Here is a 57,671-nt window from a genome sequence, read left to right as displayed (position 1 = left end):
CACCGGGTCGCGCCGGGCCTGCGGGTGGACGGCGCCCAGGTGCGGTTCCGCCGCACCGCGCACACGGACAACCCGAAGATCATCGTTCCCGAGCAGGATGTGGCCGTGCCGCTGACCGGGCCGCTGCGCCTGGTCCTCGACCACGTGACGGGACGTCCCGCCGGTGCCGGTGTGCCTGTCGCGCGCCTCACGGCGGCGCTCGCCGCGCGCATGGCGGGCCCGTCGGCGGCGGCGTCCACCGCGGCCGCGCGGTACGTCGACAGCCTGGTGCGGGCGGGTCTGCTGCGTCCATGCTCGCCGGTCGACCCACAGCATCCGGACGTTCTCGCGGCGCTCATGGCCTGGCTGACCGCCGTCTGCGACTCCTCCGCCGACCCGGCGGCGCCCTCCGCCGCCGCTGGGGTGCCGGTCGTCGCGGAGCTGGCCGAGCTCCTCACCGACATCGACCGCCGCACCCGCGGCTACGCCTCGACCCCGGCGTCGCGGCGGCCGGCGGCGCTTGCCGCGCTGCGTGCGCAGTGGGGAGCCGTACTGGCGGCGGCGGCGGCCTCGTCCGGCTCGTCCGGCTCGTCCGGGCCGTCCGGGCCGTCCGGGCCAGCTGGGCCGTCCGGGCCAGCTGGGCCAGCTCGCGTGGACGGCCGGTTGGCGGCGGTGGGCGGATCGGAGCCGGCCCAGACCGCGCCGCTGACCGAGGACGTCACCATCGACGGCGTGCTGACCCTGGGGGAGCGCCACGGTCTGCACGCCCGCGCCGATCTCGCCCGGCTCGCGCCCCTGTTCGAGATCTTCGACCGCTACTCGCTGCTGCGCCGGGCCGCGCGCGACCTGTTCGTAGACCGCTATGGCGTGGGCGGGACGTGCGAGAACGTGGTCGCGTTCGGCGCGGAGTACGCGCACCTGTGGGAACGGGCGACGAATGCCGAACTGGAGGGTCTGCGCGCCGACCTGGGACAGCTCGCCCGCGCCGGCGCTGACGCGGGCGCAGACGCGGGCGCGGGCGCCGGGTCGGAGATGGAACTGTCGGAGGTGGAGCTGTCGGACCAACTGCTGGACGAGGCGGCCCGCCGGCTGCCGGTCTGGCTGCGGCGCCGGCCGGCGTCGTACGCGGTGTTCGCCCAGCCGCTCACCACCGGGCGGGGCACCGGCCTGTGTGTGAACTCCGTCCACGGCGGCTGGGGCCGTTTCACCAGCCGATTCCTTGGCGCGTTCGGTGCCCGGGCCCGCGACGCGGTCGCCGAGCAGGTCCGCTGGGCCCTCGGCCCGGACGCGTCCGCCGCCCAGCTGCGTCCGGTGTGCGGGTTCAACGCGAACCTGCATCCGATGCTCGGCGACCGGCCTGCGGACCGTCATCTCGCTGACCCTGTTGACCCTGGCGACCCCGGAGACCGGCCCGGCGCGAGCCGTCCCCTGGTCGTCGCGGAGGTGTCCGACGATCCGGCGTGGGGCGACGTCCACACAGATCAGCTCTGCCTCGTCCACGATCCGCGGCGTGACCAGATCCGGGTGCGTCACCGTGCCACCGGGACGGACCTCGACCTGCTCTACCTGGGTTTCCTGCAGCCACTGGCGCTGGCGGACCGGCTGCTGCCGCTGGTGACCGACCTCGGCTGCGGGCAGGTGGAGCTCGCGGACGTCCTCAGCCCGGCCGTGCGGGTCGAGACGGCGCTGGGCGCGTTCACCTACCAGCGCCGGCTGCGCTACCGCGACGTCGTGCTCAGCCGCGCCAGGTGGAACGTTCCCGCGGCGATGTCGCGGGCCTGGGCCGACGAGCTCGCTGCCGAGCCCGGCCACGGGATCTGGACCGTACTGCGGTGGCGAAGCGTGCTGAACCTGCCGGAGCAGGTCGTGCTGATCGCCGCGGGGGACACCGATGTCGCAGGTGGTGACCTGCCGAAACCCCAGTTCGTGGACCTTGGGTCCGTCCTGCACGCCCGCACGCTGGGACGGCTGCTGGCCCGGCACCCGGGCGGAGTCGTCATCGAGGAGGCACTGCCGGCACCTGCCGCCGGTGAACGGGCCGTCGAGATCGTCGCCGAGACCTACCGGCGCGCGCTGTGAGCCGGCCGGTGATGCTGCGCCGGCCGGTGATGCTGCGCCGGCCGGTGGTGCTGTGAGCTGGCCGGTGGCACTGTGCCGGCCGGTGATGCTGTGAGCTGGCACAGCCTGCACTGCCATCTGGGTGCCGGACCGCGGCGGGAGGCCGCCGATCCACTCGCCCTGACCGGACGGACCGACCGCTTCCTCGTCGACGCGCTCGGGCCGCGGATGGCCGAGCTGTCGCGACGGGGAGCGGTCGACGAGTGGTTCTTCGTCCGTCACACCGACGGCGGACCGCACGTGCGGGTGCGGTTCCGCGGAGCCGGCGAGCCCGCGGTACGCGCCGATCTCGCGCGGTGCGAGCCGCTGCGGGACGGTGGCCGGGTCGAGATCCGCGCCGTGCCCTACGAGCCGGAGGTGAGCCGGTACGGAGGCCGGGGCGCCATCACGGTGGCGGAGCGTGTCTTCTGCCGTTCGAGCCAGCTGGCTCTGGACGTCCTCGCCGAGCTGGCGGGCCGCGACCGCGGTAGCGCGGGTGGCAGCGATGGCGCGGGCGGCAGCGAAGGCGCAGGCGGCGCAGGCGACGGCAACGGCGGTGGCGGTGGCGGTGGTGGTGAATCGGCCAGGCGGCGGGTCTCGGCCGGGCTCGACCTGCTGCTCGCCACCGCGATCGGGTGCGGCCTGGATTCCTGGGGGACGGTGGCCTGGCTGCGTCGCCGTGCGGTGTCGGTGCGACGTGAGCCGGACGGGGCCGTGCTGGCACCGCTGGCCGCGCTGCGGGTCGAGGCCCAGGGCCCGGCCATCGCCAGGCGGTGGCGCTCCGCCGAGGTCGCGGCCGCGGTCGGGCACGGCCCCGCCGGTCGCTGGGCGGCCGATGTCCGCACCGCCGAGGCCGAGCTGGCCGGGCTGGTCACCGACCCGGATCGCCGGGCCGGGATCTGGGCCGCCCAGCTGCACATGCTGCACAACCGGCTGGGCCTGTGGCCACAGCAGGAATACGCGCTCAACGCCCTGGTTACCCTCGCGCTGCGCGCCCCGGACGGCCTCGACGCTCCCGGCGGCCCGGCGGACTACTTCGCCGCCGGCCCGGACGCCGCCGACCGGCGCTATCTGAACGCCAGCCGCTACCTTCCGTCGAGGGCCGCGGTTCAACTGCCGGCGCACCCGTCCGTCCCGCCGGTGCCAGGCTCGCCGGTTCCGGCTTCGGCGGTGCCAGGCCCGCCGGTGTCGGCGGTGTCGGCGGTGTCACCGGTGTCGCAGGTGCCGGCGGTGTCGCAGGTGCCGGCGGCGTCGGCGGTGTCAGCGGCGGCGTCGGCGGCTTCGGCCGTGCCGGTTGTGCGGGCGCCGGCTGGTGAGGTCCGCGCCGAGTTGCTGGTCGAGCTCCTGGCCGCCGCGAATCTTTGGGCCGCATCCCCGCCGGTGGGCCCGAGATCGCTGGGCCCGAGATCGGTGTGCCCGAGATCGGTGGGCCCGGGGCCGGTGGGCTCGGCGCCGGCGGGCTCGGGGGCGGTGACAGCGGCGGCGCGCGTACGGCTGCTGGTGAACGCCGACGTGGCGGGTCTGGAACCAGGCCTGTACGAGGCCGCGGCCCCCGGAGACGGAACGGCCCGCACGGAAGCCGCGCTGATCGGGCCTCCGGTGCCAAAGGTGGACCTCGGGGCCTGCCTGCCCCGGGAGACGACCGCTGCTGGCGCCGCGGCCGTCCTCGGTGTGCACGTGCGGCTGGGACCGCTGCGGGCACGCCTGGGGCTGCGTGCGCTGCGCCACGGCCTGCTGGAGGCCGGCCGGCTGGCCCAGGCACTGGCCACACGGGCCGAGGAGCTGGGGCTTGACGTGGCGGTGGTGGGGGAGTTCTTCGACGACCTCGCGCAGGAGGTCTTCCTGCTCGATGGCCTCGACGAGGTGCTCGCCTGCCTGCTTGTCGTGCGCGTGCCGCGGCGCAGCACCAGCAGCTCACCCCAAGAGGGGTAAAAGGGGCGGTCGAGCGCTTGATGGCCCGCAAGAGTGAAGGATCTCGGTCGTTGGAACGACAAAAATCCTTCACTCTTGCGACTTGCCAAGTAGGGCCGTGCCGCCCGGCTACCCGGCTACCCGGCCGCCGGGCCGGTGGGCTCTCGGAGGTCCGCCGCCTCCCGCCCGTGCCCGGCATTCGATTCCGTCCGCCGGTGCGTTGTTTCCACCGCCGGTGCCATGAATCGATGTCACGGTTCACGTCGCCGTGACATCCGTCGAAGCCTTTCAGAAGAATGCATGGCGTGGCCCGGGCGTTCACGGAGAATGACATCGAACGATGTAACGGAGAACGTCATCCCGGCCATTCGGGAGTCATTCCGGAGGAATGTCTTCCGTCGCCCCGCCGGTGCCGGCTAACTTCGAATCACACCGAGCGCGACCGGCGCCGGGGCCACCGAAGAAACGAACAGTCGAAGAAAGGGGCCGTCATGGCCGGCATCGAGGACACCAAGCAGTTCGCTGACACCTACCTGCTCATGTTCAACAAGCTGTGGGCCAACGAGTCCGAGATCTCCCGGCTGCGCTCGAACCCGCGCCAGTACGCCGTCGACGCGGGCCTGCCCGTCGAGGCCGGCCGTGAGGTCCGCATCGACGAGACCCCGATGGACGGGCTCTACACCACCGAGCGTCTCGTCCAGGACTGGGTCGGCACCGAGGGCGTTCACGTCCTGCACGCCCCGGCGGCGCCCACGTTCGACCCGGCCGAGCTGACCGACGTCGAGCTCGACACCGTCGCCGCCGGCGCGGCCGCGGTCGTCGTCATCGCCTGCTACGTCAAGACCGCTTAGTTCCAACCGGAAACCGGGTCCGCGACCTGCTCCCCGGCGAGGGGAGCAGGTCGCAATGGTCGGGAGGCAGCATGACGAGCACGGTGCCGACAGCGGGCGTCCGGACGTACCGCAGTGTGACGGCCGAACAGACCTGGGAACGAATCGCGCACCTGCTGCCGGCCGTCGGGATCACCCGGGTGGCGGACGTGACCGGGCTGGATGAGCTGGGCATTCCCGTGTACCTGGCGGTTCGGCCGACGTCGAGGACGCTGGCGGTCTCCCAGGGCAAGGGCCTGACGCCCATCGATTCCAAGGTCAGCGCGGTCATGGAGTCCATTGAGACGTGGCACGCGGAGAACGTGCATCTGGCACCCGAGCGGGTGGGCCCGGCGCGCGAGGTGTGCGAGGCCTATGACCTGCCCTCCTACGACCTGCGCAGCCTGTCGGTCGCCCCGCGCCCGCTGCTGACCGACTCCCTCGTGCTGGACTGGGTCACCGGCCCCGGGCTGCTCACCGGGACGCCGCATCCCGTGCCGCTGCCGGCCCTCAGCCTGGACGCCCGCCTGGGCATCGCCTGGGACTACATCCAGTTCCTGCCCAGCAGCAACGGTCTGGCCAGCGGCAACACCGCCACCGAGGCGAAGCTGCACGGCCTGCTCGAGATCGTGGAGCGTGACTGCACCGCCCAGCTCGCGTCGACGCCGTTGTCGCAACGGCGCTACACCGACCCGCGAACGGCGTCCGCCGGCCCCGTCCACACGGTGCTCGACGGCTTCGAGGCCGCGCGGTGCTGGCTGGAGGTCTGCGACGCCACCAACGAGCTGGGTGTGCCCTGCTACGTGGTCTACACCTGGGCCGCCGACCTGCCGGTGCTGTTCGCCGGCGCCGGCTGCCATCCCGACCCCACGGTCGCGTTGCTGCGCGCGCTCACCGAGGCCGCGCAGTCACGCCTGACGTTCATCTCCGGCACCCGCGACGACTTCGCGAACGCGATGTACCACGGCAGCCGGAACTTCGACGCCCGGCCGCCGGTGACCCATCCCGCGACCGAGAGCGTGCCGGACGCCCCGGACCTGCTCTCCTCGCTGGAGGGCATCCTCGGCCAGATCGCCCGCCGGGTGGCCGCCCGGACCGGCACGGAGCCGTTCTCCGTCGATCTCACCAGGCCCGAGTTCGCGGTGCCGGTGTGGCGGACGTTCGCGCCCGGCCTGCACTTCTCTGGAAGGCATGAGGTGAGCCGTGGCTGAGCCGCGCATCATCGCCTACGTCGGTCCCTCACTCGCCCGCGAGCAGGTGCACCGCCTGCTGCCCGAAGCGCGGATCGAGCCGCCGGTGCGCCACGGGGACCTCGCCCGCCTCGCCGCCCGGCCCGGCGACGTCGTCCTGCTGATCGACGGCCTGTTCCTGCACAGCGCGGCCGTGCGGCACAAGGAGATTCTCGGCCTGCTCGCGGACGGGGTGACCGTCGCCGGTTCCAGCAGCATGGGCGCGTTGCGCGCCGCGGAGCTGTGGCCGTACGGGATGCGCGGCGTCGGGGAGGTGTTCGAGCTCTACCGGGACGGCGTCATCGACGGCGACGACGAGGTCGCGATCGTGCACGGCGACGAGGAGGACGGGCTGCGTGCCATGTCCGAGCCGATGGTCAACATCCGGCTCGATCTCGGGCGTGCCACGGCCGCCGGGGTGCTCGACCGCGGCCAGCGTGACACGCTCGTCGCGGCGGTCAAGGCGCAGCCGTTCCGGGGGCGCAGCCTGCGCGGGCTCAACCGGCTCGCGCGGACCCTGCTGCCGGCCCGGACGGCACAGGCACTCGACGACTGGCTCGCCGCCCACCACGTCGACGCCAAGGCGGCCGACGCCCGTGCACTGCTCACCCTCGTCGCGAACCGGTCACCGTTCATCCACCCGCACGGCGGCGAGGATCTCGCGATATCCGGCCACGACACGATGTACGCCGCGAGCTGGACGCAGGCCTTCGGCGGGCGGGATGTGGCCGGGAGCTGGGTGACGCATGACGCGGTCGCGGGCGCCGTCGCGCTTGCCGACCCCGACTTCCCGCGCCGGTATCGCGCGGCGGTGCTGGCCGCGCTCCTCGGCACGCCGGCCGACACCGGGATCGGCGGGTTCAGCGGGTTCAGCGGGTTCAGTGGGTTCAGCGGGATCAGCGGGGCCACCGGGATCATCGGTGTCAGCGGGACCACCGTGGCCGCGCCGCCACCTGGGCAGGTGGAGCGGCTGTGCGTCAGCCTCGCCATCGACCGCGGCCTGCTGGACGCCGCCGGTGCCGTCGCCGACGTCTGCCTGGACTGGCTGACGCCGGCCGAGCGGGAGCTGCCCGGATCCGAGGCCGTCCTGCGGGCGCTCGCCCGCAGCCACGGCATCACCCCGGCGGCCCGGCTGGCCGTTCTCCCGACGGTGCTCCCCGCCAGCCTCGGCGAGTGGTACCAGCGGGTCGCCACCGTACGGACTTTCGCCGACCTCGCGCTGCGGCGCGGCACGCAGGGCACTGCGGGTGCGGGGGGTGCGGGGGGTGCGGCGGGTTCCGGTGGCCAGCGGCTGCGGCCCGAGCTGGTCGACCTGTTCTGCGCCGGCCTGTGGGGCTGCCCGGTCGAGGACCTCGACGCGGCGGGGTGGGACCGCGGCTTCCCCGACCGGGAGCACCTGCGCCGGTACGCCGGTGACCTCGCGGCGCACGCCCGCTGGTTTCCCACCGCCGCAACGGCTGGTGCCGCCACCGCCGCCCGCCCGTCGGAGCCGGCCGGCGCGACAGGTCCGACGCCGTGAGAACCGTGCTGGTGCACATGCCCTGGGCGGCGGTCCATGTTCCGTCCCTCGCGCTGGGGATTCTGCGGACGGCGGCGCAGCGGCGCGGGCACGAGGTGACGGTGCGGTACGCGAACCTCGACTTCGCCGACTGGGTCGTCGGCGAGATCGAGTTCGGCCGCTCCGAGCTGCAGTTCTACACCGAGTCGTCCTATTTTCTGGGTGCCGGTGACTGGGTGTTCGCCGGTGCCCTGCACGGCATGCCCGCCGACGGCGAGAGCTTCGCCCGCCTGCTGGCCGACGCCGGCGCGAGCCCCGCCCGGATCGAGCTGACCCGCGCCCTGCACCGCATCGCCCCCCGGTTCGTGGACCGGGTCGTGGCGGACCTCGTCGACCTGGACCCGGACGTGGTCGGCTTCACCACGACCTTCCAGCAGAACACCGCCAGTCTCGCGGTCGCCCGGCTACTGAAGGAACGCCTGCCCGGGGTGCGGATCGTCTTCGGTGGCGCGAACTGCGAAGGCCCGCAGGGGGTGGCGCTGCACCGCGCCTTCGGGTTCGTCGACTTCGTCGTGCGCGGCGAGGGCGAGCGGACGTTCCCGGCCCTGCTCGACGCGATCGACCAGGGCACCGTCGGATCCGTCGGATCCGACGGAACCGAGGGGCTGTCGGACCTGCCCGGGCTGTGCTGGCGGGCGGCGGACGGCACTCCTGTCGCCAACCCGGCCACCGAGATCCCGCTGCCGCCCGAGGAGATCCTGCCGCCGACCTATGACGGATTCTTCGAGCGCATGGGCGCCAGCGTGGCGGCCTCCTGGCACGCGCCGACGCTGCTCGTCGAAGGCGCCCGCGGATGCTGGTGGGGCGAGAAGCACCACTGCACGTTCTGCGGGCTCAACGGATCCCTCATGCAGTTCCGCAGCAAGAGCCCGGACGCGTTCCTGGCCGAGCTGCTCGACCTCGCCCGCCGCCACCGGGTGCTGGACTTCGTCGTCGTCGACAACATCATCGACATGCGCTACTTCGACACGGTGCTGCGTGCGCTCGCCGAGTCCGACCACGACCTGCGCCTGCACTTCGAGGTCAAGTCGAACCTGCGCCGCCACCATTTCCAGGCCCTCGGCGACGCCGGGGCGGCGCAGGTCCAGCCCGGTATCGAGAACCTCAGCTCGCACGTGCTGCGGCTGATGGACAAGGGCGTCAGCGGCTGCCAGAACGTCCGGTCCCTGCGCGACGCGCAGAGCAGTGGGGTCAGCGTCTCGTGGAACTACCTGTTCGGCTTCCCCGGGGAGCTCGACGGTGACTACACCTCCGTGCTCGGCCAGCTCCCGGCCCTGCACCATCTGGATCCGCCGGCGGGCAGCATGCGCATCTGCATCGAGCGGTTCAGCCCCTACTTCGACCGCCCGGAGCTCGGCTTCCCCGACCTGCGGCCGGCGGCGCAGTACCGGGAGATCTACCGCCTGCCAGACGACGACCTGGCGGACCTGGCCTATCTGTTCACTGCGCCGCCGCGGGGGATCGGCGGCGACCTGGCCGCCACGCTGGGGGCCGCGGTCGAACGATGGCGGGCCGAGCACCCGCACAGCCGGCTGACATACCACGACTTCGGCGACCGCATCATGCTGATCAACAGCCGGCCGGCCTACGACTGGACGGTGCTGGACCTCACCACCCCCGCCGAGCTGGGCCTGTTCCGTGCGCTGGACCAGCCGCGCGGGGCCGCCGCGCTCGCCCGCCGGCTGCGGATCGGGCCGGCGGCAGTCGCCGCGCTGCTCGAACGCTGGACGGACGCGGGCCTCGTCTTCCACGACGAGGGCAAGTACGTCCAACTCGCCGTCGAGGCGGAGAACCAGGTGCTGATGCGGGTCCGGCCCGGCGTCGTCGACGAGACGTCGGCGGCGGCCCGGCCCGCCGAACCCCCGGGGGCCGAACGCCGGGACACCGCACGCTGGGAGGAGGACCGTCGTGGCGCTGCGGCCGGCTGACCTCGCTCGCGCCGAGCCGCCGGCCGAGCCGCCGACCCAGGCGTGGCACGGGATCGGCGTCTCCGTGGAGCTGTGGCGCGACTACGCACGCGCGGCGCTGCCCCGGCCGCAGATGGCCCTCGGGACGCATCAGATCACCGGTGACCTGTGCGAACAGGCGGCCGACCTGTACGCACGGGGAGCCCGGTATGCGCGCGTCGCCGAGCCGGTGCCGCTGTGCGGCGACATCGCGGCGCCGGCGGTGCGGGCCCTCACGCTGATCCGTGAGCTGACCGCTCGCGGCTTCGCGGTGCACTGGATCGCGCGGTGTGACGCCGGCTGTGCGGACCACCGCCAGGTCGAGCACCTGTTCCCGCCGTCGTGGATCTTCGGCGCCTCGAAGGCGGCGGTCGCGCGCTGGCGGCACGGGTACTTCCCGGGCCGGTGCGTCTTCCGCAGCGGGCCCGGTTTCGTCGAGGTACGTGACCGGCGCTTCGGGCCGTTGGAGCGTCACGTCCTCGACGACCCGGACACTCTCGCGGCCATCGACGCCCTGGCCGGCGGAGCCGCGGTGGATCAGGTGCCGGCCCGGCGACGGCGCGAGCTCGTGGCGGCGCGCCTCGTCCTCGAACAGGGCGGATACGCATGGTGGCTGCCGACGCGAATCCACCGCTGGCCATTTCCGGCGCTGGTGGTCTGAGAACGGACTCGGTGGTCTCCAGAACGACGCTGTACGCCCGCTGTATGCGGCTTGTATGCGCTCCGCCGTACCATCGTCGCGTTCGCCAGACCACCAGCCCGCCGATGACGTCGAATGCGGGCCGGTGTTGCGTCCGGGTGATTGGCGCGTCAAGTCAAGGGGGAAGGTTGACAAAGACCGCGGCACCGGACGGAACCGTCGGCCCGTCGTCCGAAGGCTCGGTGAACGGTGTCACCGTGGAGGAACTGAGCCGGCTGGTCGGAATGTCACCGAGAAACATCCGGGCCCATCAGGCGCGAAAACTTCTCCCCCCGCCGGTGCGCCGGGGTCGTATCGCGTTCTACGACGACAGCCACGTCCGCCGGCTGCGCACGATCGTGGCGCTGCAGCGCCAGGGCTTCAACCTCGTCGCCATCGAGGCCATGCTCGGCGCCCGCGGCAGCGACCCTGGGGTCGCCGCGCTGACCGCGGCCCTGGGCCGGCTCGCGCTCCGAAGCCCATCGCTCGTCTATGCGCTGAGCAGGCACAACGTCGTCGCGCGGACGGAGGACGGCGACGTGCGGATCGCCCGCCCGCAGGTTCTGCGGGCGGCCCTGCGCCTGGGCGGGACCGGCGTCGGAGAGGCTGGCGCGCTGCAGGTTCTCGCGGAACTGCTCGGCCAGCTCGCGCCGGTCGCGGAGCAGCTCGCCGGCGAGTTCGCCGACCGGGTCCAGGCCGACCGGACCGAGCCGGACAGTGCCGATGCGCGGCCCCGCGACGGCGTCGACCACGTCGACCACGTCGATCACATCGGCCAGGACTCCGGTGAGCTGGTCCAGGCGATCATCGAGCTGGCCTCCGCCTCGTTCCGGGTGGCGATGGAGAACTGCAGCGAGTCGCTGGTCTCGGCGCTGGTGAACCGGCGCTTCGGGCTGGACCTGCACACCGACGTCGACCCGTCGGCGGCGTTCGACATCGGCTGACCCCGCCCCGCCGTCCCTGTATGAACGCGGCTGGGCCCCCGCACCCCCGGGCCCCCGCACCCCCGGGCCCCCGCACCCCCGGGCCCTGAGCGCCCAACCGCCCGGCAGCCCGGCAGCCCGGCAGCCCGGCAGCCCGGCAGCCCGGTTTGGCGAGTCGCAAGAGTGAACGATTCTGGTTGTTCCGACGACCGGAATCCTTCTTTCTTGCGGGTCGCCAAGGCGATCTTGTGCCCCTTTTATGCCTCTTGAGGTGAATTGCCGGTGCTGGGGGTTCGGGATCTTCGGCAGGCGGCCGTGGGAGTGCGGTTCGCATTCCGTCGGCACGGTTCCGCCAAACCCGGGCTGCTGACGCGGATCCGCCGCCTCCCAGGATTCTGCTACGGGCTTCCGGAACGACCGGAATCCTCGGATCTTCGAGCCGCGGCGCGCGGGGCATGTATTCGGTGAACAGTGCGTTATTTCATGGTGGACAACCGTATTCGCGCGCGCTCCGTGTGCACTGGAACCTATGACGGTCGCGTTTCGTGCATTGCACGGATCGCTGTCACGTTCGTGAGCTTAAGGCAGGTTTCCCGGCCATTGCTGGCGCGGCCGGTGGTTTCGCGGTGAAAGTTGTGAACAACGCAGTAGGGGGAGGTCGAGAATGCAGCATCCGCGTCTGCGTGCCGACTACGAGCCGGTCGTGGCGGCCGAGGGCGGCCAGCGCCGGCTGTTCCTGCTCGGCGAGTCACGCCGGCTCGTCGTGGACGATCCGGTGGCGGTGGACCTCGTCGGGCTGCTCGACGGCACCCGCACGGTCGGTTCGCTCGCCGTGGAGATGGACGGTCGCCATCCGCTCACCTCCGTGCTGCGCGCGCTGCGGCGTTTCGAGGCCCTCGACGTCCTCGCCGACGGCCCGGCCGCGGTGTCGCCGGAGCAACGGGCCGGCTGGGACGCACTGGGGGTCGATCCCGGGCCGGCGAGCGCCTGGCCCGGCTCGCGACCCGTGGTGGTCGTGCACACCTCCCCGGTCGTCGGGATCTCGATCGACCGGGTCCTCGCGGGCCTGGGCCTGCCCGTGCGCACCGTCAACCTCGCGGAGCCCGCCGCGGGAGCGGCCACCTACAACGCGGGAGCGGCCACCTACAACGTGGCAGCGGCCGCCGAAAGCGTGGCAGCGGCCAGCACGGCAGCCGTCGAAACAGCTGCCGATGCGGCCGCCGCGGGCGGGGACGCGGTCGTCGTGGTGACGGACTCCGCCCTGAACCCGCGGCTGCGCGCGGTGAACGACGCGATGCTGGCCAGCGGCGGGCAGTGGGTGCTGGTCCGCCCGCGCGGGGCCGTGGCGATGCTCGGCCCGCACCTCGTCCCCGGCGAGACCGGCTGCTGGGAATGCCTGCGTTCCCGCTGGCAGGAGAACGAGCAGGTCGAGAACTACCTGGCCAGGATCTGCCCGGACCGGCCCCGCCCGTCGGCGGCCCGGGGGGAGCTCCCCGGCACCACGGTCGCCCTGGCCGGGCTGCTGCTGACCGAGCTGGCGGTCATCGCCCAGTCCGGCGGCTCGCCCCGGCTCACCGGCCGGATGCTGGCCCTCGACACCCGCGACCATGCCATCTCGTACCACACCCTGGTCCGCCAGCCTCAGTGCCCCGCCTGCGGGGACCCGGGCCTGCTGCGCAAGGCCGACCCGAAGGTGACCGTCACCGCCCGCCCGGCCGGCGCGGACTCGCGCGCGGTCGCCGCCACCGACCTGGTCGCCCGGCTGGGCCACCAGGTGAGCCCCTACCTGGGGGTCGTCACCCGACTGACACCGATCGACGACCGCAGCGACGGCGTGACGTTCGGCTACGCCGCCGGCCACAACTTCGCCCTCGGCCGTGACCTCGACATGCTGCGCAGGAACCTGCGCGGGCAGAGCGGCGGGAAGGGCCGCACCGACGTCCAGGCCAGGGCCAGCGCGCTCGGTGAGGCGATCGAGCGTTACTGCGGCCTGTGGCGGGACGACCGGGCGACGCACCGGGCGAGCTTCGCCGCGCTCGGCCCCGAGCGGGCGGTGCCGCTGCGCGACCTGCTGCTGTTCTCCGACGCGCAGTACGCCGACCGGGACCGCCGCAACGCCGAGTCCGGCCCGTTCCACTGGATCCCGCGCCGGGTCGCGGACGACGTCGAGATGGAGTGGACACCGGCCTGGTCGCTGACCGCCCAGCGCACCCGCGACCTGCCCGCCGCCTACTGCTGGTACGGGCATCCCGACCGGGACGTCCTGGCCGGCGCCGCGGCGGACTCCAACGGCTGCGCCGCCGGCTCCACCCTGGAGGAGGCGATCGTCCAGGGGTTCTGCGAGGTCGTCGAACGCGACGCCGTCGCCTTGTGGTGGTATCACCGCTCCCGGGTGCCGGGCGTCGACCTCGACAGCTTCGACGACCCCTGGGTCGACGACGTCCGCCGCTTCCACGCCGACCGCCTCGACCGCCGCCTGTGGGTTCTCGACCTCACCACGGACCTGGGGATCCCGACCTACGCCGGGGTGTCGAGCCGCGTCGGCGCCGCCACCGAGGACGTCGTCGTCGGTTTCGGCGCCGCGCTCGACCCGCACGTGGCGCTGGTGCGGGCACTGACGGAGGTCAGCCAGTTCCTGCCGTCCGTCGCCCACCGCAACCCGGACGGCACCACCCGGTACGGGCTGAACGACCCGGCGAGCCTGCGCTGGTTCACCACCGTGCGCACCGGCGACCCCGAACAGGCCTGGCTGCTCCCCGACCCGGGGCGCCCGCCCCGGCCGGCTGCCGCCCACCCGCGCCGCGCCGCCGCCGGTGACCTCGCCGCCGACGTCGCGACCTGCGTCGACGCCGCCGCGCGGGCCGGCCTGGAGGTGATCGTCGTCGACCAGAGCCGGCCCGACATCGACCTCGCGGTCGCGAAGGTCGTGGTGCCCGGCGCCCGGCACTTCTGGCGCCGGCTGGGCCCGGGCCGGCTGTGGGACGTACCGGCCCGGCTTGGCCGCCACCCGGTCGCCCGCGACGAGACGGACGCCAACCCGCACAGCGTCTTCTTCTGACCCGCACGCCGACCGCGAGAAAGCTGGTGATCTGCCATGGGCCTGGGCGGCCACGACGCGTACCGCCTCCGACACGACGCGACGGTGACCCTGCGCGAGGACGGTGCCCTTGTCCTGCGGGTCTCGCGGTTCCGACTCGTCCTGGACGACCTCGGTGTCGGCCGGCGCTCGACCCTGCTGCGGATGGCCGAGACCTGGACGACGGACACCGAGATCGGTGAGCTCGTCGCCGCGGTCGAGGGCGAGACCCGGATCCTGCAGGTCCAGGTGCTCGTCCGCGGCCTGCTCGCGCACTCCTGGCTGGGCCGGCGCCGGCAGTTCGACGGCCGGACCCTGCTCGAGCTGATTCCCCGCGGGCTGGGGTCGAACAGCCTGCCCCCGGCGGTGGGCCACGACCCGCGGACCCGCTACCGGCTGTCCAGGTTCGCGCAGCTGCGCAGCGCGGGCGGACGTCTCGTCGCCGAGACCCCGCTGAGCACGCTCGCGGTGGCCGTGCCCGATCCCGCGGTGGTCGGCGCGCTGACCCGGGCGGCCGCGGCGGAGGGCATCGACCTCGGTGGCTTCGCGGGCGGGCTGGGCGCGGACGAGGAGCTGGCCGGCCGGGTCCTCGACGACCTGCTCACCGCCCGGGTGCTGATCAGCGCGACGGCCGCCGAGCAGGAGCACGAGGCGGCGCCGCTGGCCCCCTGGTCACCGGCGGAGCTGGCACTGCACGAACGGTCCCGCCCGGGCCGGCACATCCTGCCGGTCGGCGGCACCTACCCGCTGCGCGGGCGGGTCGAGCCGGAGCCGCTGGCGCGCACCTTCGAGGGCGCCGAGTCCGTGCCGCTGCCGGAGCCCGACCTCGCGCTGGTCGCGAAGACGGACCCGAGCCTCACCGAGGCCATCGCGGCCCGCCGCACGATCCGCCGGCACGACGCCGAGGCGCCGATCACCGTCGCGCAGCTCGCCGAGTTCCTGCACCGGGTGCAGCGTACGACCGTGTCCGGCGAGGAGGGCGGCGCCGAGGTCGGCCAGCGGCCGTACCCGATGGGTGGCGCCCTGTGCGAGCTGGAGGTGTACGCCCTGGTCCACCGCTGCGAGGGGCTGGAGCGGGGTGTCTACCACTACGAGGCGGCCGGGCACCGGCTGGAGCGGCTCGGGCCGCTGGAGGGCGCCGCGACCCGTGCCCTGGAGTACGTCACGGCCTCGGCGCGGTTCACCGAGCCGCCCCAGGTCTACCTGGTGATCACGGCCCGGGTCGGCCGGGTCATGTGGAAGTACGAGGGTTTCGGCTACGCGCTGATCCTCAAGCACGCCGGGGTGCTCACCGAGCTGATGTACCTGGTCGCCACGGCCATGGGGCTGGCGCCCTGCGCCGTCGGTGCCGGCGACGCGACGGCCTTCGCCCGGGCGGCCGGTGTCGACCCGCTCGCCGAGCCCGCCATCGCGGACTTCGTTCTCGGCTCGTGCCCGCAGGAACTCGGACTGTGCCCGCAGGAAAAGGTGGAAGAGAAGTGATGTTCCGACGCCGCGCGCTGCGGCAACTGGACGCCCCTGAGCAGCTGGACGAGGCGATTCGGCTCGCGACCGTGCCGGGCTGGCTGGTCACCGCCGTGCTGGTGGTCGCGGTCGGCGGCGCGGCGGTGTGGGCCACCGTGACGTCGGTGCCGCGCACCGTCGAGGCCCGCGGGGTGATCACCCATTCGGCCGGCGTGTCGAGCCTGGAGGCGACCGCGGCCGGGCTGGTCACCGACGTGTGGGCGGGTGCCGCCACGAACGTGAAGAAGGGCGACCGGCTGTACCGGCTGACCGGCGCCGACGGCTCCGCGCAGGACGTGACGGCTCCCTGGGACGCCTACGTCACGAACTGGCAGGTCCGCCAGGGCCAGCTGCTGCAGCCCGGCATGGCGGTGGCCGAGCTCGTCCGGCTCGACACCCCCGGCGACGGCCTGCTGGCGCGGGTCTACCTGCGCTCCGGCTACGCGCCGATGGTCAGCGTCGGCATGCCGGTCGACGTCGAGGTGGACGCGGCCCCGGCCGCCGTCTTCGGCACGCTGCGCGGCACCATCACCGCGGTCGGTGCCCAGCAGGAGAGCACCGAGACCATCCGGGCGTTCACCGGGAGCTCGGCCGACGTCCCGAGCCTGCTCGACGGCGGCAACGTCATCGCGGTCACCGTCGCGCTCGAGGCCGACGCGGGCAGCGGGCTGCGCTTCTCGAAGGCCCAGCCTCCGTTCGCGCTGACGGCGCTGAGCATGACGACCGCCGAGTTCACCATCGCCAAGGAGCGCCCCGTCGACTGGCTGGTGCGTCGATGAGGCCGCCGTGGCGTGCGGTGCGGCTGCCGTGGCGCGGCGCGAGGGGCGTGCGGCTGCCGTGGCGCGGCGCCGCCGACGCCGAGCGCCGCGACCGGCCGCGCCGCCGCCGGGTCCACACCCCGACGGTGATCCAGATGGAGGCGGTGGAGTGCGGGGCCGCCTCGCTGGGGATCATCCTCGGCTACTTCGGACGGTTCATCCCGCTGGAGCGCCTGCGTGAGACGTGCGGGGTCAGCCGGGACGGCTCGACCGCGTCGAGTGTGCTCAAGGCGGGCCGCCAGCACGGCCTGATCGCGAAGGGCTTCCGGATGGACCTGCCGCAGCTGGCCACCGCCCGGCTGCCCGCCATCCTGTTCTGGAAGTTCGAGCACTTCGTCGTGCTCGAGGGCATGAGCCGGCGCAAGGTGTACATCAACGACCCGGCGACCGGGCCGCGCGCGCTGGGCTGGGACGAGTTCGACGCCTCCTTCACCGGTGTGATCCTCACCTTCGAGCCGGGGCCGGACTTCGCCCGGACGAGCCGGCCCGAGAGCACGCTGCACAAGCTGCTGGCCCGCTGGCGCGGCCTGGGGTCGGTGACCCCGCAGATCCTGCTGCTCGGCCTGCTGGTGGCGCTCGTCGGCCTCACCACCTCGATGTTCACCCGGATGTTCGTCGACCGGGTGCTGCTGGCCGGCGACTCCGGCGCGGTCGTCGGCCTGGTCGCGGCGATGGGCGCCGCGGTCGGCCTCACCCTCGTCGCGAGCACGCTGCAGCAGCGCCTGCTGCTGCGCGCCGACAGCGTGCTCGCGCTCAGCAGCGCCGCCCGGTTCTTCCGGCGGCTGCTGCGGCTGCCGGTGGCCTTCTTCAGCCAGCGCCAGGCCGCCGACCTCGGCCAGCGGGTGCGGGTCAACAACGTCGTCGCCGACATGCTGACCCGCCACGTCGCGGTGAGCGTCGTCGACACCGTCCTCGTGCTCACCTACGGGGCGCTGCTGTGCTGGTACGACCTGCTGCTCGGGGCGATAGCGCTGGGCTTCTCCGGGCTCAACGTCGTCGTCCTGCGCTGGACGGCACGCCGCCGCACGAGCGCCGTGGCCGGTCTGCAGGCCGAGCGCGGCAAGCTGATCACCGCCGCCTACACCTCGATCCTGATGATCGAGTCGGTGAAGGCGGCGGGGGAGGAGGAGCACGCGTTCCGCCGCTTCGCCGCCCGCCAGGCGGCGGTGCTCTCCGGCCAGCAGAAGCTCGGCGTGCCGACGGCGGTCATCTCCGTCGTGCCCGCGCTGCTCGCCGCGCTGAACACCGCGCTGCTGCTCGGGCTCGGCAGCTCCCGGGTCTCCGCCGGCACGATCACCATCGGCCTGCTCGTCGCGATGCAGGGCCTGATCGCGGCGATGAACCGGCCGATCAGCGAGCTCGCCGGGCTCGCGACCCGGCTGGAGAACATGAGCGCCGACCTCAACCGGGTGCACGACGTGGAGCGCTACCCGGACCCGGCGGGGCGCGCGCACACCGGCCCGTGGGGGCGGATGTCGGGCCATCTGCGGCTGGAGAACCTGACCTTCGGCTACAACCCGCTCGCCGAGCCGCTGCTGCGCGACTTCAGCCTCGACATCGCCCCCGGCCAGCGGGTGGCGCTGGTGGGCGCGTCCGGCAGTGGGAAGTCGACGGTCGGCCGGATCGTGGCGGGGCTGTTCACCCCGTGGTCGGGCCGCGTCACGATCGACGGCCGCACGGTGAACGACACCGACGCCCAGCTGTGGGCCTCCTCCGTCGCCCTCGTCGACCAGGACCAGGTCTTCTTCGACGACAGCATCCGCAACAACCTCACCCTGTGGGACGGCACCATCACCGACGAGGAGCTCGCGGAGGCGCTGCGGGACGCGTGCGTGTACGACACGGTCACCGCCCGGCCCGGCGGCCTCGCCGCACCGGTCCGGGAAGGCGGCAAGAACTTCTCCGGCGGGCAGCGCCAGCGCCTGGAGATCGCCCGGGCGCTCGTCCGGCGCCCGTCCCTGCTCGTGCTCGACGAGGCGACCAGCGCGCTGGACCCGGCCACCGAGCTGGTCGTCGACCACAACCTGCGCCGCCGCGGCTCCACCTGCCTCATCGTCGCCCACCGGCTGTCGACCATCCGCGACAGCGACCTGATCGTGGTCCTCGACCGCGGCCGGGAGATCGAGCGCGGCACCCACAGCGACCTCATGGCCCGGGGCGGGCACTACGCCGGCCTCGTCCGTCAGCAGTGAGAGGGACGGACATGACGGACATGCAGACCACGCCCACCGAGCCCACGCCTGCGCGGACCCCGGCGCGGACGGTGCCGTCCGCGGTGGGCTCGGCCGCGTCGGAGGCGTCCAGGTTCCTGGACGGGAAGCGGGCCGCCTTCCTCGTCGACGGCGGAGCCGCGGACCTGTTCGCGGTCCGCCAGACCGACGACGGTTCCGCGGCGCTGCGCAACCCGGTCGCCCGGCTGCCCGCCGGCAGCGTTGCGCACACCTGCGCGGCCACCGGGACCTGGCGGCTGCTGCTCGTCCCGCTCCCGGGCACCCGGCTGCGCGAGATCTCCCACGAGCGGCTGCGGCGGCTGCGGCAGATGGTGCGCGACGCCGACCAGCCCTCCGGCGCCGACTCGCCGGGGGCGACGGTGCAGTCGGCCGCGCTCGGCTTCACCGTCGGTGTGGACCGGGGCCTGCTGGCGATCGCGACGGCGCTCGGCCGGGGGTCGCCGCCGCGCGGCACCACGATCATCCAGCCGGGTTCACAGCCCACCCTCGCCGCCGGCGACGCCCTCGCCGCGAACGGCTCCGTCACCTGGCTGACCCCGCTGGACGGCCAGCTGCTCCCGGACGACGACACCCCCGCGGCCGACACCCCCGCGGCCGACACCCCCGCGGCCGACACGGCCGGGACCGACACGGCCGGGACCGACACCGCGCCGGTCGCCCTCGTCGGCCGGGACTGGGTGGTCGCGCGGACCGCCTGCACCCTGCGCAGCGAGACCACCCTCGACCTGCTGCGCTCCGGCCAGCTGTGGGAGGTGCTCGAGAACCACGGTGCCCGGGTGCTCGCCGCCGCCGAACGCCGGATCCGGGAGGCGGAGGCGGAGCACCTGCGCCGGCTCGACGACCGCCACCGGGTGAACGCCGCCGTCGTCCGCAACGCGGCCCGCCAGTCGCTGCGCGTGCTGGGGATCGGCGCGCACCGGGTGCGGCTCGGGGACGCCCCGGTCACCGAGGTGGACCGCCTCGCCCGCGGCGCCGCGGTGCTGCGCGTCGTCACCGGCGACCCGGAGCTCGTCCGGGAACCGGTCGACCGCGGGCAGGAGCCACGCGACGAACGGGAGGCCCTGCTCGCCGTCGCCCGCAGCTCGGCGCTCTACACCCGGGAGCTCGCGCTGCCGGCGGGCTGGTGGCGGCGTGACTTCGGCCCGCTGGTGATCTGGCGTCCGATCGGGGAGCAACCCGAGCTCGACCCCGTCGACGAACGGCCGGTGCTGGCGCTGCCGGCGGTGTTCCGCCGCGGCCGCTACCACACCGTCGACCCGGACACCCTCGCGCGCACCCCGGTAGGACGTGCCGAGGCGGCCGGCTTCGCCGAGCACGCGCTGACCGTCCAGCTGCCGATGCCACCGGGCGGGGGCCTGCGCGGCCTGCTCGGCGCCGGGGTGCGCGGCGCCCGCCGGGACGCCGCCGGGGTGCTGCTCACCGGGCTGCTCGTCGCGGCGCTGGGCCTGGCCACCCCGCTGGTCACCGGCGACGTCCTCGGCCGGCTCGCCGCCGGCGGCGGCTCCGACCGGCTGCTGGAGGTCTCCGCGCTGTTCGTGGTGACCGCGCTGGTCGCGGCCATGGTCGGCGTCATCAACAACCTGATGTTCCTGCGCCTGGAGGGCCGGCTGGAACGCGACACCCAGATCGCCGCCTGGGACCGGTTGATGCGGCTGCCGCTGCGCTTCTTCGGCAGCACCAGCAGCGGCGAGCTGACCAGCATGGTCATGGGGATCACCTTCGTCCGGGAGGCGCTCGGCGGGCTGCTCGCCCAGGCGCTGTCCGCCGGACTGGTGATCGTCATGGTCGTCGTGCTGCTGTTCGCCGTCGACGCCGCCGTCGCCGGGCTCGCGCTCGCCGTCGTGGCCGCGGTGGCGCTGATGACCCTGGTGCTCGGCGCGGTCGTGGTGCGCCGGCAGCGGCGTGCGCTGCCTGCCGAGCACCGGATCGCCGCGCTGACCAACCAGATCATCGACGGCATCACCAAGGTCAAGCTGGCCGCGGCCGAGGACCGCGCCTACGCGCAGTGGGCCGGGGTCAACACGACCGCCGAATGGGGCATGCGCCGGGTGCGCGGCGTGCAGGCGATGCTGCTGGCGATGACGGCGGCGATCCCCACCGCCGGCCAGCTGCTCCTGCTGGCGGTGCTGGCCGGGCCGCTGGCCGGACGGATCGGCACGGCGCAGTTCTTCGTGGTGAACGCGGCGTTCCTGATGCTCATGGGCATGCTGATGGTGCTCGTCAACGCCGGCGTCGAGGCGCTGGCGCTGCTGCCGCGGATCGAGGATCTCGCGCTGGTCGCCGACACCGAGGTCGAACGGCGTGCCGACCGGGTTGACCCGGGTGAGCTGCGCGGCGGGATCGAGCTCGCCGACGTCAGCTTCGCCTACTCCGACGACGGGCCGATGGTGCTCGACCGGCTCTCACTGCAGATCCAGCCGGGCCAGTTCGTCGCGATCGTCGGGCCCAGCGGCTGCGGCAAGTCCACCCTGCTGCGCCTGCTGCTCGGCTTCGACCAGCCGCTGGCGGGCTCGGTGCTCTACGACCGCCAGGACCTCAGCGAGCTCGACGTCACCGCGGTGCGCCGCCAGTGCGGTGTCGTCCTGCAGAACGGGCAGCTGTTCGCCGGCTCCATCCGGGAGAACATCGCCGGGGCGGCCGACTACCCGCTCGACCGGCTGTGGGACGCGGCGCGGATGGCCGGCATCGACACCGACATCGCGGATCTGCCGATGGGGATGGCCACCGTGCTCCCGTTCGGCGGCGGCACCCTGTCGGTCGGGCAGCGCCAGCGGCTGCTGATCGCCCGGGCGCTGGTCGGCCGGCCCCGCATCCTCTTTTTCGACGAGGCGACAAGCGCACTGGACAACCGCACCCAGGAGATCGTCACCACCAGCACCCGGGCGCTGGCCGCCACCCGGGTGGTCATCGCGCACCGGCTGTCCACCATCGCGGACGCCGATCTGATCATCGTGCTCGACCGGGGCAGGGTCGTGCAGCAGGGCCGGTACGCGGACCTGATCGCCGACTCCGGCGGCATGTTCGCCGAACTCGCCCGCCGGCAGCTCCTCGACGACGCCGACACCGATGCCGACACCGACGTCGCCGCCGGGGGCCAGCCACAACCGTGACACCCGAGGGCCGGTCCGGTCCGTCCACTCCGGACGGACCGGACGACCCACCGATCCGAAGGAGGATTCAGGTGACACCACGGGAGCGGGCGGTCTTCGTCGCCGCCTACACCAACCTCGTCGTCGACGTGTGGTCCAACCCGCACAGCGAGCGCCAGCTCGCCGACGACCCGCGCGGGCTGCTCGCCCGTCACGGCGTGCCGGTGCCGGCCGGGACACGTGTCGTCGCCGTCCGGGACGTCGCCGGCAGCGAGCCGGACCTCGACGTCCAGGTGCGGTACTGGCAGGAGGCGACGTCCACCGGGGAACTGCGCCTCGTCGTGCCGGCGCTCACCGAGCTGGCCACGGCCGAGCTTGACGAGGCCGAGCTGGACAGCGTGGTGGCCGGCGTGCAGTCGACCTGCGCCTGCTGCTGCCCCTGCTGCTGCAGCTGAACGCCACTGCGGCTGCCTCTGACCCTTGGCCGGCCGAGCTCTCGGCCGCTGCTGCCGAGCAAGAGCTGAGGATTGTGGTTGTCGGAACGACCGCGATCCTCAGCTCTTCGAACCGCCGCCTCGAACCGCCGGGTTCAGCCGGCAGCCGGTGACCGCCGGGCGCCGGAATCATCGGGAACGCACAGCGGCAGGCCGAAGCTCGCGCAGATCGTGATCGGGTTCGTGTATTCCTCCACCTGGGTGATCAGGTCTTCTCGCCAGTCGAGGCGGAAGACATACGTGTTCCGGTACGGTTTTCCGGCGGCGGTGACGAAGTCGCCGTCGGCCTGCATGAACGATGTCGCCCCGTCGCCGGTGACGCTCACCCGGGTGTCGGTGAAACGGACCGTGCTCACCATGGTGGAGATCTGCCGGAGGTTGGCCAGTGCCGCCGCCCGGTCGCCGAAGTACGACTGGTCGGCCCGATCACCCGAGAAACTCATCGCGACCCGCCAGGTGGCGTCGGGCGCCAGCATCGCCTCCATGGTCGCCGTGTCGCGCCGTTCCATCGCGCGAAAGAAGTCCAGCGTCCGCTGCCGTACGGCCTCGGGCTGATCCTTCGGGGCCCCGGTCGCCCGAGCTGACGTCGTGTACGGGCTGGATTCCTCCTCGGCTGGGCCGGAAGTGCCGGCGCAGCTGGACAGAGTGGCAATCACAAGGGTTCCCAGCAGGGTGGCGAGAAGCGTGGGTGATCGGAACATCCATTTCGCCGGCACGGCAGGCAGCGCCTTTCGGGGAAGTAGTGAAGAGAACCTCGGGTGCGGTATTTCCCGGCATCCCGGTTGACGCTGTCAACCATAGGCGATCGTGGTTGACAGCGTCAACCTGCTGGTCGTCCTATGCTTGCCGCATGGCTGCGGGTGAGCATGGCTGCGGGTGAAACGGGGGAGGCGCTGGTCGCCGCCGCTGTCGCGCTGCTCGACGAGGGCGGCCCAGGTGCGGTGACCCTGCGCGAGGTCGGGCGCCGGGCCGGGGTCTCGCACAACGCGCCCTACAAGCACTTCGCCGACAAGGAGGCGCTGCTGGCCGCCGTGGCGGCCCGGGAGCTCGCCGGCCAGGGCCGGGCCGTCCGCGATCGGCTGGCCGGGCCGCAGCCGCCGGGCGGCGTGGTCCGGTCGATCATGCATGCCTACGTCGCCTGGGCGCTGGCGTATCCGGCCCGGTTCAAGCTCGTCTACGGCGCGTGGACCAGAGGCTCGGCGGAGCTGGGCGAGGCGGCCGCCGCGACCCGATCGGCGTTCGTGTCGGCGGTCGCCGAGGCCCAACAGGCCGGCCAGCTCCCGGCAGGGGATCCCGAACGGCTGACCGCGCTACTGCTCGCGCTCGCCCACGGCGCTGTCGACCTCGCGCTCGCCGGTCACCTCGCCGCTGCCGGCAAGGGCCGCGCGAATCCGTCCGACCTGGTGGACGATCTGCTTACCTACCTCGGGCCGCCCACCTCGGCCTGATCGCCAGGCCAGCCGGCCCGAGGGCAGTCGAAAGGGGAGTCGGTGCGGCGTCTGGAGTTTCTGGATCATCCGGGCCCCATCCCGTTCGCGCACCGCGGGGGCAGGGGGAACTGGCCGGAGAACTCCTGGCCCGCCTTCGAGAACGCGGTCGGGCTCGGCTACCGGTACCTCGAGACCGACGTCCGAGCGACGAGCGACGGGGTCGTGCTGCTCCTGCACGACGAGACCCTCGACAGGGTGACGGACTCGACCGGGCTGATCAGTTCGCTGACCTGTCGGGAGGCGGCCGGGATCAGGCTCCGCTCGCCCGGGAACGCCCACCAGCCCGGCGCGGAGGCGGACCAGGAGATCCCGCGGCTGGACCAGCTGCTCGACCGGTGGCCCGACATCCGCGTGAACATCGACATCAAGGAGCCGGGCGCCGTGGCTCCCACCGTTGACGTCATCCGGCGGGCGAACGCCGTGAGCAGGGTCTGCGTCACCTCCTTCCGGGACGCCACGATCCGCCAGGCGCGCGGCCTGCTCGGCGAGAGCCTCTGCGTCGGCGGCGGGACCAGGGTCGTCGGGTCCCTACGCCTGCAGAGCCTGTTGCCTGCGGCCGCCCAACGTGGGCGACTGCGCGCGAGGGCCGATGTCGTGCAGGTCCCGACGGCCTTCCGTGGTGTGCCCGTATGTGACGCGCGCTTCGTGCGCTGCGCGACACGGCTCGGCGTACCGGTGCATGCCTGGACGATCAACGACACCGACGAGATGGAGAGGCTGCTGGCTCTGGGCGTCCAGGGACTGATCACCGACCATCCGGAAGCGCTGAAAGCCCATCTCGTCAGCCGCGGCCAGTGGTGGGGGGCCTAGCGCTGGAATCCGGGAACGGCCGCCCGCCCAAGCCGGCCTATCCGGACCCGCCCCACAGCCTGAAAGCGCTGGTCCTGGCCGCGGGACGGAGCAAGGCACGGTGGGCCACCCGGCGGCCTGCCACCCACCACGGTCCGGACAAGCCAGCGCCGCGGTCCGGCATTCACGATTCCTCGCCCCGCGGTCCGCCTCGCCGCCCGGGGTGTCTCCCGGGACATCGACTGACCGGAACAGCGGCCGTTCGGCGAATGGTGCCCCGGCCAGCCCGAATCCACCGACTACCGGCTGTTCACCCTGCCCCCGAAGTGCCGCTGCGTTGCCTCGTCCGGATCGCGAAACCATGCCAGCGGATCGAGCACGACTGTCTGACCGGCGCCTGCCGCACCTGCCACCAACCGCACGAACCGTGATCCACAGCGCGCATCACGGCAACCGGAGCCACCTAACCAAAGTCCCACTAGATCATCGATCTCACGTGCGCCAACGCGCGGACTCTGCTTTGGCCCCGACGCCGACCTGCCGGAAGAAACCGGCCACATGGGACAAGCCCTTAGTCGGACGGCCTACCGGTCTCACCTTGTTGGGCGAGCGGATCACGCCCCGTCGCGTGGACGCTCTTGCTACCCTCGACCGATATCGCTAAGATATCGGATACCGCCCTAGATGCGCCGGAACGGGGGAGAGCGCATGGGGATCGACCGTGCTGATTTCGTTAAAGACAGTTCAGGCCTGGCTGGCCGCAGCATCGACGAACCGATTTTCGGTCGGCCTGACCGGGACGCACCGGGCAGGCCACCGAATGCCAAAACGGGCCCATGCGGAACCTGACCGAGCGGGAGGCGGCGGTTCTCGCGGCGGCGGACAACCTCGCCGACGGCCACGCCTACAGAACACCTTCGCCAACCGAGGCCGCCATACTCCGGTCAGCCGGCGAGATGCTTCTTTCGGTCGATCGGCGCGATCTGGCGACGCTCGAAGGGGAATATCTCCAGGCCTTCTTCGCTCTCGGCCACCAGAGCCTCGATCCAAGCGCCTTCAGTGTGTTCCAGTGCCTGTCGGCGTCCATGGCGCTGGAAATCATCGGTAATTATTGCCGGCTGGCTCGGATATCCGTCTCGCTGGTCGAGCCCTGCTTCGACAACCTCAGTGATATCCTCAAGAGGCACGGCGTTCCTCTGCGTCCGATCCCGGACGCGCTGTTCGCTGATCCGGCCGCGCTGATCCGCAGGCTGGAGGAGGACCAGTGCGACGCCGTCCTCCTCGTCAGTCCCAACAATCCGTCTGGTCGCCACCTCAGCGAGGCCGCGTTCCGCGCGGTAGTCGACCACTGCGCACACCACCGCAAGATATTCGCCCTCGATGCGTGCTTTCGCTTCTACCTGCCAGAGGAGCATGTCTACGACCAGTATGCTCTGCTCGCCGCCTCCGGTGCCGACTGGGTGGTGGTGGAGGACACGGGCAAGACTTGGCCCACTCAGGAGGTCAAGGCGCCCTTCTTTGCCGCATCGCGCTCCCTCGCAAGCAGCCTTGGGGCGATCTACAGCGACTTCCTGCTGCTCGGATCGCCTTTCGCGATGAGGCTGCTCACCGAACTTGTTCGCGCGTCGTCGGACGACGGACTGGACTCTGTTCGTCGGATCGTCAGGAGTAATCGTGAAGTCCTCGACGCCTGCCTCGCAGGCACGGCCCTGCGGTCCGTCGGCGAATCCTTCATGAGCGTCTCCTGGCTGGCGGTCGAACCGCCGGCGACTGCGGAGGAGTTCTGCGCGCTCCTGGCACGCAGGGGGGTGCATGTTCTACCTGGGGGACCCTTCTTCTGGTCGGACCCGACGCAGGGCGCGCGCTTCCTGCGTGTATCGCTGGTCCGGGATCCGGAAAGTTTCCGTAGATCCGCCGAGGTGATCGCACAGACCTGCCGGGCCCGAGCCGAGGTCTGAGGTGGCGGACATCCGCGCTGCCGATCTGGTTCACGACTGGAATGGCGAAGCCCCGGTAGCGCTCACCGCGATCACCTTTGAAGAGGACTTCCGGGACACCCTGCAGAGCGTTCGTGTCGCCCGCCCTTCGACGCGGGAGCGTTGCCGTCTTGTCGATCTCAGCGCGCAGACCGGAGTGCGGCTGCTGTTCATCGGATTTCCCGCGGTGTCAGCCCAGGAACGAGACCAGTGCGTCGGCGTGGTCAGGCATCTGGCAGCCACGGGCAGTCCCGCTGAGCCGATACTCATGGCACGCGTGCTGCAGGCCGACCTCGATGCGGTGAAGGCCGTCGAGCAGGACGCCGGCAGCGCGGTTACTGTCGATCTTTACATCAGTACCAGCAAACTCCGGGCAGTCGTCGAGGGCCGTCCGATCGACGACCAGCGAGCCCGTCTCCGCCACGTCGCCCGGCAGGCGACCAGGAACGGCATGACCTTCCGCATCGCGTTCGAGGACTCGTCGCGCACATCACCCGCAGTCCTGCGCGACGCCGTGGCCGAGGCGGCGCATCTGGGCGCGTGTGCGGTGGTTCTCAATGACACGGTCGGGGCCGCCCTGCCGCATGGAGCGGCCACGCAGGTCGCCTTCGTACGTGCCATCTTCCAGGACGCGGGCGTGGACCTTCCGATAGCGTGGCACGGCCACAACGACACAGGGCTGGCACTCGCCAATGCCCTGGCCGCGGTTTCCGCCGGGGCGAGTCAGGTGAGCGGAACCTTTCTCGGTATCGGCGAACGTACCGGAAACATTCCGCTCGAGCAGCTCATGTGGCTGGCGCATGAGGCCGGTCATCCGTACGTGCGCCCCGAACTCCTCCCAGGAATGTGCGCTGCCGTCGGTGCCGCGCTGCGGATCGAGGTGCCACCGCAACAGCCGCTGGTCGGCTCCGATGCTTTCAGCACCTCGACGGGCACACACGCGGCCGCGGTAACCAAGGCGAGTGGACTCGGCGCAGACTTCGAGGATCTCGTGTATTCTGCCGTAAAAGCGCGATCACTCGGCCGCACCCAGGAAATACTCCTCGGACCCAACAGCGGTCGCGCCGCGGTCGAACACGTACTCCGTGCGCAGGGTCACGAATCATCGCCGGAGACCATTGCGCATGTTCTGCTGCACTGCAAAAGAACAATGACCGTCCTGCGGTCACGTGAACACTTGTTGTCTGTCATTCACCGTAAATCGTCAGACCCGGACACCGCGCGACGGGGCCAGGGGGCGACGACCAGCGAGCCCGCGGCCGACATGCGCAGAATATCTGACACGGATCGGAGCCCCGATGCGTCTCGTGAACTACCGGATACCAGGCCAGGGCCAGCGGCATCCGTCATCCGTCGGCGTTCTGCTCGACGGCCGGGTGGGTGACGTCAACACCATCCTGAACAGGTCATCGGTGGGGGGCTGTGACGGCCGGCGAGAACGTTACCAGTCGCTGGACGAAGTGTTGCGAGCTGGGATTCTCGGGGAGATCTCGGGCGCCTTGGAAAATCACGAGGACGACAGCAGGCCGCGGCGCGAGAACTGGATCGAGCTGTCCTCGTTGCGGCTGCTGCCAACGGTACTTCACCCCACCAAGGTGATCGGGGTCGGCATGAATTACCACAGCTTCACCGCCCAGCTCGGAATGGCCGCCCCTTCGCATCCCGTTCTCTTCCACAAAACCTCGTCGGCGTTGTGCGGCCACGGGCAGGAAGTAGTCATCCCGGGAAACACCCGACAGCCTGTTCCGGAAGGTGAGCTCGCAGTTGTCATCGGTCGGCGCGCGGATCGCATCGCCCCGTCGGAGGCGGACCGCCACATCGCCGGCTATACGTGCGCAAACGACATCAGCGCGCGAGACCTGGAGTTTCAGACATCGCAGTGGACCAATGGCAAGATGCTGCCGACGTTCGGACCGCTGGGGCCGGCGCTGGTGACCCCGGACGAGATCGACGACATCGGCAATCTCGAGCTCCGAACGGTACTCAACGGCATCACAGTTCAACACGGAAACACCGGGAACATGGTGTTCCCGGTGCGGGAGCTCATCAGCCTGATCTCCATGCTGGTAACCCTCGAGCCCGGGGATGTCGTCCTCACCGGAACGCCTTCCGATCTTGGTGCGAACACACCTCCGACATTTCTCTCTCCGGGCGACATGGTAGAGGTTCGGATTGCAGGTCTAGGTCACTTGAAAAACCCGGTCGTCGCAGCAGAGGTACCGCAGAGGGATCCGTACTCCAAGGGGTACCGTCATTCTTTCCCGAAGGTAGATCATGGAATATTCTGACGATCCTCCAGTAATTCGATCCTATCTCGCGGAACGAGACTCGCTCATTATAGAATGGAACACCGGGCAGGCGTCGAGATTTCACAACCTTTGGCTGCGCGACAACTGCGCCTGCGCGAGATGCGGGCCGCATGACCGCGGCAGTCGACATCAGCTCCTCCTTGACATTCCAGAGGACATTGCGCCTTCGTCGGTTTCTGTCAGGCATGGGAAACTGAAAGTGGTCTGGTCCCACGGCGGTCACCGGTCCGAGTATGATCCGCTCTGGTTGCATGCGCATTCCTACGGCTCCTCGGTTGTCCGGGGCCGAAGCGGCCTCCGCAAAACGCTGTGGGACTCCGCGCTGGGTGAGTGGCCGTCGGTGCGTTGGGACAGGATCTCGAGTGATCGCGCCGAACGTCACCGTCTGCATGCATGTGTGGTCGAATTCGGGTTCGTCCTCGTCCGCGGGCTCGGCACCGAGAACGACGCGATCGAGCGTCTCGGGGAGGAGATCGGATATATCCGGGAGACGCACTACGGCCGGGTATTCGACCTCGTCACCCGGGTGAGGCCCACTATCCTGGCCGACCTGGCAGGCTCGTTACCACCACACACAGACGAAGTCTATCGATCGGTGCCGACCGGCATCAACATCTTCCACTGCATCACATCGAGCCCGGACGGCGGAGGCATATCCCAGCTGGTGGACGGCCATCGCGTCGCCGCGCATCTCGAAGAGCACCATCCGGATGATTTCGAACTGCTGACCCGGGTTCCGGTGCGCCACGAGCGGCGCATACAGGGGCAGGTGATTATCGCCGAGAACCCGCCTATCACTCTGGACTTCCGCGGCGAGGTGGCAGAGGTCAGACTGAACGAGCGGACCATGACCGCGCTCCGCGCCGACCAGGACCTCATGCTTCCGACCTACCTCGCGCTGCGTACGTTCCTCCGGATCGCCTACGACCCGATTCACCGCATCGAGTACCTCCTGAAACCCGGCGAGGCACTTGTCCTCGACAACCTGAGGGTCCTGCATGGGCGGTCCGCGTACAAGGGAGCGCGACATCTTCGGCAGGCCCAGGTTATGAGGGATGAGTTCTTCGCCAAGTTCACCGCGCTGACAGAGGAGATGGCCGCAGGAGGTGACGGTGGCCACTATGTGGATGCGAGCACCTCGTAGCTGGTCCCGGCGCGGTTGCTGTGTCGTACCCACTTCTCCGCGCGGCACAGCGCGTTACCGTGAGCATGAACTCCCGACGGGCCGACCAGAAGGTGTAGGTTCACAGCCGATGAACGGGATCAGTAGACGCGCGGACATCACGCGCTCGCCCACGACGCCCGGCCAGCGGCGTGACTGGAACGTTCATCATGAAGGTCGGGCCACCTCATTCCTTAATCTCTCCGTCGTATTCCTTATACAAGGCGGCCTCCAAGAGGAGGTGTTGCGGCGCGCAGTCGGATCACTGGTCGCCCGCCACGAGCAGCTTCGCTCCCGGTTCGAAGACGCGAACGGCGCTCTTGTCCAGGTGATCGAGCCCGCGAAACGGTCCAGCTCACCCCGACTCTCGGTCGAGAACGGCAGTGGCAGCGGGCCGGACGGTCACCGAGAATGGGCTAGGACGTTCGTTGAACGCTCCTTTTCTCTCCACTCTGAGGCGCCGTTCCGAATCGGCATCCACAATGCCGACGGCGACGGGCAGGCTCTGGCGATCGTCATGCACCACATCATCTCGGACCGTCTGAGCCTGGGTGTAGCCGTTCGAGATCTCAACGAGTTCATCCTGGCGGAGATCGAGTGTCGGAGCCCGCGGCTCCCTGACATACCCCTCCGGTTCGCGGATTACGCTTCATGGTGGGAGGAACAGCGCTCATCCGGAGGATTCACCCGGAACTTTGATTTCTGGCGTAGCCAGCTCGACGATGCGCCGATTGATCTGGGGCTGCCGATCCGCGCGGCTCCTCGGTCGGCGGCACGATACGTTCAGCACATCCCGGAAACGTTGGCGGAGGGCCTGCAGCGGGGGGCGGCGGCGCTGCGAACCACCCCCTACGTCGTCCTGCTGACGGCCTTTTCGGGTGCTTTGTTCGAGGCGACCTCCAAGGCTGATCAGGTTCTGCAGTGCGGATACGCAAACAGGCAGCCTGCTGCACTACGACATGCTGTCGGCCGCTTTTCGAGCAACATGGCTCTGCGTATACGGGCAACCTCGGAAGACCCGGCGGGCCAGCTGCGGTCCATCCACGCGGTCGCGATGCGGGCATACACCAACGCGGTGGTGTCGCTGGACGCAGTCGACGAGAGCGGCGTGCTACCCCGCAGGCACGCTCCCGATGCCATGACTACCGTGGCATTCCAACTGGTCGAAGGTGTCGACCATTATATGAGCGTCCCGGGTCTCGACATCGCGGCCGTCCCCATCTCACCTGGGTCAACCCAGGACCTGCTCGATGTCGTGGTCGAACGAATAGGAGAACGGCTCACACTCCACGTTGTCTTCTGCCCCGAGGCACTGGACCCGTCCTGGATCGTCTCGCTTGCCTCAAGGTTCATCAGCCACCTCGACCGCCTCCTCGCGAGTGGGGCGCCCTGATCCCCCGCCGGCCCCCGGGACGGCGCCGGGGCACCGGCCGCAGGATGTATCGGATTTTCATCCGTTGGTGTCGTCCGCGCGCCGGATGCGCTGCTTCGGCCATGACAGACTGGACCCGCTCGTGAGTGAGTGCACAGAGAATCCGGTCAGCTCCGACTCGATCGATGATCCGGTTTGCGTCCGGCTGGATCATCTCGTCGACTCGACGTCTCGACGCCACCCGGACGCCGTCGCACTGGAAACTGCCGACGGACATACGCTGACCTACCGCTCACTGGTCGTTGCGGCGGAACGTGTCTGCCACGCTGTTGCCGGGAGCGGTGTGAGGATTCCGAATCGAATCGGTCTGGTCGCGTCGAAGTCGGTGGAAGCCTATGTTGCTTATCTCGCGATCCTGAAGCTCGGCGCGACTATCGTGCCGATCAGCAGTCGAGCCCCGCTTGCGTGGCAGCGGACAATGGTTCAATGTGCGGGACTTTCCCTGATCCTCGCCGACCCAAAATCGTGGGCGGGTGCCCGAGAGCTGGAGAATCTCGCCGCCGTCTCCCTGGTTCCCAGCCCCACGGCCGATCCGGCTCCAGATCCGGTCCCTTTCGCACGGGAGGAACCCCAGGCCGCCGGCGAGGCGACCGCGTATGTTCTGTTCACCTCCGGGAGCACCGGTCGCCCCAAAGGGGTCCCGATCTCACATGCAAACGCGCTGAGTTTCGTCAGGTACATCGTCGATAGGCATCGACCGGGTCCCGGCGACCGGATGACCCAGATCTTCGACTTCTCGTTCGACCCGTCGATATACGATCTCTTCGTAGCCTGGGGATCGGGTGCGACGCTCGTCATCCCCGGCCCCACGGACGTGATTCACCCAGTCAGATGGGTGAGTTCCCGGCGCATATCACACTGGATGTCGGTGCCGTCGATCATATCCATGGCGGCCGCGCTTCGGGAACTTCCGGCCGATTCCATGCCGTCGCTCCGGCTCAGCCTCTTCTGCGGCGAGCAACTGACTGTCGAGCAGGCGGAGGCCTGGATGAGAGCGTCTCCTGCGGGCACGATCGAGAACGCCTACGGCCCCACCGAGCTCACGGTCACCGTCACTGCGCACAGGCTCGCTGCCGACATGCACACGTGGCCCCGCACGTCGAACGGCACAATACCGATCGGCCAGCCCTATCCCGGCCACGACGCGATTGTCGTGAACGACGGCAGGGAAACAGACGAAGGCGAGCTGTGCATTCGTGGGGCGCAACGTTTCGCGGGATATCTCGATCCACAGGAGAACGCCGGCCGCTTCCTCAGGGCCGTCGGCGGCCACCTCGAGCCCTTGCGCGAGAACTGCCCTCCGAAGCCCGATGACTGGTACCGTACCGGCGATCTCGTCCGTCGCGACGGCGACGGTACGCTCACCCATCTCGGGCGCCTCGACTCTCAGGTCAAGATCCACGGCTTCCGGGTGGAACTGCACGAGATCGAGGGAGCCCTACGTCTTCATCCGGAGGTCATCGATGCAGTTGTGGTGGCTATCTCGGCGCGCCTCGGCGGTGCCGAGCTCGCCGCCTACATCCTGGGCGGCGAGGTCGATCCACGCGAACTGCGCGCTATGTTGGTCGAGATACTCCCAGAATACATGGTTCCACCCCGCATCCGGCGACTTGAGATGTTCCCGCTGACCAGCAACGGGAAGGTCGATCGACCGAGGCTCGCCTCGATGGCGACAGAGATCGGTGCGAGGCGCGCCGAGGGGAGATCATAGGTGTCCACGTCATCGACCCCCGGAGAGTCGGCGCGTGCTGTTGCCCTGCGCCACTGGTCGGAGGTGACCGGTGTACCGGTTGCAGCGGTCGCCGATTCCTCGCATTTCTTTTCCGACGGTGGAAACTCGATGCTGGCCGTCGAGCTCGTCACGGCAACCGGTGAAGAACTTGGCATTTCGGTGGAAATTGACACGATTCTGCTGGATGGCACCTTCGGTTCTTTTCTGCAGACGGTGGAATATGCGATGAAGCAGTCCAGGGGAAACCCGGAGGTCTCCTTGGCGTGTGATTCCGCCCAGGCCGAATCCGACGGCCCCGGGCGCTCCGGTTTCCGTTGATCGGAGCTGTGGGTTGCGTTTCGTGGGGCTGGTGGCCGGCGGCTGGGTCTATCGACCGCGAGCCCAGGCTGAGGTGGCGAACTGCCGCATCTGGGCCAGTCGTTCCCGGTCCTCCGGGGCGGTTCCGAGGAAGCCGCCGTGCCCCGCGGCCTCGAAGACATGCAGCTCGGCGTCGAGGCCTGCCCGCAGCAGCGCCCGATGGAAGCGCACCGTGTCCGACAGCAGGAGATCGCGGGTCCCGCTGAGCAGGATGGTCGGCGGGAAGCCCTTGGCCAGATCGCCGTGAAGCGGCGAGAGGTAGGGATCGCGCAGGTCGTGGCCGCCGGCGTAGAGCAGGAGCGACTGTGCGAGGTCCCGGTCCAGGATGGAGTCGATCCCGTGGTTGGTGTGGAACGTGTCGCCCCAGGTGCCGAGGTCGACGACCGGCGTGTTCATCACCGCGGCGGCCGGTAGCGGCAGGCCCTCGTCGCGGGCTCGCAGAATCGTGCTCGCGACGAGCGAGGCGCCGGCGGAGGATCCGCCGAGGACCACGTCCTGCGGCCGGTACTGATCAAGCAGCGCCCGGTAGGCGGCGACGCAGTCGGTGACCGCGGCGGGGTACGGGTGATCGGGCGGCATGCGGTAGTCGACGGACCACACTCGGGCACCGATCCACTGCGACGTGTTGTACGTCCGTGCCCGGCAGACCGCGCCACCGCCCTGCACGAAGCCACCACCGTGGAAGTCGAGGTAGACCCGCCGGTCGTCGCCCGCCGTCCCGACCGGGGCGATCTCGTAGACCGGAAAGTCACCGAGGTCGATGTCGCGGACCTCGGTACCTGCCGGGAGCGGGGAGGCCGCGGCGAGCGCGGCCTGGTCGCGTTCGGCGATCACCCGGCGCCAGCCTTCGACGTCGTCGAGCGCGGGCCACCGCGTCGCGGGGGTCAGTACCCCCAATCCCAGCGTCGCCTGCGCCTCGGGGCTCACGCTCGCCGGTACCGGCACGACTCGCTCGGGGACGCGCAACGCCGGCGGCAGTTCGTCAGGTCCGACCGCCCGAGTGCTCATGGCGCCACACTGCCAGCAATTCGGCGCTCGTGTGTCCTCCAGGGCTCCGGCCGGTCCCGGCCACCCGCGACGCGGTACCGCGGAACCGCCGCGATGTGACCCCGGCACCGCGGAGCCGCCGCGACGCGGCACCGCGGAACCGTCGCGTCGGGGTGCCGCGGAACCGTTGCGTCGGGTGCCGCGGTACCGGCAGGGCGACCTCTCGCTGACTCCCGGTGTCGCATTTCTGTTCCGGGGCCGGAATCCGTGCTCGAATTAGACCATGAGATGTTGCATGAATCGCGCGATGCTGCGTCCTGGACGAGGCTCGGGCACGGCGACGGCCGGTCGGCGGCGGGCCCTGGGGTGGCATCCTGGCGCGGTGGGCCCGCGATCGTGCGCAGCAGCCGGGAACGCAGCAGCCAGAGATGAGAAGGGCCAGGCCATGTCGCAACCGTTGACAGTTCCCGTCGACTGGGACGAGGTGACCCCGCAGTGGATGACGGCCGCGCTCGCGCGTCATCACCCCGACGCGCGGGTCGGCGATGTCCGGCTCGTCCTGCGTGACGACGGCACCAACCGGCGGGCGCGCTTCGAGCTGGACTTCGCCGCCGGGTCGGGCCCTCGCCGGGTGTTCCTGAAGGCCGAGGGCGCGCACCGGCTGGTGCACAGCCGCAACGGGAATCTCTTCAACGAGGTGGACCTGTTCGCCGCGGAGGTTCCCTTACCCGTCGACCACCCGCTCGTCTACCAGGCGCTGGTCGACCGCCCCGGCCTCGACTGGCTCCTCGTGATGGAGGACGTCACGCTGCGCGGCGCCGACCCGCGGGACGCGACCCGGCCCCTGACGGTCGACCAGGCGGCGGCCGGGCTGCGCGGACTGGCCCGGCTGCACAGCCACTACTGGGACTTCGACGCGGCGACCCAGCCCGCTCTCGCCTGGGTGCGGACCTGGGAGCCGACCGACGGTTTCGCCGGCGGCCTGCGATCACGCATCCCGACCGGCCTCGACCGGGCTGACGGCCAGCTCCCCGCCGAGGTGGTGCGGTACGGCGCCGACGGCATCGTCGACCTGTGGGCGCGCTACGTGGCCGCGGTCGGGCAGGAGTCGCCGACCCTGCTGCACGCCGACGCCCACATCGGCAACACCTACGTCCTGCCCGGTGACGACGTGGGCTTCCTCGACTGGCAGGTCGTCCGGCGCGGTGGCTGGTCCCAGGACGTCGGCTACTTCCTGATGGGCGCGCTGACGACGCCGGACCGGCGGGACCACGAGACCGACCTGCTGCGGCACTACCTCGACGCGCTCGACCTGCCGGCGGACGCCCGTCCGTCCTGGGAGTCGGCCTGGCGCCGCTACCGGGCCAGCGCCGCCTACGGCCTCGCGATCTGGCTGTCGACGCTGGGCACCGACGGCTGGCAGCGCCACGACGTCTCCCTCGCACTGGTGGGGCGCTACGCGACGGCGTTCCGCGACCTCGACGCGGAGGCAGCCGGCCAGCCGTGATCTCACCGGCACGGGATGCGCGCGCACCGCGGCCGATCCGGCATCATCTCCTCCGATGGCAGGGAGCCGCGTACGGGTTCGACCGGCATCGGCCGGTGACGCGACGCCGCGGAAGGATCTGGTGGTCGTTGACCGTGGATGGGCCTGAGGCAGAACGGCCGTCGGAACAGCCGGCAGAGCAGCCGGCAGAGCAGCCGGCGGAGCAGTCGGCAGAGCAGCGGGCGGAGGGGGCCCGGGGCGCGGGCGGTCGCCGTCACTACGAGAGCCCGCTGCGCCGCCAGCAGGCCGCCGTGACGCGGGATCGCATCCTGGCCGCGGCGACCGAGATGGTCCACGGTTTTCCGACCTGGGACTGGGGAGCCCTCACCATCCGGGCGGTGGCGCGCCGCGCCCAGGTGAACGAGAGCACCGTGTACCGCTACTTCTCCAACGAGCGCCGCCTGCGCGACGCGGTGATGCGTCGCCTGGAGCAGGAGGCCGGGGTTGACCTCGAAGGGCTCCGGCTGGAGGAGTTCGGCGACGTCGTCGGGCGGATGTTCGCCTACCTGTCCTCCTTCCCGGTGGCCCAGCCGCCGCCGGAGGATCCGACCTTCGCCGACATCGACGAACGCCGGCGCCGCGCGCTCATCGCCGCCGTCTCCGACGCCGCCGTGGACTGGCCGGACGAGGAGGCCGAGCTGGCCGCCGCGATGCTGGACGTCTTCTGGAACGTCCCGTCCTACGAGCGGCTGACGGTGACCTGGAAGCTGGATCCCGAACGTGCCACCCGCGCCGTGAACTGGGTGATCGCGACGCTGGGCGCGGCGGTCCGAGCCGGCGACGGTCCTGGCGGCGAGCCTGACGGCGGGCCGGCGGAGGCGAGTTCCGCGGGCAGCGGATGAGGACAGCCCGGCGCGCGGACGGGCGGCGGCCGAGGGCGCAGCGGTGACGACTCCGGCCGGCTGTGGCGGACGGGCCGGGGGTGACGCAGGACGCGCCGGCCTGACGGCTTCCGATAGGAACTCGTCATGGAACTTGCCGGAAAGACCGCCCTGATCACAGGCTCCACCGGAGGCATCGGGCGGGAGACAGCCAGGCTGATGGCGGCGGCCGGGGCTCGGGTCGTCGTCACTGGCCGTGACGCCGCCCGTGGAGCCGACCTCGTCGCGGAGATCGCGGCGGCGGGTGGGTCGGCCCGGTTCGTCGCGGCTGACCTGGCCGACCCGGCCGGGCCGCACCGCCTCGCGTCGCTCGCGGGCCCCGTCGAGATCCTGGTCAACAACGCGGCCGCGATTCCCAGCGCGCCGACGGTGTCGCAGGACGTCGAGTCGTTGGACGCGGCGCTCGCCATCAACGTCCGCGCGCCCTACCTCCTGACCGCCGCGCTGGTGCCCGCGATGGTCGAGAAGGGCACGGGCAGCGTCGTCAACATCAGCACTCTGGCGGCGCGGGTCGGCATGCCCGGCTTCTCCGCCTACGGGGCGACCAAGGCCGCACTGGAGTCGCTGAGCCGTGCCTGGGCAACCGAGTTCGGCCCGGCGGGCGTCCGCGTGAACACCGTCGTGCCCGGACCGACCGGCACCGACGCACTGGTCGCGGCCACCAGCGCGGACGGCCTCGACCGGCTCGCACGCAACACCCTGCTCGGCCGGCTCGCCACACCTCGCGAGATCGCCGAGACGGTCGTGTTCCTTGCCTCCGACCGTGCCCGGTTCATCACGGGCGCGACGATCGCGGCCGGAGCGGGCCGGCCCGCGATCTGAGCCCTTCGACCTGCCAGGCAGGTCCCCCCGGGTCGCTGTTCCTCTTCCCGCCCCGCCGGGATCCGAATTGGTGCGAGACTTCATGCATCGATCTCGCTATGCTCGTTTCGTTTCGTGGCGCGGCGATGCGGATCCGGCCCCGCCCGGCCGCCCAGCCGCGGTGAGAGGGCGAGACGGCGCACGCGGCAGATCCCGTCGCAGAGAGGACGAACCTTGAGCACCGACAGCGCGGTCCACTGGGATCCCTACGACCCGTCACTGGTCTCCGACCCGTACCCGGTCTACCGCCGGCTGCGGGAGGAGGCACCGCTCTACTACAACGCGGAATACGACTTCTACGCGGTCAGCCGGTACGTCGACTGCGAGCGCGGGCTGCCCGACTGGCAGACGTTCTCGTCGGCGCGCGGCGGCATCCTGGAACTGATCAAGTCGGGCATCGAGATCCCGCCGGGCACGCTCATCTTCGAGGACCCGCCCGCCCACGACATCCACCGCAAGCTGCTCGCCCGGGTCTTCACCCCGCGCCGGATCAGCGAGCTCGAGGCGAAGGTCCGGGCCTACTGCGAGCGCACGCTCGACCCGCTGGTCGGCGCCGGCAGCTTCGACCTGATGGCAGCGGTGGGCACCGAGCTGCCGATGCGCGTCATCGGCATGCTGCTCGGCATCCCCGAGACCGACCAGGAAGCGCTGCGCGACACCGCCGACGAGAGCCTGCGTACGGAGGCCGGCGGCCAGATGGACTTCAAGGGCGGCGCGATCCTCAGCAACGAGGCGTTCGCCGAGTACATCGACTGGCGGCGCGACAACCCGTCGACCGACCTGATGACCGACCTGCTGTACACCGAGTTCGAGGACGAGAACGGCACGGTGCGCACCCTCACCCGGGACGAGGTGATCACCTACACCACCGTCGTCGCCGGCGCGGGCAACGAGACGACCGGTCGCCTGGTCGGCTGGATCGGCGCCACGCTGGCCAGGAACCCCGAGCAGCGCCGGGAGATCGTCGCCGATCCGTCGCTGGTCCCGGCCGCGATCGAGGAGATCCTGCGCCTCGAGCCGCCGGGCCCCTTCATCGGCCGGTACGTCACCCGGGACGTCGAGTTCCACGGCCGGACGGTTCCCGCCGGCAGCGCCATCCTGTTCATCGTCGGCTCCGCGAACCGGGACGAGTCCCGGTACCCCGACGCGGACCGCCTCGACCTGCACCGCCGGATGGGCAACCAGCTCACCTTCGGGCTCGGCGCGCACTACTGCCTGGGCGCGGCGCTCGCCCGGCTCGAGGGCCGGGTGGCGATGGAGGAGATCCTGCGCCGCTTCCCGTCCTGGGACGTCGACTGGGAGACCGCGAAGCTCGCCCAGACCTCGACCGTCCGCGGCTGGGAGTCGCTCCCGATCACGATCGGCTAGCGCGGATGCCGCGCCCTGCACCGGGGTTCGCCGAGTTGACGGGGGCGCGGGTCTGATGCGTGATTGAGGTCTGCCCGGTTGCTGTGCCGGCGGCACGACGGAGAGCCGGCACGGCGGCGGGCGGTCGGGTCGCCGGGCGGTCGGGTGGCCGGGCAGTTTGGGGCCGGGTGGGCCTGCGGCGGGACGAGTCGAATGGTGGTGCGGGATGAAGGCGGCCGGGGGCAGTCGCACGGCGGTGCTCGTCTGCCAGGGGAGGGCGGTCGCGGACGGGCTGACCGCCACCGGCCGCTTCGCCGACCCGCTCGCGGCGCAGCTGCTGCGCGGCGAGGAGCGGCGAACGGTCGAGCAGGTGCGTGCCGGCAGACCGCCCGCCAGCCTGCCCGACCGCATCGACTACGAGTCGGTACGGGCCTGCGCCACGATCATCGTGCCGCGGGTGATCGCAATCGACGACGCGCTGCGCGACCATCCGTCCCCGCAGGTCGTGCTGCTCGGCGCGGGCCTGGACGATCGAGCCTGGCGGATGCCGGAGCTCGCGGGCAGCGTCGTGTTCGAGGTCGACCATCCGGCGTCCCAGCGGGACAAGCGGGAGCGGCTCGCCGGCCTGGGCCAGCCGTGGGTGACGGGCCCGGGAGAGATCACGCGGCCCGCCGGGCCCGCCGGACCCGCGGAGCCGGTCCGGTTCGTCCCCGTCGACTTCGCCCGGGACCGGCTCGGCAGCGCCCTGGCCGCCGCCGGTCACCGCGCGGACGCGCCGACCACCTGGATCTGGGAGGGCGTCGTCCCGTACCTCACCCGGGCCGAGGTCGAGCGGACCATGGCCGTCGTCGCGGGCCTGTCCGCTCCCGACAGCCGCCTGATCATCAACTATCAGGCCCGCCAGGTCCGGATCGCGATCGGGCAGTGGATCGCCCGGATGATGCACACCCTGGCCCGGCGGCGCAGCATGTGGGTGAACGAACCGTGGCGCTCCTACTGGACGGCGGCCACGATGTGCGAACTCCTCGGCCGGCACGGGTTCACCGTCCGGCGCGACGAGGACCTTCTGGCCATCGCCGAGCGCCTGGACACCCCGACCTCCCGCCGCAACTCACTGCGCAGTGGCCGGGTCGTCGTCGCCGACCGCCCGCAGTGACAGTGAACCCGGGTGCCCCGGGGTACCCGGGAGTGCGGCTCGATCAGGAGCGCTGCAGGGCGAGCACCGGGATCGTCCGGATGCCCGCGGCCTTCGTCTCGTACTCCGCGAACCCCGGGTAGCGGCGCGCCTGCTCGGCATAAACCTGGTCGCGTTCGGTGCCGGTGAGCTCCCGGATGCCGACCTGGTACGTCTCGGCGCCGCGCTCGACGGTCGTCGCACCGGCGGACGTCAGGTTGTAGTACCAGTCCGGATTCGACGGTGCGCCGGCCTTGGACGCGAACACGTAGATCGTGTTGGTATCGGCGTCGTCCGCCAGGTACATCATCGGATTGACGTATTCGCGACCGCTCCTGCGGCCCCGGTGATGCACCAGCACCATCGGGGCGCCCGCGAAGTTCCCCCCGACCTGCCCCGCGTTCGCCCGGAACTCGGCGATGATCTGCGCGTTCCAGTCGTTTGCCTCGGCCATCCCGACATCCCCTCCGGTGCCCCTGCGTCTTTGGTGCCCCTGCGTCTTTGGTGCCCCTGCGTCTTTGGTGTGCCTGCGTCAGCGTGCCGCCGCGCCAGCCTGCCACTGTGTGAGCTTCCCGCTGCCGGGCGGCGCAAGACAGTCGCGCCACCGGCGGGGCCGGGCGCAGGGCGGTTCCGCGGAACCGCGGAACCACGGAACCTGCCCAGGCCCAGAACAGTCCGTCCTAGGCCGCGCTGCGCCAGGCCTCGGCGAGGGCGGTGAAACTGGCCTGGCGCCGGGCCCGGTCCAGGCTCGGGGTGACGACGACGATCTCGTCGGCCTGGGCCTGCTGCTTCATCTCCAACAGGCGGGCGGCGACGGCCTTCGGCTCTCCGGTGACCATCCGCCCGTCGTCGCGCCGCGCCGCCCGGAACCGCTCGGAGCGGGCGAGGCCGTGGACGTCCTCGGGCCGCAGCGGTTCCCGGACGCCGCGGCTGATGTTCTGGATGGTGAGGGTCCATGCCGCCTCGAAGTCCAGCGTGGCCTCCTCGTCCTCGCTGGCGAAGGCGAGTACGGACATCGCCGAGTACGGCCTGTCGCTGCCGCCGCGGGCGGTGAACTCACGCCGGTAGGCGCGTAGCGCGTCGAACGCCAGCTCGGGGCTCATGTGATGGGCGAACACCGCGCTCAGGCCGTTGACGGCCGCGAAGCGCGGGCCGTACGGGCTGGAGCCCAGCACGAACAGCTCGGGCCGCTCGTCGACCACCGGCGCGGCGACCAGCCGCGCGTACGGATGATCGGACGGGAAGCCGTCGCCGAGGAACGCCAGCAGCTCACCGACCTGGTGGGGGAACTCCGCGCCGGCGTCGGCGCCGCCACCCCGGCGCAGCACGTGCGCGGTCAGCGGGTCGGTGCCCGGCGCCCGGCCGAGCGCCAGATCGATGCGTCCGGGATACATCGCCACCAGCGTCCGGAACAGCTCCGCGACCTTGAACGACGTGTGGTTCGGCAGCATGATCCCGGCCGCGCCGACCCTGATCCGGCGGGTGAGCGCCCCGACATGCGCGGTCAGCAGCTCAGGGGCGCTGCAGGCCAGGCTGTGCATGTTGTGGTGCTCGGAGACCCAGTACCGCCGGTATCCGGCCACCTCGACGGTCTGCGCGATGCTCACCGCGCCCGCGATCGCGGCCGCCGGGCTCTCGCCGTGCTCGATCCCCACGAAGTCGAGCACGGCCAGCGGAAGGGATTCGTCGACGTCGCTCACTCGTAGTGTCAATCCCGCCCCGCCTGGAGGCATTCCCCGCGAGAGCGCGGCATCTCGGCTCAGGAGCGCTCACGGTTGCTCCGGTGCTCCGGTGCTCAGGTGCTCAGGTGCTCAGGTGCGGGTGCTCAGGAGCGCAGGATCTCGGCGAGCTCGGGCCGGACGAGGCCGTCGAGGCTGCTCCACGGGACGAGGACGCTCTGCGGCCCGAGCACGTGCGGCAGCTCCGTCACGATCACCACCAGGCCCTTCGGGTTCACCACGAACTGCTGGTAGTTGGCCGGCAGCGGATCGGTGACCCCGCCCGTCGGGCCGTCCGGGAACCGCCGCTCCAGCTCGGCCCGGACGACCGGCTCCAGCCGGCGCAGGCCCGCGTCGGTGGAGGTGAAGACGTCCTCGATGGTGACGCGGTCACCGGTGCGCAGGTCGAAGACCAGGCCGCTGGCAAGCTCACTGGGATGCGCCGCGCCGGGCGGGTACCGGTCGCCGCCGAAGGACAGCGCCAGCACCCGCGCGCCCACATGCGGATCGCCGGCCGTGAGGGTGAGGGTCTCGTGGGCGGTGCGGGTCTTCTCCTGGCTGACGTACTCCGCGATGGCCGCGTTCACCCGGCGAACCACTGCCGCGTCGGGGCCGGCCAGCACCGGCACCTGCGCGGTGTAGCTGGCGCTCGGCTCGATCGCCCCCCGCTCGTTCCTGATGGTGATCCGGTAGGCCGACGACCCGCCCGGAGTCCGGGTGGTGGGGGAGTTCGGCTGTCCCACCGGCACGGCTGGTGGTTTGTCCCGCGGTGTCGTGCGCGTGCTGGCGTGAGCGTGGGTGCCGGTGCCGGTGCTCTTCCCGCTGCCGCTGCTCGGCTGGCAGCCGGTGACCAGCGTCAGCGGAGCCCCCAACAGCAGGACGCAGGCGACGGCCGCCGTCACTGGACCGCGGGGCCGCGACCGGACCAGGCGGAGAGCGCGGCGGGGCAGGCCGGGGCCGGTACCGGCGCTGTCGTCCTGCTGCTGACCTCTGGGCCCTGAAATCCTGATCACGGGCTCATGGTGGCTCGACACCGTCATTCGCGCTGAAGCCAACGCGACAGGGTGCCGGTCGGCTTTCCGACGGTTGCCGCAGGAGCGGTCCCCGGCCTCAGCCGGCGGAAGGGTGCCGGGCCTCGGCGACGTCGAAGCGCAGCCCGGAGACCGGTGGGCCGATCAGCGGCAGCTGCTGGCGCTGCATCCACAGCACGGGGCGGCCGTCGGTCCGCCGAGCCAGCTTCCACTGCCGCTGCAGCCGCACGCCGGTCGTCGGGAGCGCGGCCGGCTCGATCTGGTGCACGGGCCCGGCGGCCGGCGCGTGCGGGTCCTGGAGCAGCGGGCTGACCGGCGCGGGCATCGGCACCGGCGGGCGTGCCTCCAGGTCGCGCAGCTGCCCCTGGACGAAGCGCCGCCGCCCGTCGACCTCGCGCACCGGATATGGATGCCAGAACCTGGGCAGCGTCGTGCTCGGCCGGTAGGAGTAGGTGACCGGCTCGCTGCCGAGCACCTCGCCCGACGTGGCGGGCGCCTGCGGCGGGAGCCCCGGCGGTGACGTGGGGCCGGTGGCCGCGGACGAGGGAGCGAGGTCGCGGCCGGCGGCCCGGTGCTCGACGGCCCACAGCAGGTTCGCGTCCTCGTCGAGGCCGACGGCGACGTCGTCGACGGGCCGGTCGCTCAGCGGCGTCACCGCCGTCGGCCAGATGGCGAGGGTGGACGGTTCGAGGCCGGTGATGCGGAACAGGCTCCAGTCCGCCGGCGCCGTCAGCACGACCTCCTCGTCGAACGAGTTCACGACGACGACTTCCCGCAGCGTGACCAGGGTCCCGGCGCTCGCCTCCACCGGGAAGCTGAACCAGTCGTCGGCGTGGGACATCACCAGGTCGATCAGCAGCATGGTCGCCAGGTGGCTGCGGTCCGGCGGGAAGCCGCCGATGTCGACGTGCGCGTTCTCGATCTGCCACCAGCGGGGATGCGGCGCGCCCGGGTATTTCAGCCGGCTGGGCAGCACCTCCCGCAGCACCTCCGGGCCGCTGCCCGGGGCGGGCGGCTCCTTGGCCTGGACCGAGTACCAGTCGACGTCCCCGCCCCGATGGCGAGGTACCTGAAGGGCCACACCACCACTGGTGAACTCCGCGGTGTGCACGAACTCGGCGGGATCCCACAGGTCGGCGGCGGGAACGGTCGGCACGCCGGGGAAGTCGGCCGCCGTCAGGCCGAGCTCGGCGCGTCGCCGGTAGGCCGTGAGGCCGTCGACGCCGGTGCCGTCGAGTGTGTCGTAGGGCGGTGGGAGCCCGTCGAGCCGCAGGCTGGTGTCAGCCAGCAGCGCCGGCCTGGACGTCGCGAGGTCACGGCCGACGCGGATCCGGCGGCCCGGTGTCCACCATTCGTCGGACTCCGCCTCGATGATCGCCTCGGCGGGCACGACCGCGGGATCCGTCGTCTGGTCGGGGTCGGTCGCCGGCGGCAGCAGCGGGTCGACCGGGTGATGCGCGGCCACGTGGCGTACGAGGGTGGGGGAGGCGGCGTCCTCGCCCTGGTGCTCGCCGAGGTGCCACTGCCGGGCCAGGAACCACGCCGGGTCCGCGATCTCGGCGCGGAACCCACGGTCGAGGTCCGTCACGGGGCGGATCGGCTCCAGCCGACGTCCCAGATCGAATCGCGTCATGAGGCGCTCCGCACCGTCCGCTGCAGCACTGTCCGCTCCCTTACTTCGTGAGGCTGATGCCGGTGGGCTGGTGCGCTGGCAGCAGCACGGACGGGGTGCCCGCGGCCAGCGCGTCCAGGTCCGGCGGGGCGGCCGCGCGGGCCCGGACCAGCCGGCGGGTGTCGGCGAGGACGTCGACGAGCGTCTCGGTGTCGAGAGGAACGTCGACATCCGGCGGGACGGCGATCAGCACGGCCTGCGGTGCCCGCGACGCCGGCGCATCCACGTGGAAGGCGACCGTCGTCGTGTGGTCGGTGGCCGGGATGACCTCGCTGAACGAGTCCACCAGGCCGAGCGCGACGGGCCGGGCCGGGCCGGCGGCCGGGTCCAGCGCCCCGGCCGGGCCGAACGCCGCGAGCAGGTGGGTGTCCACCGGGGGTGCGTCGGCGTCGGCGTCGGGCCGGGGCTCGCGCTGCCATGGGTCGCCCGGCCGGTTCGTCCACGCGGCGAGCGGGCTGAGCCCCCGGACGTGCCTGCTGAGCTGGTACGCCTCGAACCGGGCCAGGTGCGCGCGGACGGGCGACACGACCTCGAGCCAGTACGGGTCGAGTGCGGCCGGCCCGGCGACGTCGGGGACCAGAGCGGTCGGTAGCTGGTCCAGCGGCAGCCGGGACAGGACGGGCAGGCGTCCTTCCGGCGAGACCAGTTCCGCCAGCGCGCTGGCCAGCGTCGCCGGCGCGAGCGCGGCCGCGGCGGCCGGCGAAGGTGCCTTCGCCAGTCGTTCGGACAGCGCCGCCGCTGCGCGGGCCACGAGTGTCGCGGTCGGTGCGCCGTCCGCGCGCAGCGGGGTGATACCCCAGCGGGCCGCGCCGACCAGTGCCGCCGTGTGGTCGGCGGGGTCGGCGGCGGCCGCCACCAGCCACGTCCGCAGGTCGTCGGCGAGCGCGTGCACGGCGCTGTACCTGCCGTGCAGCTCGGCCTGGACGCCTGCCTGCAGCGAAGCGAGCGCCGCCTCCGTGCCGGGCGCCGCCGGCCCACCGGTGACGAGATCCTCCGGCAGCACCGGGCGGCTGCCGAGGATGTCGGCCAGCCGCTGGGCCGCGGCCTGGGCGGGCAGGGCGGCCGGTTCGAGGCGGGCCGCTCCCTCGACGGCGGCGAGCGCGAGCTCGTACAGGTTCACGGCCGACAGCGACAGCGTGTCGACGGGCGTCAGACCGAGGTCGGCAAGGGTGACCGGGCCGAGTGGCTGGTCGGCGGTGTCGAGTGCCTCCCAGCGCCACGGGTCCGTGCCCGGCGCGCCGGTCTGGGCTTCGAGGAAGGCAGCGACGGCCGGCTCGGCCAGCACCCCGGGGCTGGTGAAGGCGTCCGGTGCCGGCGGGCCCGCGGCGGCGGGCAGCGCGGCCACGACGGTGGTGCGCGCGATGCGCCCGCCCCGCCGGGTGCGCAGCACCTCCAGCGTGGGGGGTGCGGCGAGCCCCGCGGCGGCCTCCATCGCCGTCGCCGCCGTCGCGCCGCGGCCGGAGACGACGTGGTGGACGGCCTCGGCGACCAGCAGGTCGCCATAGGTGTCCACGGCGTGCGCGAGCGGTGCCAGCGTGTCGAGCTGGGCCCCGGTGAGGCCCAGATCGGCCGGGTTCGTGACGTACCGGTCGAGGACCGCCTGGCCGTCGCAGACCCGGCGGCCGGTGTGTTCGACCCGGATCGGGAACTGCGCCCGGAGCCGTTCGACGTCGGCCTGGGCCGCCACCGCGCGCTCCACCGCGCGGCCGAGGACCTCGGTGAGGTGGCTGCCGAGCCGGACCTGCTCCGCCAGCTCCTCGACGAGCCGTACCCGGTCGCTGTCGACGTCCATCTGCCAGCGGGCGGGTTCCGCGTCGGACAGTGCGCGGTCGCGAAGCACCGCGGCGGTCAGCGCCTGCTCCATGGACGGCGCGTGCAGGTATTCGGCGGGTGGCGGGGGGGCCGCCGGGTCGCGGGGGCGGGGCGCGTCCACCCACCCGTAGGCGCCGAGCTGGAACCGCGCCGGCTCCGCCGCGGCCGTCAGCTCCCGCAGCCGCCGGGTCACCACCCCGGTGAGCCAGGGGTCGATCCGGTGCGAGGCCGTGTCGAGCGTCGCCCGCAGGACCCGTTCGACGACCGCCGGGTCCAGGCCCGGCAGCGCGCCGAGTGCCTCCCGCCCGATCCGGAACAGCAGGCTCGCCGGGTCGGAGCCCACCATCGCGTCGCTGAACTGGGAGGCCCACCTGGCCAGCCGGGTCGGCTCGGAGTCGGGGGCCTCGATCGGCTCCAGCGCGGGTCCGCTGGCCTCGACCGTGAACCGGACGACCTCGGCGGTGTCCACCAGGCGCGCGTGCAGCAACAGCCGGAACAGCAGGCTGTCGGGCATCGGCCGGAACACCTCGTCGAGGATCCGGGGGGAGGCGAGCTCCTTCGGTGGCACTTCGAGCAGGATCTCGAGCAGCTTGTCCAGTGTCCTGCCGTCGGTGAGGTTGGTCGGCACGACGAGTGGCAGCGTGAGGTCCTGCGGCTCGCCGAGCGTGGCGTAGCGCCGGGACGGTGACCGGTCCGCGATTTTCGTCGCGCGGACGGCGGTCTCGTCCCACCATTTCTGCAGCCGCGCCCAGGGCACGCCGTCCCCGTAGGCCCATTCGAGCAGGTAGAGCAGTTCCAGTGGCAGCGCCCACCGCCAGGCGTAGCCGCGGGAGGCCGGAACCCGGCCGATCAGGTCGAGCAGCCGCGCGGTGTCGGCGCCGACGATCGTGCCGGCCGCCTCGGCCGCCGTCGCGGCGACGTCGCGGGCGCCGAGCCCGACCCGCAGCACATGCTTCTCCACGGCCGGGTCGCCGGGCGCGGTGACCCAGCGGGAGGGCGCCGAGACCGGCAGCACGCCGTACGGCTGGTCCCCGATCCGGATCGGCGGTAACGGGCCCTCCGGGGCGAGGTGGTCGTAGGCCCATGCCCCGAGCTCGAGGCCCTTGCCGTCCAGCCACACGTCCTTGACCCAGTGGCCCCACAGGACCGACCAGAGGCTGCCGACCAGTGCCTGGTTGACCGGCCGGTGGTCGGTCTCGCCGCCGGGCAGTGGCCCGAGGGCGGAGTCCTTCCCGGTGAGCGCCGCGCTGACCGCCTCCGCGCCCGGCTGCGGCGGCGGCGCGGTGAGCAGGGTGCGCCACACCTCGGGGTCGCGGGCGAGATCCGCCGCCCGCGCGCCGTCCACACTGTTGGTGGCGGTTCCCAGCGCGGCGACGCCGAGGATGCCGGCGTCGCGGTGTGCGGCGAACAGGTCAGCGGGAGAGTCCTCGCCGAGGCCGACCACGTAGAGGACGTCGATGTCGTCGGGCCGGTCCGGCCCGAGGTCGACCGTGGTGCCGAGCTGGACCTGCTCGGCCTCCTTGAAGGACGTCCACCAGCGGGCCTGGCCGGTCTCCGGGTCGGGCGGGTCGAGCGCGAGCCGGTCACGGTCGACGGTGAGCTCGGCGATCCGGACCGGCGCGCCGCCGCCGCGGCCGAGCCACAGCTGCAGGGTCTTCGGCAGGCCGGCGACCCGGGCGAAGGTCAGCGGCTCGCTGGTCGCCGCGGGCCGGGTGATCCGCCAGCCACCGCCGGGGGCGGGCTCGGCGGGGAACGAGCGGGCCAGCCAGGCGCCGCGGGCGGCGCCGACCTGCGCGGCGAACGCCTGCCACTGTGCCCGGCCGTGCTCGGTGGCCAGGGCGTCGACACCGCCGTCCACCGCCTGCCACAGCGCCGCGACCGCGTCGAGCTCGCTGTCCAGCGGCAGCGGATTGTGCCGGTCGAGGCTGGCCGCGTCGGGCACAACCCGGACCTTGAGCCGCCAGCCGGCTCCCGGGGCGTCGGGTTCGGCGAACCGTGTCTCCAGCCGCAGTGGCAGCAGAACCCCGATGATCGGCGTGCTCACAGTGCTCCCGGAATCAGTGACGATCCGCGGACCATCACACGGTAGGGGTCGGCGTAGGCGGCGTCGGCGAACTCGGCGCCGTCGAGGTGAAGCAACGGGTCGGTGTACACGTGGCGCCGCGCTGGGGAGAGGCCCTCGTGGGGGCCGCTGAAGAACTGGACGCCGTGCGGCGGCTCCTCGAACACCACCCAGTGCTGCCCGCCGAGCGCCGGGTCGAGGTCGAACCCGAAGAAGACGATCTCGGGGGTGATCGAGCCCTGGAAGCTGGGGATGACGCGCTGGGCCAGGTCGGGCGCGGCGTCCCAGTCGGGCTCGCCGCCGGCGAGCGGCGCCGGGGTGAGGTAGACGACCGTGTGCGGGTAGCGGCGGAACAGCGGGGTCCGGGCGACGATGACGAGGTCGGCGCCGGCGACGGCCGGCGGCTGGTGGGTGCCGCTGCCCAGCGCCGAGCCGGTCGGCCACAGGTGGACGCCGTGGATGTCGTCCAGGAAGCTCTCGCCGTCCGGCGCCGCCCGGGACCAGAACTGGCGCAGGGGGGTGCTGCCCGCCCGCACCGCGATGTTGCGGAACCGCAGCTCGCCGAGGATCTGGGTGTTCAGCCCCAGCAGGTAGGCGTCGACGAACACCGGGTTCGTCGTCACGGCGACGACACGGTCGACCGGCATGGTGCCGGCACCGGGCAGCAGCCAGTCGGGATCGTGGTCGCGCAGCAGCTGCCAGGCGGGGATGTCGAGATCCGGGGACAGCTCCGGCGGGGTGAGCGGCTGGTCGTCGAGGCCGTCGATGGTGTCCAGCACACGGTCGACGACGACCGGGTGGTGCGCCGTCGGATCGACGGCGTCGGCGACGGCGTCCGCGAGCCGGTCGAGGTCGACGGGGTCGCAGGGGCGGTCGGGGCGCTCGGTCAGCACCTCGATGACGAGGTCGTCCAGCACCGGGGTGTCGTACCCGTCGTCGGGCCGTTCGGACAGCAGGGCACGCAGGGCGATCAGCAGGTCCTGCTCCGGGAGCGGACGGCCGTCGCGCGGTTCGAGGACGGTCAGCACATCGAACAGCGGGATCGGCCGGCCCGCCTCGACCCGGTCGAGGATCTGCCGCATGACCTGCTCGAAGAACCCGACGGTGGAAGCGCTGTAGGGGCTGCGGTCGAAGGCGCCGACAAGGTCGCGCAGCCGTCTGACCGGCACCCGGCCCGTCCCGGCGGCCGCTCGCAGCACCTTGTCGAGGTTGCGGACCCCGACGACGTCGCTGAGGTGGTCGCTGTGCGGCAGGCCGTCCGGCGCGCGGGGCGGCGGCTCGGCGCACCGGTTGGCCACCTCCAGCACGGCCCGCGGGTCGGTCGCGCCGTCGGCGGCGTGCCGGGTGCGCGCCGGGCCGGGGCGCAGGACCCGCCGCGCGGCCGCGGAGAAGATCGCGGGCGGCAGCGGGCGCGCCCCACCCGTCGCCCGGTCGAGCACGGTGCCGGTCTGCGTCTGCATGCCGCGCAGGGCCGGCCCGAGGACGACCAGGCGGCGGACCCGGTCCTGCGGCAGCCGGCGGTTCCACAACGCCGAGGCCGCGGCCAGCCCCGCCGTCAGCGCCCTGATCCGCTCGGACGCCGCGGCGAGCGCCCCGGCCTGGGCCACCGCGGCGTCCACGATCTTGTCCTGCTCGTCGATGCCCGCCTTCGCGCCGAGGCCGGCGACGGCCCGGTGCCTCGGGTCGCGGCGGAACTGCGCCGACCACAGCGCAAGCGTCGGGTCGGCCACCCAGGCGTCGCCGTACACCGGCAGCGAGACGACGGGGCGCCGCGCGTCGGCGGCCGGGTCGAGCACCGGTGCGGCGATCGTCTCCAGGTCGTCGCCGATCTCCACCGGGATGTCGACGTCCACGCTGTCGAGCGGCGCCAGCGCGCCGCGCACGATCGGCGCCTCCGGCCCTGGGCCGGGGGAGGGCGGCAGTGGGTAGGCCAGGGCCACCCGGCCGAGCGTGGCGTCGCCGGAGTGCGGCCGCAGCCGGGCCGCGAGGGTGGGGAAGTCACCCGCCGGCGCCGTCGTGAACTCCCAGGAGTAGAGCAGCGTCACGGTCACCCCGGGGGAGCCGTCGGCCCAGGCGGGCGTGCCGTTCGGCGTGAACGCGGGGACGATGACCGCGCGGTGGGCGGTGTTCCCGGCGAGCGGGCGCGGGGAGAGCAGCCGCGACACCAGCCGCTGGCCGGGATGGTCGACGTCGTCCTGCACATGGGCCCACCGGGGGGACTCGACGAGCCGGTGCGCCGCCAGGGCGCTGGCGCTGATCGCGACCGTTCCGCCGGGCTGCGGCACGATCTCCTCCGGCGTCCCGACGACCAGGACGAGCCAGGGGGCGAGCTGACGTCCCGCGGCGAGGCGCGGGGTGTACCGCCAGGGCAGGTCCGGGGCGCTGAACTCGACGTAGGCGCACTTGGTGTTCTCCGCCTCCGTCGACCCGGGCGCCGGGACGGCGCGCCGCACGGCCGCCGGCTTCAGGCCGCCGACGTCGCCGGGGCCGAGCAGGTCGAACACGACGCTCTCGGTGGCCGTGTCGCCCGGCCGCTCGGTGTTGTGCAACGTCAGCGGGACGCGCCCGGTGAGCCGGCCGGCCGGGGTGAGCGCCGGGGCGGCCACCGTCTCGAAGACGGTGGACCGGCGCCAGGCGTAGAAGTCCAGCCGCACAGCCATCAGATCGCTCCCAGGTCGACGAGATCGCGCTTGGCCGCGGCGACGCCGCCGGCGCGCCGGGCCCGCTGGTGGGCCTCGCTGACGGACAGGTCCTCGGCCAGCACCGCGCCACCGCGGTCGCGGACGGCGAACCGCTCCTCGCGCACCCCGAACGCCGGCGCCGTCGTGCGCACCTGGGACGGCGCGGTGCGCTCCAGGGCGGCGCGAAGCGTGACGGCGGCGAACGCGATCGCGAGCGCACCGGTGCTGGGCGGATTCGGCAGCCGGATCTCCACCACCGTCACGTCGCGCCGGATCGCCGTGGACGCCCCCGGGGCGCCGAGCCCGATCCTGATCCCCGCGTCGAGCCGGGAGAACGCGGGCCGGTTGAGCCGCTCCGCCTCGGTGAGGTTCGCGTACGAGCCGGGCGCGAACCAGTCCTGCACCGGGCCCGCGGCCCGCGGGGACTCCACGACGACCCGCTGCGGTGCCGCCAGCGGCACGCCGTCGAACCGGTCGAGGGTCAGGCCCAGCGGGGTGCGCTTCTGCGCCCAGCTCAGCCCCCCCAGCGGGGAGACCAGCGGATGGTCGCCGGCGGCCGCGGGCCGCCTGGCCTGGATGGCCTCGTTGTCGTCGCCGTCGAGCGCGGTCAGGTTGGCGGGCTCGGTGAGCTGCGGGCGCAGCGCCTGCACGACGCTGCTGACCGGCGGTGCGGCCGGCTGCCCGGAGCTGCCGAGCTGGATCCTGACGTCGGCGCAGATGTCGAACCAGAGGATCTCGAAGCAGGCCTTGCCGCTGACCGTGAACGGCCCGGGGCCGGACAGGGTGCCTTCGAGCCGGACCCCGGCGAGGTTCGTCGACTTCCAGCGCAGCCGCACCCCCGCGCTGATCGTGACCTCGAAGTGGAACGGGGTGAACTGGATGAGCGCGTCGAGGGCGAGGAAACCGATCAGGTTGAGCGGGCCGGCCTTGTAGCCGAGCTCCACCTGCCCGCCGAACTGCACCGTGTTCGAGGTGATGGCCAGGTAGGCCTCGGCGCGGAAGAACACCCCGCCCGGGAGCTTCCCCGGCTTGACGGTGAGCGCGAGCCGGGCGAGCTCCGGGAACTGCGCGGGCAGCGGGGTGAACCTCGGGTGGAAGCCACCGAAGCTCAGCAGCAGGTACGGATGGTCGCCCCAGGCGATCCGGAACGCCAGGTCGCCGGTGAGGTGGAAGATCTCCATCACCGAGGAGTTGATGAGGGTCGCGTCGACCTCGAGGATCCGCTTCGGGAAGTCGACGAACCCGACGATGTCGAACCGGATGTCGATCAGGTGCGGGCCGCCGGCCAGCGGCGGCAGCTGGGCGCGGGCGGAGCCCAGCAGCACGATGCGCCGCGGCCCGGGGAACTCGAAGAAGAGCCCGACGTCGAACCGGAACACCTTGTGCCCGGCGATGTTCAGCCAGCTGATCTGGATCGTCGGGCCGAACACGTGGGTGCCCGCGTTGCGCGGGAAGAGGTGGTCGAGGTCGTCGAGCAGGCGCGGCGCGTTGCGGATCGGATCCTCGGCGAACAGCACGTTGCCCGCGGCGCCGCTGGTGAGCTGCTCCCGCAGGGCGTCGGTGTCGGCCCGCCGGTTGATGCCGACCAGGCCGCCGAAACCGGAGATCTCGAAACCGAACCCGAGCGGGATGCCGGGGGAGAAGCGCACGCCCAGCACGACGATGACCGAGGTGGGGCGGTTCGCCGCACCCGGTTCGCCGGTCAGCTCGTGCAGGCCGAAGGCCGTCACCTCGAACGTGCCGACCTTGACGTGGATGACGCCGCCGAACCGCTCGTTCGGGCCGCCGGTGAAGTCGAGGTAGCCGCCCCCGGTGAAGGGGCCCGCGGAGATCTCCAGCCCGGCGCCGGTCGGCGGGAGGAGACCGACGTACTTCCTGGTGTCGTCCTCCGACCAGTAGCCCACCCAGCCGCCGAGCCCGTCGGCGACCAGGCTCACCGGGCCGAGATGGGTCGAGATGTGGAAGCGCACCTCGGCGCGGACGTCGAAGCTGTCCTCGGTGGCCCGCACCGGGACGTGGATGCGGATGCTGTGCAGCTTGAAGCCGACGGGGGCGTTCTTCCCGAACTCCGCGTCGATCCCGAGGGTGACGTCGAGGCCGCTGGACAGGCCCAGCACGACACCGCGGCCCTCGACGTAGGCGAGGTCGAGATCCAGGTCGAGCCGGATCCCGTCCCGGAAGACGGTGTCGGTCACCCCGAACGTGCGGAACCAGCGGTTGGTGAGCACCGCCGACAGGCCGTGCAGGAACAGGCCCACCTCGACGACCGGGTGGTCCTCGCGCAGTCGCAGGAACAGCCCGAGGTCACGGATCACCAGGCGGGTGTCGTACGGCGGGCCGAAGGCGATGTCGGGCGCGCCGGCGTCGAGCTCCCGGCCGAACGTGACCTCGACCGGGTCACCGGGCCCGGGCAGCCGGGCCGGGTCGAGGGCGAACTGGCGGAACGCCCCGTGCCAGGAGCCGTCGTAGCCGAAACCGCCGGTCAGGCCGGGCTCGACCCGCAGGTACCAGCCGCTGCCGAAGTCGTACTGCCAGCGGTCCTCCTCGGCCGCCAGCGCGAGCCACATCTCGAAGACCGTGCGGCGCTTCCCGCCGCCGAGGTCGTGGCGCTGCGAACGGATCGCCAGCGTGCCCGACAGGTCGGGTGTCAGGTCGGCGGCCCAGTCGAACATGTCGCGGGGGTTGGGCTGCGGGTCGGCGGGGTCGCCGATCGGGACGGTGATGGAGATCCAGCCCTCGGTGGCCTCGCGGAACACCCGCCACGGGCCGGGCTGCGCCGTCGGCGGCGCGGACAGGCCCGCGACGCGCAGATCGCCCCGGGTGAGCGCGAGCACGGTCTGCGGCGCCAGCAGCAGGAGCCCGACGATCACCGCGGGAAGGCGGCCGGTGCCGGGCAGGCCGACATCGGCGAGCAGCGCGTCCCACAGGCCCTCGTTGACGACCGTGCCCGGGTCGGTGACGAGCGCGCGCAGCTTCTGCCGGTCGACCCGGGCCAGGCCGTCCGGCGTATGGCTGATCACCCCGGTCAGCGCGAGGAAGGCAGCCGTGCGCGGCATCCGCTCGGTGAGGAAGCGGACGAACGCCTGCTCGGCCGGGTTGGGGCCGGCGAAGGCCCGGTCGGCCACGTCGGACGCGGTGTCCCGCCAGCTTTCCAGCGCCTGCATCCAGGCAACCGGGTCCGCCGCGTCGGTGACACCGCCGGCGCGGTCGGCGAGCTGCTCGATGGCGGCCCGGGCGCCGGCCGCGTCCGGTGGGCTCAGCGGGGGCAGCGCCGGGTTCGTGCCGTCCAGCGCCGAGCGCATGGCATCCGCGAAAGCCGCGGAGATCACCTCGATGAGTGACTTCTCGGCCATCAGACGAGCCGCACCTTCGTGACCGTCTGCTGGCGGGCGGCGGGGGATGGATGGTTGCCGACCGGCGAGACGATCAGGTGCCGCACCTCCAACGGAGTGGCTTCGAACTCCAGTAGCGACAGCTGCGGCAGCCCGACGAACATGCGCCCGATCCGGTGCAGGTCACCGGCACGCAGTGCCTTGAGCATCAGGTACGACCTGGCCGGGTCCCACGATGTCCACCCGGCCGGGGAGGGCGCGGCCGTCATGTCGGTCAGCAGCGGACCGGGGCCGGGCATGGCCTCGTCGTCCACCGGTGTCACCTCGAAGCGCCAGTCCTCGGGCCCCGGCGTCAGCCCGTAGGCGTCGGCGATCTCCTCGGACAGGACGGTGGGAGTCTCCTGCGCGGCCCGGAACACCCGGCCGAGGAACACGTCGGTGAACTCGTCGTAGGGCAGGTCCGCCCCCGGCGGCGGGGTGGCGAGCTGCGCCCGCTGCGGCAGGCCGAGGTTGGCGTAGCCGTTGAACGCCCGGTGCCGCTCCAGCCCCAGGCGCATGGCGAGGTCCCCGAACAGGTGCAGGACCATGGTCTTCACCTCCGCGTTTCGAGCCGCGCTGCTGGTGATCTGCGCCGCGCGCGTCGTCGTCCCGGCGCGGGTGTAGGTCAGTGCGGCGGTGCCGCTGAAATGGACGTCGCCGGACAGCACGACGAGCGGCCCCAGTGCGGTGAGCCGCCGCAGCAGCTCCTGGTGGTTGGCGGTCGCCGCGGACCAGGACTCGAAGTCGGCGAAGATCGACCCGCCGGGTATCAGGCTCGCCGCCGGCTGGATCAGGTGCTCGACCAGGTGGGTGCCGAGGATCGGCGCCGGTGCGACGACGAACGTGAGCGGGACCGGGGCGAGGCCGCCGGGCTCCGGCACCATGAGCGCCAGGGCGTCGAGGCTGATCCGCGCGGCCGGATGGTCGACGCGGTGGAACTCGCGGGCGGTGCGCTCGTCGAGGGCGAGCAGCCGGACGGGCCAGCCGTCGTCCGGGCCGAGGGTGAAGTCGTAGCGCAGCGTGCCGGGAGCCGTCAGGTCGCGCAGGACCGACGGTGGCGGCGGTGGCGGCCCGGCCGGAACACCGAGGAGCTGCCGCAGGGCCGGGGTGTCAGGGGAGGCGCCGGTATGGACGGCGGCGGCGAGGACGGCGGCCTCGGGGCTGCCGGCGGCGGTGAACCGCTCCGGGGTGTTGCCCCAGTGCTGGCACAGGACGTATGCGAGCAGCCCGTTGGTCACGATGCGGCTGGCGGCCGGGTCGGCGTAGACCGCCTCCGCCCACGGGTGGTCGAGGTTCCAGTCGTCGGTCACCTCGTGGTCGTCGGCCACCATGAGGATCGGCACGGTCGCCAGCACCTTGCGGACGGCGGGCAGCCCGGCGCGGAACAGCTCCACGGCCGCGCGCAGTTCGGCCCACGACGCCTCGTCGAGGCCGCTGTCCGCGGCGACGTCACCGGGCGCGACGTCCGCCCAGGCCGGCACGGTCGCCGGCCAGAGCGTGTCGGACCAGTAGAGCAGGTAGGTCGCCAGGAACTCGCCGAACCGCCAGAGATGGTCGCTCGCCGCCGAGGAGGTGAGGTGATAGGCCTCCGAGCGGGCCTGCCGCCCCCCGATCGCCGGCAGCGGCAGGAACGGCGCCGCGTCGTCGACGGCGACGAGGTCGGTGGCGATGCGGCGGATCCGCGGTACCAGCGGGGCTGGGACCTCGTCGGCGTAGATCTGGTCACCGGACATGACGAGCAGGTGCGGGCGGGCGGACGGTGTGCCCGCGGCGAGCCGCCCGGTGATGAGCTCCTCGGCCCCGGCCAGGCCGTCCCGGCCGTTGCCGTGGACCTTGCGGCAGGAGGTGTGCAGGATCGTCAGGTCGTCGAGGGAAGCGGGCGGGGCGGGGAACGCCGGTCGCCCGGTGCCGATCGAGACCTCGCCCCAGTTCGGTTCGGGCCAGCCGGGTGAGCTGATCCGGTACTCGTAGAGGTCACCCGCGGTGAACTGCCCGCCCGGTGCGGTGCCGGTGACGACCACGATCCACAGGCTGCCGCCGACCCTGACCGGTGTCGCGCTCCCCGCGGCGATCTCCGAGGCGGGCACCCCGGCTCGGCGGACATGCAGCGTGACCGGATCCGGCCGGCTCAGCGCCAGCCACACGGACACCTTCGTCCGGGTCACCCGGCGCAGCACGGGGCCCGCGATGATGCCTGGGAGAGCCGCGACCTGCAGCGGCACGTCGTCCATTTCTGACCCCTGTCCGGCAGGTCGCCGCGGCCGCGCCTTCCTGCGCTGTCGTCGGTGACGGCAGCGGGCCCGGATCCGACCTACGCATCAGAAACTGAGCATTCATTGCGGGGAATGTCCGCACCGGACTGTCCGATGCGGACCATGTGTAGCAGAAACGCAGGGCGATACCGTCGGATATCAATCTTCCGCATTTAACTGTTCACCATCGCGCAACGCTGACCCGGAAGCCTCGTCGGGCTTGTCCGATTCGACTGCCTTGTCCGACCGGTTCTATCCGCGCGTAACGACGGATCTCCTTCGCTGAAAACGGAGCGGAATGTTGACTCCGCCTACACTCGCGATCGTTGCTCGGTGCCCGTCGCGGCCCCGATGGTGCTCGCGGCACCTACCCCCTGAATCCAGCGGCAACTTTACCGCGCCGAACGGCCGGACCGCCGGGACTCCGGAATTTTTGTTCCTGAGCAGAGAACCCGGAAACCGGAATCAGGTTTCCGGGTGGGTGCGGTGTCAGGCACACGGCGGTTCAAAGCGCAGGCTCCCGAAGTGCTCACGCCATTCCCCCGTGGAGATCTGGTTCGCCGGGTCGGCGCAGGCGTTCCGGGCCAGCGCCGCGGGGTCGATGGTCCAGAGCCGGACCGATCCGTC

39 protein-coding genes (2 of these 39 running past the window's edge) are annotated in these 57,671 nt (G+C 72.1%); 28 read left to right on the top strand and 11 right to left on the bottom strand.

The window, feature by feature from the left end:
- From ACG83_RS28300 to ACG83_RS28235, 14 genes are all read left to right on the top strand, one after another.
- Positions 1-2,058, top strand: partial view of a lantibiotic dehydratase gene (locus ACG83_RS28300; RefSeq protein WP_054569304.1) — the 3' portion only. Its footprint begins 879 nt before the window's first position; only the last 2,058 of its 2,937 coding nucleotides appear in the window; the start codon falls outside the window, past its left edge; its stop codon occupies positions 2,056-2,058.
- 90 nt (positions 2,059-2,148) lie between these two features.
- The gene (locus ACG83_RS28295; protein WP_152991537.1) at positions 2,149-4,008 is read left to right on the top strand and encodes a thiopeptide-type bacteriocin biosynthesis protein; all 1,860 of its coding nucleotides are present in this window, start codon (positions 2,149-2,151) and stop codon (positions 4,006-4,008) included.
- A gap of 470 nt (positions 4,009-4,478) precedes the next feature.
- Entirely contained in the window at positions 4,479-4,838 is a 360-nt protein-coding gene (locus ACG83_RS28290) for a hypothetical protein (protein ID WP_054569302.1), read from the top strand.
- Between the two features lie 71 nt (positions 4,839-4,909).
- The gene (locus ACG83_RS28285; RefSeq protein WP_054569301.1) at positions 4,910-6,067 is read left to right on the top strand and encodes a YcaO-like family protein; all 1,158 of its coding nucleotides are present in this window, start codon (positions 4,910-4,912) and stop codon (positions 6,065-6,067) included.
- Entirely contained in the window at positions 6,060-7,604 is a 1,545-nt protein-coding gene (locus ACG83_RS28280; protein WP_054569300.1) for a TfuA-like protein, read from the top strand. Before ACG83_RS28285 ends, ACG83_RS28280 begins: the two co-directional genes overlap by 8 nt.
- Positions 7,601-9,571 (top strand): RiPP maturation radical SAM C-methyltransferase, encoded by a 1,971-nt coding sequence (locus tag ACG83_RS28275; RefSeq protein WP_083473629.1) that lies wholly within the window; start codon positions 7,601-7,603, stop codon positions 9,569-9,571. The genes ACG83_RS28280 and ACG83_RS28275 overlap by 4 nt, the downstream gene beginning before the upstream one ends.
- Positions 9,552-10,250 (top strand): DUF5825 family protein, encoded by a 699-nt coding sequence (locus ACG83_RS28270; protein WP_235498241.1) that lies wholly within the window; start codon positions 9,552-9,554, stop codon positions 10,248-10,250. The genes ACG83_RS28275 and ACG83_RS28270 overlap by 20 nt, the downstream gene beginning before the upstream one ends.
- Before the next feature lie 167 nt (positions 10,251-10,417).
- Positions 10,418-11,212 (top strand): MerR family transcriptional regulator, encoded by a 795-nt coding sequence (locus tag ACG83_RS28265; RefSeq protein WP_054569299.1) that lies wholly within the window; start codon positions 10,418-10,420, stop codon positions 11,210-11,212.
- 643 nt (positions 11,213-11,855) lie between these two features.
- Positions 11,856-14,249, top strand: coding sequence for a TOMM precursor leader peptide-binding protein (locus tag ACG83_RS28260; RefSeq protein WP_054569298.1), 2,394 nt, complete (start codon positions 11,856-11,858; stop codon positions 14,247-14,249).
- 36 nt (positions 14,250-14,285) lie between these two features.
- Positions 14,286-15,749, top strand: coding sequence for a SagB family peptide dehydrogenase (locus ACG83_RS28255; RefSeq protein ID WP_054569297.1), 1,464 nt, complete (start codon positions 14,286-14,288; stop codon positions 15,747-15,749).
- Positions 15,749-16,549, top strand: coding sequence for an HlyD family efflux transporter periplasmic adaptor subunit (locus tag ACG83_RS28250; RefSeq protein WP_054569296.1), 801 nt, complete (start codon positions 15,749-15,751; stop codon positions 16,547-16,549). Before ACG83_RS28255 ends, ACG83_RS28250 begins: the two co-directional genes overlap by 1 nt.
- Positions 16,546-18,780: an NHLP family bacteriocin export ABC transporter peptidase/permease/ATPase subunit gene (locus ACG83_RS28245; RefSeq protein WP_235498240.1), complete on the top strand. Its 2,235-nt coding sequence runs from the start codon at positions 16,546-16,548 to the stop codon at positions 18,778-18,780. Before ACG83_RS28250 ends, ACG83_RS28245 begins: the two co-directional genes overlap by 4 nt.
- A gap of 11 nt (positions 18,781-18,791) precedes the next feature.
- Positions 18,792-21,929, top strand: a complete 3,138-nt coding sequence (locus ACG83_RS46200) for an ATP-binding cassette domain-containing protein (RefSeq protein ID WP_200931388.1) — start codon at positions 18,792-18,794, stop codon at positions 21,927-21,929.
- Between the two features lie 71 nt (positions 21,930-22,000).
- Positions 22,001-22,363 carry a hypothetical protein gene (locus ACG83_RS28235; RefSeq protein ID WP_054569295.1) on the top strand — a complete coding sequence of 121 codons (363 nt, stop codon included), beginning with the start codon at positions 22,001-22,003 and terminating at the stop codon, positions 22,361-22,363.
- A gap of 134 nt (positions 22,364-22,497) precedes the next feature.
- Here the strand turns inward: ACG83_RS28235 and ACG83_RS28230 are convergent, their stop codons facing one another.
- Positions 22,498-23,103, bottom strand: coding sequence for a nuclear transport factor 2 family protein (locus tag ACG83_RS28230; RefSeq protein ID WP_054569294.1), 606 nt, complete (start codon positions 23,101-23,103; stop codon positions 22,498-22,500).
- 165 nt (positions 23,104-23,268) lie between these two features.
- Between ACG83_RS28230 and ACG83_RS28225 the strand changes: the two genes are divergently transcribed.
- From ACG83_RS28225 to ACG83_RS28180, 9 genes are all read left to right on the top strand, one after another.
- Positions 23,269-23,850 carry a TetR/AcrR family transcriptional regulator gene (locus ACG83_RS28225; RefSeq protein WP_054569608.1) on the top strand — a complete coding sequence of 194 codons (582 nt, stop codon included), beginning with the start codon at positions 23,269-23,271 and terminating at the stop codon, positions 23,848-23,850.
- 42 nt (positions 23,851-23,892) lie between these two features.
- Positions 23,893-24,702 (top strand): glycerophosphodiester phosphodiesterase, encoded by an 810-nt coding sequence (locus ACG83_RS28220; protein ID WP_054569293.1) that lies wholly within the window; start codon positions 23,893-23,895, stop codon positions 24,700-24,702.
- 815 nt (positions 24,703-25,517) lie between these two features.
- Positions 25,518-26,639: a pyridoxal phosphate-dependent aminotransferase gene (locus ACG83_RS28215; RefSeq protein ID WP_054569292.1), complete on the top strand. Its 1,122-nt coding sequence runs from the start codon at positions 25,518-25,520 to the stop codon at positions 26,637-26,639.
- A gap of 1 nt (position 26,640) precedes the next feature.
- Positions 26,641-28,041, top strand: a complete 1,401-nt coding sequence (locus ACG83_RS42980) for a hypothetical protein (RefSeq protein WP_076827262.1) — start codon at positions 26,641-26,643, stop codon at positions 28,039-28,041.
- Positions 28,034-28,945 carry a fumarylacetoacetate hydrolase family protein gene (locus ACG83_RS28200; RefSeq protein WP_161934801.1) on the top strand — a complete coding sequence of 304 codons (912 nt, stop codon included), beginning with the start codon at positions 28,034-28,036 and terminating at the stop codon, positions 28,943-28,945. The genes ACG83_RS42980 and ACG83_RS28200 overlap by 8 nt, the downstream gene beginning before the upstream one ends.
- Complete coding sequence (locus ACG83_RS47655) at positions 28,932-30,110, top strand: TauD/TfdA family dioxygenase (RefSeq protein WP_083473627.1); 1,179 nt, start codon at positions 28,932-28,934, stop codon at positions 30,108-30,110. Before ACG83_RS28200 ends, ACG83_RS47655 begins: the two co-directional genes overlap by 14 nt.
- Before the next feature lie 109 nt (positions 30,111-30,219).
- Positions 30,220-31,521 carry a condensation domain-containing protein gene (locus ACG83_RS28190; protein ID WP_161934800.1) on the top strand — a complete coding sequence of 434 codons (1,302 nt, stop codon included), beginning with the start codon at positions 30,220-30,222 and terminating at the stop codon, positions 31,519-31,521.
- A gap of 121 nt (positions 31,522-31,642) precedes the next feature.
- Positions 31,643-33,271, top strand: a complete 1,629-nt coding sequence (locus ACG83_RS28185) for an amino acid adenylation domain-containing protein (protein ID WP_200931387.1) — start codon at positions 31,643-31,645, stop codon at positions 33,269-33,271.
- The gene (locus ACG83_RS28180) at positions 33,272-33,610 is read left to right on the top strand and encodes an acyl carrier protein (protein ID WP_083473625.1); all 339 of its coding nucleotides are present in this window, start codon (positions 33,272-33,274) and stop codon (positions 33,608-33,610) included.
- Between the two features lie 48 nt (positions 33,611-33,658).
- Here ACG83_RS28180 and ACG83_RS28175 read toward each other — a convergent pair whose 3' ends face one another.
- Complete coding sequence (locus tag ACG83_RS28175) at positions 33,659-34,657, bottom strand: alpha/beta hydrolase (RefSeq protein ID WP_054569284.1); 999 nt, start codon at positions 34,655-34,657, stop codon at positions 33,659-33,661.
- 424 nt (positions 34,658-35,081) lie between these two features.
- On the opposite strand from ACG83_RS28175, the gene ACG83_RS28170 reads away from it, so the two are divergent.
- The 5 genes from ACG83_RS28170 (at position 35,082) to ACG83_RS28150 (ending at position 40,427) form a co-directional block, all read left to right on the top strand.
- Positions 35,082-36,143, top strand: a complete 1,062-nt coding sequence (locus ACG83_RS28170) for a DUF1679 domain-containing protein (protein ID WP_054569283.1) — start codon at positions 35,082-35,084, stop codon at positions 36,141-36,143.
- A gap of 134 nt (positions 36,144-36,277) precedes the next feature.
- Entirely contained in the window at positions 36,278-37,024 is a 747-nt protein-coding gene (locus ACG83_RS28165; protein WP_369812929.1) for a TetR/AcrR family transcriptional regulator, read from the top strand.
- Between the two features lie 126 nt (positions 37,025-37,150).
- Positions 37,151-37,885 (top strand): SDR family NAD(P)-dependent oxidoreductase, encoded by a 735-nt coding sequence (locus ACG83_RS28160; RefSeq protein ID WP_054569282.1) that lies wholly within the window; start codon positions 37,151-37,153, stop codon positions 37,883-37,885.
- 213 nt (positions 37,886-38,098) lie between these two features.
- The gene (locus ACG83_RS28155) at positions 38,099-39,292 is read left to right on the top strand and encodes a cytochrome P450 (RefSeq protein ID WP_054569281.1); all 1,194 of its coding nucleotides are present in this window, start codon (positions 38,099-38,101) and stop codon (positions 39,290-39,292) included.
- A 205-nt stretch (positions 39,293-39,497) separates the two neighbouring features.
- Entirely contained in the window at positions 39,498-40,427 is a 930-nt protein-coding gene (locus ACG83_RS28150; protein ID WP_054569280.1) for a class I SAM-dependent methyltransferase, read from the top strand.
- A gap of 43 nt (positions 40,428-40,470) precedes the next feature.
- On the opposite strand, the gene ACG83_RS28145 is transcribed toward ACG83_RS28150, so the two are convergent.
- From ACG83_RS28145 to ACG83_RS28105, 9 genes are all read right to left on the bottom strand, one after another.
- A complete protein-coding gene (locus tag ACG83_RS28145; RefSeq protein ID WP_054569279.1) occupies positions 40,471-40,899 on the bottom strand; it encodes a nitroreductase family deazaflavin-dependent oxidoreductase in 429 nt (142 codons plus the stop codon).
- A gap of 226 nt (positions 40,900-41,125) precedes the next feature.
- The gene (locus ACG83_RS28140; RefSeq protein ID WP_063793228.1) at positions 41,126-42,178 is read right to left on the bottom strand and encodes an LLM class flavin-dependent oxidoreductase; all 1,053 of its coding nucleotides are present in this window, start codon (positions 42,176-42,178) and stop codon (positions 41,126-41,128) included.
- Positions 42,179-42,270: 92 nt separating this feature from the next.
- Positions 42,271-43,176, bottom strand: coding sequence for an RsiV family protein (locus ACG83_RS28135; RefSeq protein WP_235498238.1), 906 nt, complete (start codon positions 43,174-43,176; stop codon positions 42,271-42,273).
- 97 nt (positions 43,177-43,273) lie between these two features.
- Entirely contained in the window at positions 43,274-44,827 is a 1,554-nt protein-coding gene (locus ACG83_RS28130) for a hypothetical protein (RefSeq protein ID WP_054569277.1), read from the bottom strand.
- Between the two features lie 40 nt (positions 44,828-44,867).
- Positions 44,868-48,722 carry a hypothetical protein gene (locus tag ACG83_RS28125; protein ID WP_054569276.1) on the bottom strand — a complete coding sequence of 1,285 codons (3,855 nt, stop codon included), beginning with the start codon at positions 48,720-48,722 and terminating at the stop codon, positions 44,868-44,870.
- Positions 48,719-51,400: a hypothetical protein gene (locus ACG83_RS28120; protein ID WP_054569275.1), complete on the bottom strand. Its 2,682-nt coding sequence runs from the start codon at positions 51,398-51,400 to the stop codon at positions 48,719-48,721. Before ACG83_RS28120 ends, ACG83_RS28125 begins: the two co-directional genes overlap by 4 nt.
- Positions 51,400-54,774, bottom strand: coding sequence for a DUF6603 domain-containing protein (locus ACG83_RS28115; protein WP_054569274.1), 3,375 nt, complete (start codon positions 54,772-54,774; stop codon positions 51,400-51,402). Before ACG83_RS28115 ends, ACG83_RS28120 begins: the two co-directional genes overlap by 1 nt.
- Positions 54,774-57,023 carry a hypothetical protein gene (locus ACG83_RS28110; protein ID WP_054569273.1) on the bottom strand — a complete coding sequence of 750 codons (2,250 nt, stop codon included), beginning with the start codon at positions 57,021-57,023 and terminating at the stop codon, positions 54,774-54,776. The genes ACG83_RS28115 and ACG83_RS28110 overlap by 1 nt, the downstream gene beginning before the upstream one ends.
- 510 nt (positions 57,024-57,533) lie before the next feature.
- Positions 57,534-57,671: the end of a WD40 repeat domain-containing serine/threonine protein kinase gene (locus tag ACG83_RS28105; protein ID WP_369812926.1), read on the bottom strand. 2,367 nt of this gene lie beyond the right edge of the window; 138 of the gene's 2,505 nt are visible here — the last part of the coding sequence; the start codon falls outside the window, past its right edge; its stop codon occupies positions 57,534-57,536.

Source organism: Frankia sp. R43 (genome assembly GCF_001306465.1).
In the GTDB taxonomy this organism is placed as follows: domain Bacteria; phylum Actinomycetota; class Actinomycetes; order Frankiales; family Frankiaceae; genus Parafrankia; species Parafrankia irregularis.
The sequence above is the reverse complement of the archived record's forward strand: the minus strand, read 5'-3'. Positions and strand labels throughout refer to the sequence as shown.

What these genes read in the sequence shown, in the direction of transcription:
- ACG83_RS28290 (WP_054569302.1), top strand. Translation starts at nt 4,479, where the DNA reads ATGGCCGGCATCGAGGACACCAAGCAGTTCGCTGACACCTACCTGCTC.
- ACG83_RS28285 (WP_054569301.1), top strand. Translation starts at nt 4,910, where the DNA reads ATGACGAGCACGGTGCCGACAGCGGGCGTCCGGACGTACCGCAGTGTG.
- ACG83_RS28260 (WP_054569298.1), top strand. Translation starts at nt 11,856, where the DNA reads ATGCAGCATCCGCGTCTGCGTGCCGACTACGAGCCGGTCGTGGCGGCC.
- ACG83_RS28255 (WP_054569297.1), top strand. Translation starts at nt 14,286, where the DNA reads ATGGGCCTGGGCGGCCACGACGCGTACCGCCTCCGACACGACGCGACG.
- ACG83_RS28250 (WP_054569296.1), top strand. Translation starts at nt 15,749, where the DNA reads ATGTTCCGACGCCGCGCGCTGCGGCAACTGGACGCCCCTGAGCAGCTG.
- ACG83_RS28245 (WP_235498240.1), top strand. Translation starts at nt 16,546, where the DNA reads ATGAGGCCGCCGTGGCGTGCGGTGCGGCTGCCGTGGCGCGGCGCGAGG.
- ACG83_RS46200 (WP_200931388.1), top strand. Translation starts at nt 18,792, where the DNA reads ATGACGGACATGCAGACCACGCCCACCGAGCCCACGCCTGCGCGGACC.
- ACG83_RS28230 (WP_054569294.1), bottom strand. Translation starts at nt 23,103, where the DNA reads ATGTTCCGATCACCCACGCTTCTCGCCACCCTGCTGGGAACCCTTGTG.
- ACG83_RS28225 (WP_054569608.1), top strand. Translation starts at nt 23,269, where the DNA reads ATGGCTGCGGGTGAAACGGGGGAGGCGCTGGTCGCCGCCGCTGTCGCG.
- ACG83_RS28215 (WP_054569292.1), top strand. Translation starts at nt 25,518, where the DNA reads ATGCGGAACCTGACCGAGCGGGAGGCGGCGGTTCTCGCGGCGGCGGAC.
- ACG83_RS47655 (WP_083473627.1), top strand. Translation starts at nt 28,932, where the DNA reads ATGGAATATTCTGACGATCCTCCAGTAATTCGATCCTATCTCGCGGAA.
- ACG83_RS28190 (WP_161934800.1), top strand. Translation starts at nt 30,220, where the DNA reads ATGAACGGGATCAGTAGACGCGCGGACATCACGCGCTCGCCCACGACG.
- ACG83_RS28175 (WP_054569284.1), bottom strand. Translation starts at nt 34,657, where the DNA reads ATGAGCACTCGGGCGGTCGGACCTGACGAACTGCCGCCGGCGTTGCGC.
- ACG83_RS28170 (WP_054569283.1), top strand. Translation starts at nt 35,082, where the DNA reads ATGTCGCAACCGTTGACAGTTCCCGTCGACTGGGACGAGGTGACCCCG.
- ACG83_RS28160 (WP_054569282.1), top strand. Translation starts at nt 37,151, where the DNA reads ATGGAACTTGCCGGAAAGACCGCCCTGATCACAGGCTCCACCGGAGGC.
- ACG83_RS28150 (WP_054569280.1), top strand. Translation starts at nt 39,498, where the DNA reads ATGAAGGCGGCCGGGGGCAGTCGCACGGCGGTGCTCGTCTGCCAGGGG.
- ACG83_RS28145 (WP_054569279.1), bottom strand. Translation starts at nt 40,899, where the DNA reads ATGGCCGAGGCAAACGACTGGAACGCGCAGATCATCGCCGAGTTCCGG.
- ACG83_RS28140 (WP_063793228.1), bottom strand. Translation starts at nt 42,178, where the DNA reads ATGCCTCCAGGCGGGGCGGGATTGACACTACGAGTGAGCGACGTCGAC.
- ACG83_RS28130 (WP_054569277.1), bottom strand. Translation starts at nt 44,827, where the DNA reads ATGACGCGATTCGATCTGGGACGTCGGCTGGAGCCGATCCGCCCCGTG.
- ACG83_RS28120 (WP_054569275.1), bottom strand. Translation starts at nt 51,400, where the DNA reads ATGGCTGTGCGGCTGGACTTCTACGCCTGGCGCCGGTCCACCGTCTTC.
- ACG83_RS28115 (WP_054569274.1), bottom strand. Translation starts at nt 54,774, where the DNA reads ATGGCCGAGAAGTCACTCATCGAGGTGATCTCCGCGGCTTTCGCGGAT.
- ACG83_RS28110 (WP_054569273.1), bottom strand. Translation starts at nt 57,023, where the DNA reads ATGGACGACGTGCCGCTGCAGGTCGCGGCTCTCCCAGGCATCATCGCG.